We start from the raw sequence: 55848 nt of genomic DNA, 5'->3' as shown, positions 1-55848 counted from the left end.
TTGCTTGCGGTTGGGCTGATTCCCGCCAGCTGGGCGATTGGGGATGGCCAATACGCCATGTTGCTGGGCGTGAACGCCTACGGTTTCCTGATTTGTACCGCCGGTTTCTTTGCGCCTTTGCTGCTGCGGCGTCTTGCCGGGCGCTCGCTGGCTGCCGGTGAGGCCTGAAATCATGAGCGAAGGCCGTAGCTGTCCGCTGGCGTATCGTTACTCTGCTGAGTCCCTGTGCGAGGAGACCCGGCCGGTCTCCGAGGATGTGCTCTACATCATCGGAGGGCTTTACGGGAATCCCTGGGCCCTCGATGAAATTGAGCAGATGGCGCTGGCGGAGGAGCGTCAAGGGCACCGGGTGAAGCTGGTGTTCAATGGCGATTTCAACTGGTTCAACGACAGCGATACTCTGTTCCGGACCATCAATAACCGGGTGCTGGATCACACGGTCAGTCTGGGCAATGTGGACTATGAGCTGGCGAATCCCAGTGCCGGTGCCGGCTGTGGCTGCGCCTATCCGGATTTTGTTGATCAGGGGGTGGTGGAGCGGTCGAACCGGATCATGGAGCGGCTCCAGGGTATTGCTGGGGAACACCCGGATATCCAGCGTCGGTTGTCCTTGCTGCCCAGGTATCGATGCCTGATCTTTGGAGGCCTAAAGGTTTTGGTGGTGCATGGTGATCCTGAGTCCCTGGCCGGGTGGGGGTTGGCCCACGAAGCCTTTGCCGAGGGTAACGATGGCAAGCTCTCGGAATGGTTCCTGGCATCCGGAGCGGACGTTATTGCTTCCACCCACACTTGCCTGCCAGTACTCTGGTCGGGCCTGGTGGGTGAGCAGAGTCGCGTGGTGGTTAACAACGGATCGGCGGGCATGGGCAACCTGCAATCGGATCCGCGCGGACTTATTACCCGAGTTGGCCTCTCCAGCCCCGTCATTGAGCCTGTTGCCGGAATTGAACTCGAGGGTCTGCATGTCTCTCTGCTGCCAGTATGCTACTCCCTGGAGGCCTGGCTTCCGGAGTTTGACCGGCTATGGCCGGCTGGCTCGCCGGCGGCGGTGTCCTATCGGAACCGGATTCTGAATGGCACATCCCTGAGAGCCGACAATGTGATTTTCCCTTCACTAATTTAACCATTTTGTCACTGGCGAAAGCGTCAATCCGGTCTATTCTGAAAGAGTGAGCTGGGGCCTTGCCGTGGGCGGGTTTTGAGCTGTACTTGAAATATATTTTGTGGTCTATATAATTCAACACTAACTTTTTGCTACGAACTGATCACGCTATGACACCAGAAGGATCGAATACCACCGCCATCACGCTTCGCACGCCCGTGAAGGATGATGGCTTCAGGCTCCACCAGCTGGTGGCAGAGTGCCCGCCGCTGGACCCCAACTCGATTTACTGCAACCTGTTGCAGTGCAGCCACTTTGCCGAAACCGGCGTGGCCGCGGAGAAGGAAGGCGATCTGGTCGGCTTTATCTCCGGATACATCCCTCCCCAACAGCCCGATACCGTGTTTGTCTGGCAGGTGGCGGTTCACGAAAAAGGTCGTGGACAAGGCCTCGCCAAGCGGATGCTTAAAGAAATCGTTGGCCGTGATGCGTGCAAGAACGTCACCCACATGGAGACAACCATCACCGAGGACAACGAGGCCTCATGGGCGCTGTTCCGTTCATTCGCCCGTGATATGGGAGCCGAGCTCACCTACCACGAGCATTTCGAGAGAGAGACCCATTTCGGCGGGCAGCATGATTCCGAGTTTCTGCTGCGCATCGGGCCTTTCACGAAGCCAGCCTGAGAGCCGCGGTCCAGGATCGGCCCTGTCATCTGATTGCAGGGCCGTTAACGACTGTAAAGCTGTGATTTGAATTAGCCGGCGGACCACTGAGGTAGGTCTGTCACAAGGCTTAATCAACGCACGGTAGGCCTATCGCGACCGCATCAGCATTTTTTGATAAGCCACCGCGCATCTACCTCGAACCTGACATGCTAAGAGGCAAGACGATGGAAATTTTCAAGTCGACTGAATCCGAAGTACGTGTATATAGCCGTGCGTTTCCGGTTATCTTCAACCGCGCCAAGAACGCGCATCTGTACACCGAAGATGGCAAGGAATACCTGGATTTTCTCGCCGGCGCCGGTTCCCTGAACTACGGCCACAACAACGACACCCTGAAAAAGGCATTGCTGACCTACATCGAGGCAGATGGCGTCAGCCAGGGCCTGGACATGTTTACCACGGCCAAGCACGACTTTATGGAAGCCTACAAGAAGCACATTCTTGATCCTCGTGGTCTGGACTACAAAATGCAGTTTACCGGCCCGACCGGCACCAACTGTGTGGAAGCAGCCCTGAAGCTGGCCCGCAAGGTTAAAGGCCGCAGCGGCATCATCTCGTTCACCAATGGTTTCCATGGCGTCACCATGGGTGCCGTTGCTACCACCGGTAACAAGCACCACCGGGGTGGTGTTGGCACGCCGCTGGGCAATGTCGATTTCATGTTCTACGACGGCTACCTGGGCGACGATGTCGACACCCTGGCGATCATGGACAAACTGCTGAGCGACGGCTCTTCCGGTTTCGAACTGCCGGCGGCGGTGATCGTGGAAGCAGTCCAGGGCGAGGGCGGCCTTAACGCTTGTCGCGCTGAATGGCTGAAGGGTCTGTCCGAACTGTGCAAGAAGCACGACATTCTGCTGATTCTGGATGATATCCAGGCGGGTAATGGCCGCACCGGTGAGTTCTTCAGCTTTGAATTCGCCGGCATCAAGCCGGATATCGTAACTGTTTCCAAGTCCCTCAGCGGCTATGGTCTGCCGATGGCGCTGGTTCTGTTCAAGCCGGAACTCGACGTTTGGGATCCGGGCGAGCACAACGGCACCTTCCGCGGCAACAACATGGCGTTCATTACCGCACGGACCGCTGTGGAGACCTACTGGCAAGACGATGGGTTCGCCAATGAGGTGAAGGCCAAGACCAAGGTGCTGGGGGATGCCCTGCAGGCGATTTGCGACAAGTACCCCGGTGAGTTCAAAATGAAGGGGCGCGGTTTGATGCGTGGTATTGAAGCAACCCACGCGGACATCACAGGCCCGATTACCAAACGTGCCTTCGAGCACGGCCTGATCATCGAGACCAGTGGTCCGAATGATGAAGTCATCAAGTGCCTGATGCCGCTGACGACCAGCGAGGAAGACCTCAAGAAAGGGGCCGCCCTGCTGGCGAAAAGTGTGGACGAAATCATGCAGGAAGGGCTTAGCGAGGCGTCGTAAGACGCCCGCACTTCCGGACATTCATGCTGCAGGATAGCAAAGGCAAAACTATGACCAGCCAACAACATACCGTTGAAAAGATCGGCGGTACGTCGATGAGTAACTACGAGGCCGTCCGAGATAACATCATCATCGGTAATCGAAAGAAGGACGACCTGTATCAGCGCATTTTCGTGGTCTCTGCCTATGGCGGTGTGACCAACGAACTGCTGGAACACAAGAAGACCGGTGAGCCGGGCGTGTATGCCCTGTTTGCGGATGCCGAATCTGACTGGGCCTGGGGTGACGACCTCACCAAACTGGTCAAGTTTTTGACCGATATCAACGGCGAGCTGTTCGAGGATCCGATGCTCAAGCAGCAGGCGGATCAGTTCATCACTGACCGTGTTGAGGGTGTCCGCGGTTGCCTGATCGATCTGCAACGCTTGTGTTCCTACGGTCAGTTCCAGTTGGAAGAGCATCTTCTTACGGTACGGGAAATGCTGGCGGGTATCGGCGAGGCTCACAGTGCGTTCAACACCGCCCTGAAGCTTCAGCAGGAAGGCATCAATGCCCGCTTTGTGGATCTGACCGGCTGGCGCGATAACGAGTTGCTGCCGCTGGACGAGAAGCTCAAGCAGGCCTTCGATGCAGTGGACCTCACCCGTGAGCTGCCAATCGTGACCGGTTACGCCCAGTGCAAGGAAGGCCTGATGCGCACCTTCGACCGCGGTTACAGTGAGATGACGTTCAGCCGGGTGGCGGTGATTACCGAGGCCCGCGAGGCAGTTATCCACAAGGAATATCATCTGAGCTCCGCCGATCCCAACATCGTTGGCGCAGACAAGGTTGTTCCCCTGGGGCGCACCAACTACGACGTTGCCGACCAGTTGGCCAACCTTGGTATGGAGGCGATTCACCCCCGTGCTGGTAAGGGGATGCGCCAGAACGAGATTCCGCTGCGGGTGATGAACACCTTTGAGCCAGAGCATACTGGTACCCTGATCACCGGCGATTACGTCAGTGAAAAGCCGCAGGTGGAGATCATTGCCGGCGCCAAGGGTGTGTTTGCGGTGGAAGTGTTCGATCAGGACATGCAGGGCGAGCCCGGTTCCGACCGTCGGATTCTGGATGTACTGAGCCGTTTCAAGGTTCGGTTCATGTCCAAGGACACCAACGCCAACACCATTACCCATTACGTGGGCAGCACCCTGAAACACGTCAAGCGGGTGGTCAAGGCGTTGAAGGAAGAGTTCCCCAACGCCGAAATCAACACCCGTAAGGTGGCGGTTGTTTCCGCCATCGGTAGCGATATGAAGGTTCCGGGCATTCTGGCTCGCTCCGTCAAGGCGCTGGCCGACGAAGAAATCAGCGTGCTGGCTTTACACCAATGCATGCGCCAGGTGGACATCCAGTTTGTGGTGGATGAGGACGACTACAAGAAGGCGATCGTTGCTCTGCACGGTGTGCTGATCGAGCCACACAACCACGAATACGCCATTGTCGCAGCCTGAGTTTCTGTAACCTCCTCGCACAATGCCCACAGCCGACCGCCCGCGTCGTCTGTGGGTTTTTACTGACCCTGCCCCGGTAAATCCATCAGCTTCAGCACGTCGTATTCTTTGATGTAACTTCTGACCGGTACCTTAGCCATGCGAACGACCGAAAGGCTGGGACCGTCTCCGACAACGCCCAACGATGGTGAAAGGGATTCCCTGGTCGGGCTGTACTTCAGGGATGCGTCCCGGTATGAACTGCTGACAGATGAGGCTGAACGTCGCCTCTCCCGCAAACTGACACTGTGTTACCGAATTATCAGTACCGAACTGGTCTTGCCGGAGGAGACCCCGCAGACGTTCAGGGAGGTGATTGGTAGCTTGGGAGATGCCTGTGCGTTTTCTTCCCGATGTCGCCGGGCCTTCCATCTGGCGACCGCCTGTCGTCGCAAACTGATCCAGAGCAATCTGCGTCTGGCGGTGCATATTGCCCGACGTTACGGGCAGCACGGCATTCCTATGTCGGACCTGATCCAGGACGCCAATGTAGGCCTGATCAAGGCAGTGGAGCGCTTTGATCCCACCAAAGGCTTTCGGTTCTCGACCTACGCCTATTGGTGGATCAGCGAGGAGGTGAAGCGCTGCCTGCAACGCGGGACGCGTCTGGTGCACACTCCGGAGAACGTGGTGGACGAGATCCGCCAGCTGCACAAAGTGTCTCTGAGAATGCATCAGAGTCTCGGTCGGACGCCTTCCCAATCCGAGCTGGCGCGCGAGATGGAAGCGACCCCGTCAAGGATTGGCGAGCTCAGGGCGCTCGCCACCAGAGAGCTTTCTACTGATGTACCTCTGGTGGAAGACGGTTCGGTCACGCTTGGTGACAATCTGGACGCTGGTGATCAGATGGCGCCGGACCATCCCATGTCGGACAGGGATCATCGACGTGCTCTGAAGTCCATGCTCAGCGAGCTGAGTGACCGGGAGAAAGACATTCTGTCTCGCCGTTACGGTCTTGGCCTGCCCGAGCCGGAAACCCTTCAGGTCATTTCGGATGATCTTGGCATCAGTCGAGAGCGGGTCCGTCAGATCGAGAAAACGGCACTGAGGAAATTGCAGACCCGTTTTGAAACCCCCGAAGATGCCTTTGGAGCCTGATCGCTGATCGGGCTCTCCATTCCCGGAAAACTCAGTGAGCTGCGTGGAGAAGGAAGAACCAGGCGGCTGCAGTGAGCTGGCAAACCAGCACCACCGAGGTGAGAACGAGCCTCAGGCGCAGGTACCAGTCTGGCCAGTACACCCGCATCCAACGTGCATCTACCAGGTAAAGCGCCAGATAAGCGCCGGTATAGAGTGCAATCTGCCCGGTAACTGGCAGGAGAAGGCCAATGCCGGCAGCAACAAAGAATACCTGGCTGAGCAACATGGTAACCAGAGGTGACAACGGATAGCAGCAGTTATCCAGCTGCATGGCAATTGGCCAGTAAACTCCGGCCATAAAGGCCAGAATACCTGCGCTGTAGAGGTAAAAGTAGCCGAGCAGGGCAATGCTGTACTGAGGCATGAAGAAAAGCCCCGCCAGGATACCGATAAACGGGATCAGGCCGGCGATACCAACGAGAATGGCGAGTCGTGCTACTGCGATCACGGTTTCTGCCTCTGTACCCTGATTCGCATGGGTTCAACGTGCGAAGGTTCCATGCCAACCATTTCATGGTAGGCGGAGGGATGTACCACTTGGGTTTCCCGGATATCGAAGGATGCCAGGGTATCCTGTATCTGCCAGGCACTTCGGAACAGGCTGGTAGTGCCGTTTTTCTCGGAAAGTAGAAGCGGTTGATCATCCATACTCAGGCGTGCCATGTAGTGCTGGCCCTCAAGCGAGAGGATCTCAAGCAGGTCGATAACAGGACTCTTCAGGCTTCTGAGTTGGTCGAGGGTGATTCGCACAGTAAGGCTCCGGGGTTTGAAACACCTCAGAACTTACGACCCCCCAGTCTATTGAGATCATTGGCCCAGTAAATAGCATTGCCTGTGCTGCGGGCACTGGACCAGATGATCGTTCACCATGCCGGTGGCCTGCATGAAGGCGTAAACAATGGTTGGGCCGACAAAGGTAAAGCCGGTACGTTTCAGGGCCTTCGACATGGCTTCGGATTCCGGCGTGGCGGTAGGGACCTCGGAAAATGAACGCCAGTGGTTCTGAATCGGCTGATTGTCGACAAAAGACCAGAGGAAATCGCTGAAGCCAATACCTCTATCCCGTAAATCCAGATAGCCCCGGGCATTCTTGATGATGGACTGTACCTTCAGCCGGTTGCGGATGATGCCCGGGTTGTTCAGCAGCGTCTCCACCCTGGCCTCATCGTAATGCACGATCTTTTCCGGATTGAAATGATCGTAGGCCGCCCGGTAATTTTCCTGTTTCCGTAGGATGGTGATCCAGCTCAGGCCGGCCTGCTGGCCGTCCAGGCAGAGTTTTTCGAACAATGCCAGGTCATCGTATTCGGGGCGGCCCCAAACGGTATCGTGATAGTGCACGTAAAGTGGGTCGTCGCCGCACCATGGGCAGCGTTCGGGATTATCCATACATCGACCTGTGTTTTCTGTATTTTGCTCGGATTCGCACTACGGGCTTTTACGGCGAATAGTGCGCTGGAACAGCGGCTCCCAGGAGGCCTCCATGGGTTCGGCATCCACCAGGGCAAAGTCGTGTGGCGGCGGTTCAAGCAATGTGATCTCCGGCCATACCGGCCGGATTCCCCGGTACACCACGGTCACAAGATAGCCTTCAATGTAGCAACAGGCCGCCTGCCAGTCCTGTTCGGGTTGATCGCCGTAGATCTCGAAGTTTTTCCTTACTTCCAGTGTCTGCAGGTTGCCGGCAATCCCTCTTCCGGTCGCTTTTAGCCAAGCCTCTTTCAGGGTCCAGACCTTGAGGAACGTATTGGAATCGTCCTCCCGGAACAACCATTCCTGCTCCACGGGAGAGAACCAGCGCTTCACCACTTTCTGCCACTGAGCATGGCGCTGGCAAGGCTCCAGATCCAGTCCAATAGGTGAGCCTGCGCGGGTGGCGCAGGCTGAAAGGCCCTGGCTGTGACTGAGGGACAGTCGCCAGCCTTCAGGCGTGCCCGAGGCATTGGGCCTTCCAGGCACCGGGCAGCAAAGTTCCGGCGCGACGTCAGCTGACTTTCCGATGGCCTGGCGAATCAGCCAGCGGCTGGACAGGTACTCCCGTTCCCGGGGACCGCTAAACTTGCTCGCCGTCTGGCGTTCATAGTCAGTCAGCCAATCCGGGTGAGCGATCTCCGGGCCATCTGTCTGGTGGCACAGCCAGATAGGCGGTCGGGCATCAGGGCTGAAGTCGTTGGATGAACCAGCCATCGCCGTCCCTCACATATTCAAATCGGTCATGGAGCCGGCTGGGCCGGCCCTGCCAGAACTCGATACGGTCGGGAACGATGCGGTAACCGCCCCAGAAACTGGGCAGTGGCACTTCGCCGTCACTGAATTTGCGTTTGATCTCGGCCACCTTCTGTTCGAGCAGTCCTCTGGAGGTGATGGCCTTGCTCTGTTCGGAAACCCAGGCGCCAATCTGGCTGCCCCTTGGCCGCGACGCAAAGTAGCGCAGGGACTCCGCTTTGCTGACCTTTTCCACTGCGCCCTGGATTCGAACCTGGCGATTCAGGCCGATCCACGGGAACAACAGGGCCGCCTGAGGGTTCTCTTCCATCTCGCTGGCCTTCCGGCTGCCGTAATTGGTATAGAAGACAAAACCATGATTGTCGAAATACTTCAGCAAGACGGTGCGAAGGTCCGGCATGCCATCCCGCCCTGTGGTTGCCAGTGACATGGCATTAGGTTCCACGATGCCTGCCTCGCGGGCGTCCTCAAACCAGGTCTGGAACTGCCTGACCGGATCATCATCCAGTGCATCGCGATCAAGCCCCTCACTTTCGAAATCACGACGCATATCGCCGATGTCCATAATTCTTCCTCTCACTCGAGTTCTACTGGCACGGGATAATTACGACTCCGAAGCATATCGGGTTCAGGCCTGGCTGTCAGCGCTGCTTATGTCCGAATCAGTTACATAAATCCAACAATAGAATGAGACCCGGTTCACAGCTTAATCGTATCTCTCCGGACGTTGATGCCGGCCAGCGTTCAGCAAAAGAAAACGCTGGCTCGTTCGCAACCACTAATAAAAGGTCTGAATACGATGATGTCCGAATATGATCTGCCCCTCGTTGTAGCATCGTTCCTGATCGCTGTGCTGGCGGCTTATGCGGCTCTGTTTTTTGGCGCCAGACTTTCCAGTGCCAATCCCGGCGAGCGCCGGAAATGGTTGCTTGCCGGCGCCCTGTTGATGGGAACTGGAGTCTGGACCATGCATTTTGTGGGCATGCGGGCGATGCCGATGGACGTCGCCATGACATTTGATGTCCTGATGACGGCTGTTTCCTGGCTTGCCGCTGTGGTTGCGTCTGGCGTTGCTCTGCATATTATCGGGCGTAAACGTCTGGGGCCGCCCCTGTTTATTGGTGCGACGCTGTCCATGGCCGGCGGCATTGTTGTCATGCATTACCTGGGAATGTACGCGATGCGAATGTCATCACCGCCGACATTCAATATCGGCTTTCTTTTAGTTTCCGTCGTGATTGCCATTTTTGCTTCCGGGGCCGCTCTTGCCCTGTGCCGTAAACTGCAGGACATGGACGGCTCGGGATCCATGGCGATTCAGTTCGTGGCTGCCCTGGTAATGGCTGCGGCGATTTGTGGTATGCACTACACCGGCATGATGGCGATGACTTTCCCTGAAGGCGCCGTACCTGCGGCTGACAATGGGCTGCGCGGGGGCTGGATGGGTATACCACTGCCCGTTTTCTGTATCGCTCTGCTCGCTGTCGCGCTGGTGGTGACTGTTCTGGACGTGAAGCACCAGCGGGAACTTGCGGTGTTCAAGGCAGAAGAGGACAAGCGGGTGGCAGAACTTGCCTTCACCGATGCCCTCACGGGGCTGCCGAATCGTTCAGCACTGGAACAACGTCTGCTGGATATCCTTGCCCGAGACACCGCAGGTGGCAACCCGTTTGCCCTGATCTATCTGGATATCGCGAACTTCCGTGAGCTTTCCGCCGGCATGAGGGATGAATCGTTGAATGCAGTGGTCAAGGAGATCAGTGAGGCATTACGGGATCAGATGTCGGATCAGGTGTTCCTGGCCCGCTATTCTGCCAGCGCCTTCTTTGCCCTGGTGCCGGATCACGAGGGTAGTCAGCACGCCTTCATGTACAAACGGCTACGGCAGATCGATGAGCGGATTGGCACATCGGCTATGCCGGTCACCTGGCGAGCTGGTCAGTCTGCTTACCCGGCAACTGGCAACTCCACACGCAAGCTGGTTCGCGCTGCCATGGTCCCGAGAGACCTTAATGAGATTGGTCAGTTTGCGAACATCGCCGCTGATCCGGAGCTGGTGTTGCCGAGTCATAATCGCCACAGCTGACAAATCGCTACCAGGCCGACTATCCTTGTGAAAAGGCAAGCGGGCAAGATTGCCCCGGGAATCCGCCGTTTATAAGGAGATGTCCGTGGCCCAGAGCCGTAAACGCAGTCATATGTCCAGGAATCTGCTGATCGGATTCCTGGTACTCCTGATCCTGTACACCCTGGCCGGTTTCCTGCTACTTCCGTGGTGGCTGGAGCGACAGGTGCCGGAGCAGCTGAACCAGCAGATGGGCTGGCAGGCAGAAATCACCGAGATTCGTACCAATCCATTTACCCTGCGGGTCGAAGCGCTGGGGTTGTCGGCAGTCGATACGGATGGTGAACAGGTGGTTGGCTTCGATAGGCTCATGGTGAACATGAATTTTTTCCAGCTGGTTCGCGGCATTGTCGGTTTTGAAGCAATTCAGCTGGACGAGCCCTACGTTCGGGTGGACCTGCTGGAAGACTACAGCGTTAATTTCGCCAGAGACTGGCAGGCGGCCAATCCGGAGTCTGCTCAGGAGGAGCCGGCCGCGGGGCAAGCAGAGGATGAATCTGGTCCACCCAGGCTCTATTTCTCGCGAATTGTGCTGAACGGCGGCGAAATGCTGTTTCGGGACTTCACCAAACAGGGGATGGCAGAGTTTCGAGTTACCCCACTGGATCTCACCTTGAACGACCTCGCCACCTGGCGCCGTGAAGGGCAGGACAGCGATTATTCGCTGCTGGCGGCCTTGGGTAGCCAGACCATAGAGTGGCAAGGTGATCTGAGTGTCGCACCGTTTTACTCCAACGGTACTCTCAAGGTGTCATCGGTGAACCATGAAACCCTGTCCCATTTTCTGGCGCCGTTTTTCCCTTATGACCTTCGTGGCGGCAGCGTAACCCTCAGCTCAGATTATGAAATCCAGGCCGGTGATGCTTTTTACCTCGAAACGACCAATGGCCAGCTGGCGCTGGAGGATCTTGCTATCGCCCTGGATGAGCAGAGTGAACAAGCCAGATTGAGCAACGCCCTACTGTCTGTGGATGCCATCGGTTTCGACCTGAACCGGCGGGAGGTCCATATTGGTCAGGTTTCCCTGGACAACCTGGACCTTTCCCTGGCGCGGAGTGCAACCGGAGAGATCGACTGGTTGGTTCCGCTGGCCTCCGATCAAGGTGAGGCTGGAAGCGAAGGCGAAGCGTCATCCGCCGGGCAGCCATTCCGTTGGTCAGTAGCGGGCATAAGGCTCTCCGGAGGGCGTGTTCTTTGGCAGGACAGTCAGCCGCAGTCGGCGGCTGAAATTGCCCTTGAGCAGCTCTCGGTTTCGGTTGGAAAGTTAAGTCACCAACTTGAGGAACCGGTTACTTACGAAGCAAAGGGAACCTTGGCCAGTGGTGGCCAGTTGTCGCTGAATGGCCAGGTAACGCCCGCGCCTTTCACACTCGAAGCTGCTATCTCTGGAAGCGGTGTGGCGCTGAATGCCTTCGAGCCTTACGTTCAGGAAGGCGCCAATCTGGCCATAACCAATGGCACGCTGGGAGTGGACGGTAATCTGGATCTCGACGGCCAGCAGGAACCTCTCACCGGTACCTTTAGCGGTACTGCCGAAGTGGCCGGCCTTGACCTGAAGCTGCCTGACAGTTCCGGCTCTCTGGTGTCATGGCAAACGCTGCGCCTTGCGCCGATTGAGTACAATGTCCACCCCGCCCGGCTGGAAATCGGCACCGTGACCCTGGCTCAGCCGGTCATCAACATCGTCCGCAATACCGACAGCGTCCATAATGTGGAGCGCATTGCCAGGACGTCCGGTTCCGCCGATGAGCAGGAACCGGCTACGGACGCTCAGGAAACGGGTGACTCCGAGCCGGGGTTCATTTTCCGCATTGGCCAGCTGATGCTGGAAAATGGCGAGCTGGGGTATACCGACCGCACGTTGGAACCGGCGTTTACCACCTCGTTTGATGAGCTGAACGGCAGCCTAACAGGCCTCAGCAACATTTCCCCACAGCAGGGCAAGGTGTCCATCCGGGGCCGGGTCGGCGGTGTGGCCGATCTGGACTTTGAAGGCACCATTGGTACCCTCGGCACCGAGGACGTCAGCGACCTCCAGCTGTTTATGCAGGATCTGTCGCTGCCGGCGCTCTCGCCTTATTTCGGGCGGTACCTGGGCTATGGCGTGAACAGTGGCAAGCTGAACCTGAATCTGGATTATGAAATTGCCGGCTCTCGGATTGATGCATCCAATCTGGTAGTGATGGATCGTCTGGAACTGGGTTCCGTCATAACCAGCGACCAGGCCGTCAACGCGCCGGTCAAGCTTGGCCTGGCCCTGTTGCGGGACAGCAAAGGGGTGATCGAAGTGGACCTGCCCATCAGCGGCGACATGTCCGACCCGGACTTCAGCGTAGGTAAGGTGGTGATGCGAGCGTTTGTGAACCTGTTGGCGAAGGCAGCGGCATCGCCGTTCAGTATGCTCGGCTCCATTGCAGAACTGGCCGGCCTGAGCGGGGAAGAGCTCGGCAAGGTAAGCTTTATTCCCGGCAGTATCCAGTTGGCCGAAGGCGAGGCCGAAAAGCTCGCGGCTCTGGCAGACGCGCTGCTGGAACGGCCAGACCTGCTGTTGAATATTCGGGGTAATGTCGAGCCCAAGGCCGACGGACTGGCCCTGTTGCGGGACGACCTGACTGCCGGTGGTGAAAAGGAGTTGTCCGAGGAGGCATGGCAGGAGGCCCGTGAAGCCTACCTGGCCGGTGAGCGCTCACTGGCGCAGGAAGCGTTGAGCAACCTGGCATCCTCGCGGGGAGTGACACTGCGCAATGTTCTGCAGCAAACTCACGGGGTACCTGCGGATCAGTTGTTCCTGCTGGATCCGGCCCGCAATGCGGAAGTGGGCGGCGAGGGTCACGTTATTGTCGCGTTCAATCTGGATGTTCGTTGAGTTCAGGGCCCCTCGAAACCGGCTGGCAATTGCAGTCCCCAGTTTTCAACGAGTTGACGGTATCGACCATTATCAATAAGCGGCGTAAGAAGCCGCAGCATCTCGTCTGCACTTGCAGCGCCGCCCTTTCGGGCGATGATGCTGAGCTGGTATCGCTGGTCCGGTTCCCTTGAGATCATCAATTTGTCCCAGTCTTCCGGATGCCTGGCCAGGTGCCGCTGAAGGTAGGAGTAGCTGATAATGGCGACTTCGGCAACGGACGGCCGGTCTGCCTTGATCAACTTCAAATTGCGGGTGTGGTTGTCGGAAAATTCAATGTCGAATTTTTGCTCCAGCACGGAATTGTCGGTTTCGTACCCGGTAAAACCATAGTGATAGCCTGAAATGGCAACAATCGACCGCTGTTCCAGATCCTCAAAGAATGAAGTGTCGCGGCCCGGCTTTTTGAGAGCGACATACAGCTCTTCATCCGCCAGAATGGGCCGGGAAATGTCGACGTTTCTCTTGGTCCAGCCCCAGTCGGGGCTCTCGAAGAAGATAACGTCGTACAGGCCGGCCTCGAAATCCATGTAGCGACGCTTGGGCGAGGTGTGAAAGACTCGGAAGGATACCGTTGGGTGGGTCTGCTCGAGTTCGTGCAGCAGGTCTCCGAGCAGGCCGGTGGGTTCACCGTTGTTGCCAACACTGGCAATTGGGGGAAAGTGGTAAACGCCCACAGTGATTTCGGTTTCTTCTGCATATGCCGGCGCAGCAACCAGCATAATAGCGGCAGCAAGGATGGCCAGTATCTTCCGAATCGCTTCTTGAGCGGGCACGATGCTTCCCGGTTATGTAATAATTGAATACGCATTCAGAATAGCACGGGGATTTTGTGCATCTGAAGGAAAAGATTATGAACTTATGCAAAACAGGTCTGTGAGTGATGGGTAACGTTGCCAGCCATTTTTTCGCCTATGTCTCCCGCCTGCGCTGGATCAAGCGTTGGGGGCTGATGCGTAATGCTATTGAGGAAAACGTGGCCACCCATTCCTGGGAGGTGGCAACCCTCGCCCACGCGCTTGCCATCGTCCGCAACCGCCATTTTGGCGGCCAGGTGAACGCCGATCGTATTGCCGCGGCAGCGCTTTACCATGATGCGACGGAGGTGATTACCGGGGATATGCCGACACCGGTGAAATACCATTCGAAGGTGATGCGAGAGGCATTCGGGGACATTGAACACAAGGCGGAGGCCGAGCTGCTGGCGCTGTTACCGGAGGATCTGCGGGAGGACTTTTCTCCCTACGTTCGGGAATCGCAGTTACCGGCAGAAGACAAAGAACTGATCAAGGCCGCCGACAGGTTGTCGGCGTGGCTCAAGTGTCAGGCGGAGGTTCGTGCCGGCAACAAGGAATTCGAGCCGGCCGCCCGACAGATCCGCCAGCGGCTGGACGCAGACGGACTGCCAGAGGTCGCCTATTTCCTGAAGGTGTTTGCCCCCAGTTACGAGCAACCCCTGGATAATCTTCTGGGTTGAGAGGCTTTCAGGCTTCAGCTGTTACCTGCGGAGCCAACCAGCCCGCCACGCAGGCCATCGCGCTGCAAATGCTGGCGAACGGTGTCCTCGGGGCTGCCGGCCAGCTCACGGAACATGCCCATGGAGCCCAGCAGTGCTGAGGATTCATAGGGCACGAACACCCGCTCTCCCTCTTTCGCCATATTCGGCAAAACCTTGATGTAGCTCTGGCCCAGAAGGTAACCAATAACAGTCTGTTTGTTTGCCTCGGAGTCACCCATGGCACTGAGTACCAATCGGATCGACTCCTGCTCGCCCTGGGCCCGGAGAATCGCGGACTCCTTGTCGCCCTGAGCATTCAGAATGGCAGACTCGCGCTGGCCCTGGGCCATGGCGATGGCCGCCGATTTTTCACCTTCGGCTTCGGTGACCGTGGCCCGGCGCTTTCGTTCCGCAGCCATCTGCAACCGCATGGCCTCTTCCACTTCTTCCGGCATGCTGATGTCCTGGACCTCCACCCGGGTAAGCTTGACGCCCCATTTGGAAGCGGCCTCTTCCATCTCCGCCTGGATGGCGTTATTCACCTCGCTGCGGGATTCGAACAGCTTGTCCAGTTCCATCTTGCCCACCACCGAGCGCAGGGTGGTCTTTGCCAGAACTTCCACCGCCTGGCTCATGTTGGCCACTTCATAAACAGCCCGACGCGGGTCAATGATCTGGTAGTAGAGGGCGCCGTTGATCTTCACCGTAACGTTGTCAGTGGTCACCACCGGTTGTCCCGGGAAGTCCATTACCGTTTCCCGGCGGTCAATCCGAACCTCATCACTCATGACCGGATGATAATCCTCTCCCATGCGAACGTAGCGAATCATGGTGATCGGCCGGGGCCGCTCGATGAAGGGAATGATGATGTTCACGCCGCTTTCAAGAATCCGGTTGAACGAACCGAGGCGCTCGATGACCATAACCTCGGATTGGCGCACGATGACCAGACCCTTGGCAATGATAAAGATGCCAATAGCGACCAGGATCAGGCTGATGATCAGCCCGGGTGAAAGATACTGTTCCATGCTTACTTTTCCTTGTGTGTGATCGTCTCAACAACGGCGGTAGTGCCGTCAAACTGTTTGAAAATGACGTCGGTTCCTTCCGGTAGGTCGGTTTCTCCGGTGTCAGTCACTCGCAGGCGATAAAAATCGCCATTGACCTTGATGCCGGTGGCATCGTCAAAATCCCGCTTCAGGGTACGGTAGCGACGGCCCTGCTCGACACCTGTGCCTGTGGTTCCATAAGCCACGCCTTTGGGTGAGAAGCGCGGTCGGATCCAGCGAATGGCGACGGGTACCAGGATTCCCGAGAACACCCCCATCCCCGCGAGCTGCCATTCGAATGGCACATTGAGGAAAGCCAGCAAGGCGGTCAGTGCCGCGGCAATGCCCAGGGCCAGAAGCAAGAGCACTCCGGACGCCAGTTCAGCCAGGCTCAATACCAGGGCGAGGATCAGCCAGAAATGCGTAAGACTCCATTCCATAAAGAAAATCCACAGATTCAGGGGAAGGTAGTTGGTCGGTGTCGCGCACCGGCCAACGGCAAAGGATTGTACCGGAAACCGGGGTGTCGCGTCAGAGGGTGGCCGGAATGTCATGTGGCCTGGTTCACTAAAGCCATATCCCCTGAGCAGGCAATTGTTAGAGTATCTGCTTTAATTGCCAGAGCACACAACAAGAGGTCTGTGACCATGAAGAATCTGAAGAACAAAGTTGCCGTCGTTACCGGTGCCGGTTCGGGTATTGGCCGCGCGCTCGCCAGGTCGCTGGCGGACCGGGGCTGCCGGCTGGCACTGTCGGACGTCAATGAAGCAGGCCTTGCGGAAACGGCGGAAGCGCTTGGAAACGCCGATACGAAGACCTATCGGCTGGATGTGTCCGATCGTGATGCCATCTTTGCCCATGCAGAGGAAGTTGTTAAAGACTTTGGCCAGGTCAATCTGGTTATCAACAACGCGGGCGTTGCGCTGTCTGCCACCGTGCGGGAGATGACCGACGAGGACTTCAAATGGGTCATGGATATTGATTTCTGGGGCGTTGCCCATGGAACCCGGGCCTTCCTGCCACACCTGATTGCCTCGGGCGATGGCCATGTGGTGAACGTGTCCAGTGTATTCGGCCTCATTGGTGTGCCCAAACAGAGTGCCTACAATGCCGCCAAGTTTGCGGTTCGCGGATTCACCGAAGCCCTGCGCCAGGAAATGAAGCTGGAGAACCAACCGGTGGCGGTGAGCTGTGTGCACCCGGGCGGCATCCGGACCAACATTGCCAATGCTGCGCGCATGGGCAAGTCCGAGAACGCCGTTGCCCAACGCAAAGGCTTCGATAAACTCGCCATGACCACGCCGGAGAAGGCAGCCGAAATCATGGTGAAAGGCATCCTCAAGAACGAGTCCCGTATCCTGGTGGGCCCGGATGCCTGGGGAATTGACGCGATCAACCGGCTGCTGGGTTCCGCGTACCAGCCGCTGGTCGAGCGCTTCTCCCGCAAAAACCTTTATATATGACAACACCCCGCGTATGGCGGGCCTGACGATCGGGCCCGCTGTACGTTTTACAAACAGTTTTTCGGGGCTATACTCGGAGGCTGATCCAAGGAAGAGTCAGCATGAATACGCCTCACCATTCCGACTTGGGGGCCACTCTGGAACAGAGCCGCTCAGGTCTGCGCGACAGCCATCGCCGCTCGTTGATGCGGCTGCTTTTTCTGGTTACCGGCTCTGCTCTGGTCATTTTCGCGTGCCTGCAGTTCCTCAATGGCTACCCCTGGGTAGGTGTTGGTGAGCTGTGTGCCAGCGCGTTGCTGTTTATCGGGGTTTGGCGCCTGAAATTCACGCCGCATCTGCAGCAATGGGTTTATGGCTATCTGGTGCCGCTTTTTGCGTTTTTCCTGGTGATCATGCTGTTACCGGAAGCCTCGGTGTCCGCTTTCGTCTGGGTGTTGATGATGCCGGTTCTCGCCTACCTGCTGCTTGGTAAAAAAGAGGGCATGGTTCTCAGCGCGCCTTTCATGATTGTTGGCGGCGTTATCTACTACATCAACCTTGGCCAGCTCGGCAGCCCCCATGCGATGATTGATCTGCTCAACATGGTGTTGTGTGGTGCGCTCATGCTGGCATTTATTCACCTGTATGAGGGGCGGCGGGAAGAGGCCGAACAGCGCCTGGTGGATATGGCCCAGACCGATGCACTGACTGGTCTGGCCAACCGCAGCAACTTCCAGGGCACGTTGAGCCGTACCATTGCCGAGGGCGAACGCAGCGGTAACGGATTTGCGCTCGTGGTTATGGATATTGACCACTTCAAGGTCGTCAACGACACCTTGGGCCATGAGGCCGGAGATTTCGTGCTCAAGAACATCAGCCGATGTCTGACCGAGCGCCTGAGAAGCACAGACTTTGTCGGTCGCCTGGGTGGCGAGGAGTTCGGGCTGATTCTGAGAGATGTTAAACCTTCGGATGCCTTTTTACTGATGGAGGAGCTGCGCCAGCGAATCTCAGACCGTGAACTGCCCTATGGCGATGCGAAAATCCGGGTGACTGCTTCCTTCGGCGTTGCCCAGTGGCCAGACCATGGTCGCGAGGCTGAAAGCCTTTTTCGGGTGGCCGATCGGTGGCTCTATAGCGGCAAACGAGCCGGGCGCAACTGCGTGGTAGGTGCCGGCCATAATCCCCGCCAACTTGAGATTCTCACTGTCGAAGCAAGCTGATTCCGGTATTCTTGGGGCAACCATCCTCCGGCAAGAATAATGTAGCCCATGTGTGAACTACTGGCCATGAGCGCCAACACCCCCACGGACCTTTGTTTCAGCTTTACCGGCCTGACCCGTCGGGGTGGACAGACCGGCCCGCACAAGGACGGCTGGGGCGTGGCCTTCTACGAAGGCAAGGGCGTACGGGCCTTCCACGACGCCGGTGCCAGCGCCAGTTCCCGAATCGCTGAAGTGGTCCAGACCCATCCGATCAAAAGCGAGGTGGCCATCTGCCATATCCGTCAGGCCAACGTCGGCGACATCTGCCTGGCCAACACCCATCCCTTTATGCGCGAACTCTGGGGCCGCTACTGGGTCTTCGCCCACAACGGCCAGCTCTCCGCCTTCCGTTCAAATCCGGGTTTCTACGAACCGGTTGGCACCACCGACAGCGAAGCCCTGTTCTGCGATATCCTGAATCACTTACGCAGCGACTGTGACCGGAACACCCCGACTGACGACATCATCGATCGGCTCGTACGCCTGTCGAAGACTTACGCCAGCCAGGGCGTGTTCAACCTCTTGCTGAGTAACGGCGACTGGCTCTTCACCTACTGCACCACCAAAATGGCCAGCATCACCCGCCGGGCCCCGTTCGGCCCGGCCCGACTCAAAGATGCGGATGTTACCGTGGATTTCGAATCGGAAACCACGCCCAACGACATAGTCAGTGTGATTGTGACGGAACCGCTGACCACCGATGAAAAATGGGATGTCTACCAGCCGGGCGAATGGCGACTTTGGCGCAAAGGAGAGGTTGTTCGATCCGGCGTCGCTGAGCCGTAGGCCTGACCCGGGAGTGGGGAATCGGGTGGGGAGGTCTTTCTTCCGGGAAAAGGCAACTCGCTGCGCTCAGACATCATTTTCCCTGCACAAAGACCTCCCCACCCGATTCCCTTCAGGGTTGGGATTTGCTTCTGTGATTTACTGAAGCGTCCTGCGATTACCTTTCTTGTACTGCGGTGCAATGTGCGCCTGGATTTCCTCTTTGAAACGGGCAATCAGATCGCTGTTGTCGTGATCCCAGGGGTGGAAACCGGGTTTGAAGTACTCCAGCCATGTGGGAATCAGGCTCGAGAAGGTACCGTTTACGCCCCAGAGGCGCCAGAGACCCGTGGCCGTGTCTTTCAAAGAGAAATTCTTGCGGTCGTTCAGCATCATCCGGCTGGTGAAATAGCTGCTCATCACACCCAGGGCGGCGGTGCTGAACGCGAGGTAAAAGGTTCTTTCCGCGTAGGTGCCGCCCGCTGCCTGGAAAACGTCGTAGGCAACTGCCTTATGCTCGGTTTCTTCGATTGCGTGCCAGACCCACAGCGGGCGCATGGATTCATCCATGTCCTGGCGCACATCGTCACGGGCCAGCAGCATGTCGGCCATCATTGCGGTCAGATGTTCCAGGGCACAGGTAATGGCCAGCTGGTGACGCTTGGGCAGCTTCCTGGTGATACCCAAAACCACTTCCAGGTGTTTTTCCAGTTCTTTCACCGGCATGCCCTGATCACGAACATGCTGGTTCATGGCGACGTGTTCCAGGGAGTGCATGGCCTCCTGGCCAATGAATCCGCGTATCTCTTCCTTCAGCTTGGGATCGGAGATCTGGTCCCGGAACGCTCTCACCGAATCCACGAAGAACTGTTCGCCCTGAGGAAACAGCACCGAGAGCGCATTCATGACGTGGCTGATGGTGTAGCTGTTGTCGACCCAGTAACGGGGCACCTGGTCGCCGAACTCAAACCCCATGCGCTGGGCGGTGATGGTGACGTTGTCCGGTGTGTTGGAGGCCCGGGTAACCGGAGCCGTCTTCTTTTCTTCGGTTTTGCTGCTCAGCATGTGTGTGCTCCTCACTCTGGCTGATGTCATGGCTCCAGTGTGGGACAGTCAATGTCTGGCAGGAATGCGCAAAGGGGACGGCGGTCGATCAGGATGGGACACGGGCCGGAAATTGATTGGCCATTCTGACGACGACCAGGGTGTGCCGGGCCCCACTGTAGCGGCGGGGGGCACCTGATAGAGTCCACTGAAGTGCTTCAGCCACGCCAATAAGAAGGAATGCCAATGACTGCAACCGGTCCGGACAAAGAACGGCAGATGCTGGGATTGTTCCTGGTGCCGGGCGCTTACCTGCGGGTTCTGGCCGAGACAGTCCGGCAACTGGGCTATAACGACCGGTTACTCTATGAAGGCCTGGATTTCTCCCCGGACGATCTCAAGTCCAACGACAGCCGGGTATTTGTCACCGATGCCATCATCATGGCCAAACGGGCAGTGAACCTGGCCGGTCAGGACGGTCTCAGCTTTATGCTGGCCCGGGAGTTGCGGCTGACAATCCACGGCACCCTGGGCTTCGCGGCCCTCACCAGCCCCACCTTCGCCGATGCCCTGGATTCTGTGCGCCGATACCTGCATCTGCGGGTGCCGTTTCTCGGCATGAGCCAGTCCGAAGCGGGCGATCAGGTGCTGGTAAAACTCTGCACCGAATTCGAAGTGCCCGGCCTCTATCCGTTTCTGGCGGAGACCGTCAGCGCCACCCTGATCCTGCTGACCGAACAGCTCCTGGATCGGGACGACGCCATCAAACGCGGCTTCGCCCTAGAAGATCGCAAACTGACGGGCGTCACCGTTCGCCTGAGCGCGCTGGAGCCGGCCTGGTACCGGCAGTTTGCGGACCAGCTGCCGGTCCGGTTCGAATACGGCCAGCCCGACGAAATGATGGTCTTCCCGAGGGAACTTCTGAATGTGCAGATGCGTCTTGCCGACGCCGAAGCCTCCCGAATGGCCCGCGACCAGTGCGAGTTCGAGCTGCAGAAAGCTTTGAAGGAACAGGGCGACATCGTCATGGCGATCCGGAACATGCTCAGGATGATGCCGGGGCCCTTGCCGTCCCTGGAAGCCATGTCCGAGCGTTTCTGCGTCTCGTCCCGAACCCTGAAACGCCGGCTGGCGGACCGGGATACAAGTTACCGGGAAATCCTCGAATCGGTGCTTAAAGACCGGGCGATCCAGCTGCTCCGGTATACCAATCAATCGGTCAGCGAGATTGCTTACGAGCTGGGGTATGCGGACCTTTCAAACTTCAGCCGGGCTTTCCGGAAGTGGACCGGCAAGTCGGCCAGCGAGTTTCGCGAGGGTGGTCCGGATCCGGCGCCTGAGGTTGGTCCCTGAGGTTTGTCTTGGGTGCTCGTTCGGGCTTTTCGGGCCGCTTGTTGGGAGCGTGGTCGCAGGGTGGGGCATAAATTTTTCGGGTAAAAAGCAACTCGCTTCGCTCAGACATCTTTTTCCCCGAAAAATTTATGCCCCACCCCACGCCCTGCTGACAGCTGAGAATGCCGTCAGAAGAGTTATTGCTCGTTCTTAATTTGTTTTTCTAATCCTATGCCACAATGGTTCGACGGACGGGGGGAAGGAATATTTTCCCGACAGGAAAAAGATGTCTGAGCGAAGCGAGTTGTTTTTCCCGAGGGAAAATATTCCTTCCCCCCGTCCAGCCCCCAGCACATGCAGGCTAGGGTTATAGTGTAAATCGGCTACGAATCCAGAAGGATGATAACGGATATGACAGATCGCCCAGACACCCACAGCAAACTGATCGGCTACCTGCTCTGGATCTTCGGATTCCTGGGCTCGCACCGGTTTTACTACGGCAAACCCGTTACCGGCACCATCTGGTTCTTTACTCTGGGGCTGCTGTTTATCGGCTGGATTATCGACCTGTTCCTGATCCCGGCCATGGACCGGGAGGCGGATCTGCGGTTCCGGGAAGGCGAAGTCAGCTACAACATCGGCTGGATCCTGCTGACCTTCCTCGGTGTGTTCGGTATTCACCGGATGTACATGGGCAAGTGGATCACCGGCATCATCTACCTGTTTACCGGCGGCCTGTTCCTGATCGGTGTGCTGTATGACTTCTGGACCCTGAATAACCAGATCTCCATCCGCAACGAGGAGCGTCGCTTCGGCTGATCGAGCTGTTCACAAACCGGCAGCGGCCTCCAGTTCGACCAGGGCCTCTTCGAGGTAGTCGAGCATCCGCTGCAGGCTGGGTAGCGTGCGGCGGCAGCCGATGAGGCCGAATTCCACTTGGTCACCGTAGCTGGTCAGGGTCATGTTCAGGGCCAGGCGGTCCATGGCGATGGAGACCGGGTACATGCCGTCGAGCGTGGCGCCGTTCCAGTAACAGGTTTCTCTCGGTCCGGGGACGTTGGAGATCACCACGTTGAAGGTCTGCCACTTCGGTGCCATGCCGGTAAGCAGGTTAAAGGCCGCCGGCGCCAGGGTCAGGGCGGTGTAGTTGATGATTTCCTCCGGGGACATGTCGGCGTAGCGGTCCTTGGCGGCTTTCACGTCCTCATGGATCTGCATCAGCCGGGTGACCGGGCTGGTGACATCGGTGTGTAGCGATGCGAGGATAACGCCCACCTGATTGCCGCCGGAGCTGTCACCCTTGCGCAATGACACCGGCACCATGGCGATCAGCGGTTTCTCGGGCAGGGCGTCCTGGTTCATCAGGTAGCTTCGCAGCGCGGTAGCGCACATGGCCATCACCACATCATTGACCGTGGTTCGGTAGGTTTTACACACCGCCTTTATCCGGCTGAGCTCGTAGGATTGCGCCGCGAAGCGCCGGGAGCCCGTGATCTTCTTGTTCAGGATGCTGCGGGGTGCGTGGAAGATAGAAGAATAGGCCGGGTCTTTGCGGGCGTCGTTGATGGTTCGCAGCAGTTCCCGGGCCACGGTGGGCACGGTGCCCAGTTGCTTGCCGGATTCGCCCAGCAGATGGCCGATACTTCGCCACAGGGAGGGGCCGCCATCATCCTTTTCACGGGCCGGGCGGGGTGGCATGGCCCAGATCGGCGGCATGTCCCGTTCGCCGGTATCCTGGCACAGCATCTGGGTGACCATCCGCATGGCTGATACGCCGTCCACCAGGGCATGGTGCACCTTGATGTACACGGCAAACTGCCGCTCCCCCAGCCCTTCAATCAGGTGAAATTCCCACAGCGGACGCTCGCGGTCCATCAGGTGGGAATGTTCTGCCGAAACAAACGACAACAGTTCCCTGACCCGCCCGGGTGTCGGCAGTGCTTCGACCCGGAAATGGTGCTCCAGGTCCAGATGCTCATCCTCCACCCAGACCGGCTGGCCAAAACGGTAATCCAGGCGCTGGTTGAACGGCGGTGTTACCTTTGTGTACTGCCTGAGCCGGTCGGCCAGCTGCGCGACGTAGTCATCCGGTGCATCGTCGGGAAAAGAAAACAGCTGGAGACCGCCCACGTGCATGGGCTGCTGCCGCTTTTCCAGCCATAGAAAAAGCTGATCCGTAGGGCTGAGAGGTTTCACGGGGCGTCCTTGTTATCAGTGTTGTGACAATAGTAGCTCAGATGGCTGGCGACGGAATTGACCCCGGTTCGCATTACCCTCATCGGCCAGGGCAGTTGCTGTCCAAGGTCCGGACAGGGGTTTTCATCGTAAGCCATCAATTAAGGTTAGAAATAGCATCTATTGAACTGAATCTTGGAGAAAAGGACGTGGCTACCACAGTGAAGAGCCTGCCGGGTCTTGTTTTGTTTGTGTGCAGCCTGTTTCCGGTGCTCACCGCTGCCCAGGAGCTGCCGGGGGTCCAGTTAGAAACCGTATCCTCAGAAGATATCGTTCAGGAAGTGACTCTGAATGGAACCGTAAAAGCACTCCGGGTATCCGGCATATCGACGGCGGTAGCCGGCCTGTTGGATGAGGTTCGGGTGGAAACCGGTGATCGTGTCTCTCGGGGTGATGTGCTGGTGGCGCTGGATGATGAAATGGTGACCTGGGAGCTGGCGGCCGCAAGGGCCGAGGCGGAAGAGGCACGTAGTCGCCTGGAGGAAGCCCGGCGGCGGCTGCGCGAGGCCAGGTCGGTGGGTGCAGGGCGTAATATTGCAGCAACGGAGGTCAGTGCCCGGGAGAGTGAAGTTGCAGCCAGCGAAGCGACCCTGGCCCGCCTGGAAGCTGCCCGGCAGCAGGTTGAAGTCATGGCTGGCCGTCACCGTGTTACCGCGCCCTTCGATGGTGTGGTTAGCGAGCGCTTTCGGGATCTCGGTGAATGGGTAACCCCGGGTGACCGGCTGTTGACCCTGGTCGATACCGAAAACCTGCGCCTGGATTTCCAGGTGCCTCAGGCCTTTTTCAAGCGCATCGACGACAACAGCCGGCTGCTGGTTCAGGACGGGCAGGCACTGAACAGAGCTGCTGTAGATGTTCTGGTACCGGTCAACGACCCCCGGTCCCGAACGTTTCTTCTCCGCGCCATCAAGCCCGAATCCGTGAAGCTGCTTCCCGGGATGTCGGTACAGGCGGTCCTTCGGGTCACCACAGGTGAGCAGGGGCTGACGGTTTCCCGAGATGCTATCAACCGTTACCCCGAAGGACGGACCACGGTATGGATCGCTCAGGCGGCGGATGAAGAGACCTGGACTGTTCAGGAGAAGCGGGTGCGTCTCGGCACCGGTTTTGAGGGGCGGGTAGAGGTCACCAGTGGTCTTGAGGCGGATCAGAGGGTGGTGGTTCGTGGCAACGAATCCCTGAGCGAGGGGATCAGCGTTCGCATTGCCGAACGGGAGAGCCGCTGATGTTTGCCGGCATTATCCGTCACGGCACCCTGGTTACTGTTATTGCCCTGATCGTTGCCATTCTCGGGACGGCCGCCGCGCTCCGGATTCCGGTCCAGATGATTCCGGATCTGGAAGTGCGCACGGTCACGGTGGAAACCAGTTGGCCCGGCGCCACGCCCCAGGACATCGAGAAAGACATATTGATTGAGCAGGAACGGTTCCTGCGCAATGTTCCAAACCTTAGCCGTATGACTTCCACCGCGTCCAGCGGTGCGGCGGAGATTGAGCTGGAGTTCCCGTTCGGGGTGGATATCACCGAGACCCTCATCCAGATCAATAATGCCCTGAGCCAGGTGCCGGATTACCCGAGAAACGTCGATGAGCCACGGATAGTCGCGGCGTCTTTCTCATCCAATGCGTTCATGTATTTCCGTGTCGCTACCCTCAAGGGCAATCCCCGCGAGCTGGATATCGAGCTGATGCGCGATTTCATCGAGGATCGCGTCCGGCCCAGGATGGAGAGCGTGCCGGGGGTTTCCGAGGTTACCGTTAGCGGTGGTGCCGACCGGCAGATGCAGATCATCGTGGACGAATCCGCCCTGGCCCAGCGCGGCCTGAGCCTGGTGGATCTGCGCAACGCAATCGTGGCCCGCAACCAGGACATTTCCGGCGGCGAGATCGATTCCGGCAAGCGTCGGTATCTGTTGCGTACGGTCGGGCGCTTTGTCGACGTTGAATCCCTGGAACAGCTGGTAGTGCGCCGGCAGGGTGACAGCGTGGTGCGCCTGGGCGAGGTGGCCCGGGTTCAGCAGGGCCACTCCCGAATCCGGGAGCTGTCCTTTATCAACGGCCAGCGGGTGATTGGCCTGCAGGTGCGCCGTGAAAGCGGCTCCAACGTCATCGATATCAAACGCGCGATGATGGACGAGGTGGCGGCCATAAACCGCGAGGTGCTGGAACCGGCGGGTTTGAGGCTGGGCCTGACCGCAGACGACGCCCGTTACGTAGAGGCCTCTGTGGCCAATGTCTGGACCAACCTTGGGATCGGCGCGGCCTTCGCAACCCTGGTAATGTTCCTGTTTCTGAGATCCGGCCGGGCCACCTTCGCCGGCGTCGTGGGTATTCCTCTGTGCGCGATTGCGGCGTTTATCGGGCTGCTGATCACCGGCCGCACCATCAATGTGATTTCCCTGGCCGGTATCGCCTTTGCCATCGGTATGACAGTAGATAACAGCATCGTGGTGCTGGAGAATATCGAGCGACACCGTCGTTTGAGCCTGGACCGGTTTGAATCGGCCCTCAAGGGCGTGCGGGAAGTCTGGCCGGCGGTGCTGGCGTCCACCACCACAACCATCCTGGTGTTCCTGCCGATCCTGTTCATCGAGGAAGAGGCGGGCCAGCTGTATTCCGACGTGGCGATAGCCATCTCCGCCGCCATCCTCGCCTCCATGCTGGTGGCGATCACCATCATTCCCACCCTCTGCGCCCGGCTGGATTTTGGTCGGCGGGGCGTGACCACCGATGAGTACGGCAACGAAACCTCGGGCCGCTGGAGCCGGGCCGCCATGGGGGCGGTGCGATGGCTGGTGAATGGCACGGTGCGACGGGTTCTGGTGATGGCTGCTACCGTGGGCTTCAGCCTGTGGGTGATTTTTGTTCTGACCCCGCCCGCGGAATACCTGCCTGAGGGCGAGGAGCCCAAGACCTTTGCAGCCATGTCGGCGCCGCCGGGTTACAACCTGCAAGAGATGGAAGCCATTGCCCGCCAGGTGGAAGACTATTTTCTGCCCCACGTGAACGCGGACGGCCAGGCCTACGCTGCTGGCGAAGCCAGCGTGCCGCCCATGGCCTATCTCAACATGCAGGTGACGCCCACCCGGATCCGGATCATCGCCGAAACCCTGAACCCGAGGCACATCGAAGCACTGATGTACGAGATTACCCGGTTTTATGAACAGTTCCCGGGTATGCGCGCCTTCGCCGCCAAAGGCTCCATCATCTCCAGCAACGACGGCGGCACCCGCAGTATCAATCTGGACATCTCAAGCCCGGACCTGGTTTCGGTCTACGGCGCTGCGAACGCAGCCTATCAGCGGGCCGAGAAAATCTTCGACAATCCCCGCATCCAGAGTCAGCCTTCCACGCTGTCCCTGGCGCAACCGCTGATCCAGATCATGCCCGACTGGGATCGCGCGGCGGAGCTGGGTCTGGGTGCAGAGGGCATTGGCTTCACCGTGGCCTCCCTGACCGAGGGCAGCTACGTCGATGATTTCTTCCTGGACGACGAGAAGATCGATATCTACGTCTATGGCAGCGAGGGTCGCAACCCGTCACTGGACAGCCTGCCGGATGTCATGGTCCACACGCCTCAGGGCGCTACCTTGCCCCTGTCCAGCCTGGCCACCATCGAGGAAACCGTCGATACCAGTACGGTCCGCCGGGTGGACGGTCGCCGCACCGTCACCCTGAACGTGATCCCCCCCGATGACGTGCCCCTGGAAGCCGGTGTAGAGAGGGTTCGTACAGAACTACTGCAGTCCATGCGGGACAGCGGCGCGTTGCCCGCCAATGTGAACGTGGATATCTCCGGTGCCAGCGACCAGCTGAACGCCACGCGGGAGGCGCTGACCGGCAATTTCATTATTGCCATCGCCATTGTTTACCTGCTGCTGGTGGCCATCTTCGCGCACTGGGGCTTCCCGTTGCTGATCATGACCGCCATCCCCCTGGGCGTGGCGGGCGGCATCGTGGGCCTGGCGCTGATGAACCTCGTGGGTGGCCTGCTGCCCATAATCGGCCTCCAGCCACTGCGACAACCCTTCGACATGATTACCATGCTGGGCTTTCTGATCCTGATGGGCACCGTGGTTAACAACCCGATCCTCGTGGTGGAGCAGGCCCGGCAGAACCTGCGCCAGAAGGGCGTTACCCTAGTGCAGGCCGTCACCGGCGCCGTCCAGACCCGCCTGCGCCCCATAGCCATGACTACCCTGACCACCATCTGCGGCCTGTCGCCCCTGGTATTCCTGCCCGGCGAAGGCACCGAGCTCTATCGGGGCGTAGGCGCCATCGTACTCTTCGGCCTGCTGGGGGCAGCGATCGTAACCGTGACCTTCCTGCCGTCACTGACCATCTTTGTACTGGGTTGGCGGGAGCGTTGGCAGTCAGGCAGCGATTGATGTTCGTTGGTCGGCTCTAAAATCGAGTTTTCCCGGGTAATTCCCGTCATCTTTTCATTCTGCTCATGCCTCCCGAACAGCAAAAAAAGCCGGAGCATCTACTCCCGAGGGTGGGAAATCGATGATCCGGCGCTAATGCCAACAACAATGATCTGATGGTCCGGCCTGATCCATGGCCGGGACGTTCGTCCTTACTTTTGACTAAGCGATCTTCGTGCCAGGTTTTTAGAGTATTTTAAAACAATGACTTGAGAATTGTTTGGTTTTCCAGATTGGTCGCTGCTCGAAAAACTGCCCTGCAACAGGGCGGGGTGCACGGCTTTGGCGCCTGTTACTCATCACCCCGGGCTTAATCTGCTCAGCATCTGCACCGGTACCCGGTAGCGCACACCTTTGGAGGTCCCGATACCGTCAACGGTGCAAGTCTTGCGGTTGATCCGGATGATCTGTCCCTGAAGCTGCTGTCGTCCGGCACCGAAGCGAACTGTATCGCCTACCTGCCAATGGGTCATTTGCTGACGTGTATCAACCGGCTCAAAGGGGGTGTCTGGCAGTGCAAGACCTTTTTCTCTGGCCTGCCTGAACAAGGCCTCGCGCGTGGTATGCGCAGCCCCGCTCTCGTGCAGCTCATCAAGAATGGTGTAGAAATGACGGTTGTGCACAGAGCCCCGATACCGCTGCCCGGCACTCTGCTGCAACAGATGGGCAAACTCATGGCAGCAGGTATGGGCCAGCAGGTTGAGAGTACTCAGCTCCCCGCCAAAATACCCCCGTTTACGGATTTCCCGGCCCGAGAGCCAGCCGCTCGCCGTCTCCGGTTGGTGCTTGGCGGCAATCATGCGGGCACCGTAGGTGATCAGATGCTGCCGGTCGCGTGAATCGTAACGGTGATAGGTGGCCTGGCCTGAGCCAACCCGGCAATGCAGGACGCTGCCCGGATTGCGTTCCCGGACCCATTGCTCCGCCGGTTGCCAGAGCCAGTCCCGGGTGACGGTGCACATCAGTTTGCCGATTTGCTGAATATCGTTGTTGTCCATGAATCGTAAAGTAAGGGGAGTGCTGCAGTGATGATACCCCTTGCCGGGTGTGAGGTAAAAACAACAACGGGCGGTGGGAACGGCCTTTGACTGGAAGCTCCAGGGTTATCAGGAAAAGATCAGCGAATGGCAGGCAGGCTTCAGCGAAGGCTGAAGCGGACGGGCAGCGCGTAGCGGAATTTCTGCCCTGCAATCTCTTCTGGTACTGATGGCAGGGGCGCCGCCTGCTCCAGCATGGCCAGCGCTGACTCGTCCAGTAGCTGGTGTCCGGAGCTGGTTCTCAGGCTGTGGGCCACCAGGGATCCGTCCCTTTGAAACTCGAACACAATCACTGGTTTGCCCTCCTGGCCAAGGCGCCTCGCCCTGCGGGGATATTCATAATATCGGGCAAGATGCCGACCGAGTTTGGACAGGTAATTATCCACTTCTGATCTGACACCAGCGTTCTGCAGTGGAACGATCGCCTGTGATTGCTCCTCTGTTGCTGTCTCTGCCGGATCGCCGCTCGGTGTTTCCACTTCGGAGACCTCTGGCTCGGGCGTTGGTTCCGTTACCGGCTCGGGTTCCGGTTCGGGCTCAGGCTCGGGTTCCGGTTTTGGCTCAGGTTCAGGTTCCGGTTCCGGTTTTGGCTCTGGTTTTTCCGTAGCGTCGGGTTTCGACGTGGGTTCGCCGGCCAGCTTGATTCGGATGGCCGGCGCTGTGTTGACCGCGGATTCGCCCAGGGTGTTGAGCTCCACCGTCTCTTCGGGAGAGACGATCGCCAGAGCGACGAAGGTCAACACCGTTGCGAGCAGCAGTAGTGCCCACCGGAAGGGCGGCTGTTGCGGCATCATTGGCCAGGCTCCGTCAACAGCAAAATATCCTGATACCCGGCCTTTTCCAGCAAGCGGAATAGTGTCTCCAGATCCGCCATGGTGATGCGCTCGGCAGCGGCGATTTTCAGGGGTTGCTCTTCGCCGGGCTTCGGCAGTCTTGCAACCAGGGATTCCTTGTCGAGCAGGTCGCCGTTTACTTTCCATTCGCCCGCCGCACTGACAATCATGTCCGCATGGGGCGACTGCCGGTCTTCTGCCTGAGGCGTGACGGGTAATTCCGGGAGCGGTTCGTCGGTCAACTGGCCGGCAACGATGAAAAACATGAGAAGCAGAAACACCAGATTAATCAACGGCAGAAGCGACTCTTCCACGCGTTCCATCAAGGTCTTGCCGGAGGTTGACGGAGGGGGAACCAGATCGCTCATGGTGTCGCTGTGCTCGTCCGCTTCCAGTGGGCGTCGATACCTTCCTCAGTCAAACTGCCAAGTACCTTGGTAAAGGCTCCAAGAGAAGCGTCGCCCGTTGTCGCGAGGTTTACTTCGGTGATACCGGCATTACCCAGCTTGCCCATGAGCTGGTCGAGTGACAATGCCCGCCCCTGCCATTGCACGTCGCCATTGGCAGTGACGGTCAGTTCGGGCAGTGGTTCGCCCTTGACCGGGCTGCGGCTGGACGTATTATTCGCCAGTTCAAGGAAGTCTACGGGTAACAGCCGGGTGGTCAGCATAAAGAACACCAGGAGTATGAAGACTACGTCGATCAGCGGCGTGATCCGTATCGGGATCGCGCGACTCGGCCTTGGTTCAACCAGTTGCATGGGCGAAACGCTGACCTCGGGAGTATGTATAACGGTCGGACTCTTCGGCTGTTGCCTCGGCCCTGAACGGGCTTTCGGGCGACTGGTACTCGGCATTCCCCGTTTCCAGCGCCTGCTCCGGCACTGTATGCAGAATCGAAACCAGCGTGCTGTTGATGGTTTTGTGGATACGACGCAAGCGGAACTCGATCCAGGCAGCCAGTGCCGCAAACGGTATGGCAACAACCAGGCCGGCGGCTGTGGTGGTCAGGGCTTCGTAAATACCGCCACTGAGCTGGGTGGCGTTGGCGCGGCCTTCGGTAGCCGCCATGGCGCTGAAGGCCTCCATCATGCCCAGTACGGTCCCCAGCAGGCCAAGTAGCGGCGCGAGGGCTGCAATAACCTCGATGATCTTCAGTGGCGCCTCGAACGGCTCCAACGAATGCTGCGCATCCCGGGCGGCGGTTTCCCGGATTTTGCGGTCATCCTCGCCGTTCTGTATCGCCTCAATCGTATTGGTGACGAGGTGCTGCAACGGGTTTAACCGGCTCCATCGGCCTGTCTGATGTCTGATTTCGGAAGGCCGCACCGAAGCCGGATTGCTCTGCAAGTCCATTACGGTTTTTTTAAGACGGCCCGACAAACGCGGTGCATGGAGGGCACCAAGAAGCATCAGATAAACAAAAGTAACGAGTCCGATGACGGCAAGTGCCATGAGCACAACCATCACAGGGCCACCCATATCAACAAGTTGGGTGAGCGGGCCAGTGTTCAGGGGCAGGGTGAGGTCCGTCATTGGAATAGGCGCTCGTTGTGCGAAAATTGAACTAAATAATAACGATTATCATGAAGTTTGCAAGTGCGTAAGCTGACATTGGGTGCCCCTCTGTTAGACTTTAAACCACTGGTTCCGGCGCAGAAAACGTGAGTTTGGAGGTAAGGTCATTAGGGGTCGTCAAAACCGTCCGGGAGTGTGGATGCTGTGCTGATCAAACAATGGTTTGGCAGTCTGGCGAATCGGGCCGTTGCCCTCGTGGTGGTCGCGATCATCCTCTCGGCCTTGCTGGTAACCGTGGCCGGCTTTCTGCTGAGTCGGTCGGAACTGGAACAGCAGGCCCGCGACCAGGTTGAGACGATTGCCACCCTGATTGCGGAAGAGCTGGACGACAAACTTGCCCTGCGGCTTGAAACCCTCAACCATGTGGCCCAGAACCTGACCATGTCCAGCGATGTGCTAAGCGCACGTGCCCGTATTCTGATCCGGCGGCAAGCCGCCCTCGAGCATCTTTTCGATGCAGTCTATCTGATGGATGAGAACGGCCTGGTGGTCGCCGGGCATCCAGAGGAGTTTTGGCAGTCAGGTCTGGATGTCAGCAGCCGGGAATATTTCCGCCGGGTCTCCTCGACTCTCTCACCGGTGATCAGCGAGCCCTACCAATCCAATTATCAGGAAAAGCCGGCCATCATGGTGGCTGCGCCGATCTTCGACCACCGTCAACGTTTTATTGGTGTGATTGGTGGTGCCATCGCGCTGGATGGAAACACTTTTCTGGATCAGTTCATCAACATCCGAATCGGAACGACCGGCTATCTCGGTGTGGCCACCCGCAGCGGTTTTGTGGTGGTTGACCAGCGGGATCACGAGGCCATGGCACCTGTGCGGGTAGCGAATCCTGTGCTTAGGGATGCCATGGAGGGGTTTGAAGGCACCCTCGAGACCCGTAACAGTAACGGTGAAAAGACCATCATGTCGGTGCAGCAGCTGACCCAGGTGCCCTGGTTTGTCTCTGCTTCCTGGCCCGCCCGGGAAGCCTTGGCGCCGATTACCCGCACCGTGGATGCTTTCTTATGGATTCTGCTGGTGGTGATCCTGTTGATCGCGCCCGTGGCACTGTGGCGTTTCCGGCGATTGATGGCGCCGCTTGGAACACTGGGCAATCAGATCCGCGAACGTCACCTGGGTATGCGCTCCGATCCGGTAGATGTCTCCGGAGGCAAGGAAATCCGACAGGTCGCAGAAATCTTTAACACCGTGACCGATGAGCGTGACGAGGTTCTGGTATCGCTGGCTGAAAGAGAGGCCTTTTTCCGTTCCCTCACCCAGAGCGCGCCTATCGGCATCGTCCAGACTGACGTTCTGGGCCGTATCGAGTTTGCCAACCCGGCCTTCGAGACTATCGTCGGCCAGCCGGCAGAGGAACTCACCTACAGTTACCTGGCCAATCGAGTGCATCACACCGACAGACAGGAGGCGATCGTCGGTTGGAAGAATGCGATCAGGAGCCAGAGTGTTTTCCGGGGCCGGTTAAGGTTGCAATCCCCTGCTCCGGATCAGGTGGTCTGGGGGGATGTGATGACGGCAGCCATCCAGACTCCGGAAAAGTGCCTTGGTACCATCACAGTCGTTCGGGATATCTCCCATGAGCTGGAGGTGGAAGAGGCGCTCAGGACAGAGCAGCAGCGTGCCGAGACGATACTTGGCGTGCTCCAGGAGGGGGTTCTCATGGTAGACGTCGAGGGTGTGATCCGGTTTGCCAACGATGCTGCATGTCGTCTTCTTGGAACGGTGGGTGAATGCGTGCTCAGGAACTTCTTCCAGCTGGTCAGCATTGAAACGGAAGAATGCGAGTTGACGGCGGACCAGTTCCTGACCGGTGAGGACCTGGGCAGCCTTTATGTGACCTTGCGGAACTCGCTCGGTGTGCGATTCCCCATTGATCTGACCATGCTGCACATTCGTCAGGGCCGCGAGGACGAACGCCTGGTGTTTGTGCTGCGGGACGACAGCGACCGGCGCCGACAGGAGGAGCGGCTGTCCTGGGAAGCGACCCACGACAGCCTCACCCAGTTGCTGAACCGGCGCGCGTTCAATGCCTCGCTGGTTCGGAGCCTCGGTGAGGCCGGTCGCCAGGAAGTCCGTTCGGTACTGATGCTGATTGATCTCGACTATTTCAAACCGGTTAACGATGAAGGCGGTCACCTGCTTGGGGACGATCTGCTCAAACGGCTGGCGGATCTGTTCAAGGACGCGGTCCGCCAATCCGACACCGTGGCCAGACTGGGCGGAGATGAGTTCGGCATTATTCTGCCTGCCTGCGGCATGACCAGGGCCGAGGCGCTGGCGGAAAGGATCCGCGCCGATGTGGAAGCGCTTCGCATTGAGCATGACGGCCGCTCATTCGGTGTAACCACCAGCATCGGCCTGACGGAACTGACAGCGAAAGACAGCGGCCCCAGAGAGGTTATGGCCCGGGCGGATGAGGGTAGCTACATCGCCAAATCCCGGGGGCGTAACAGGGTTGTGGTGGTGCCTTCACCACCAGCCGGCTGAGAGGCTGGCCTGCCAGAGCAGGCGAATCGCCAGCGCTGTCAGAACGATATTGAAGATCAAAGTGAACTTGCTGTTGCTCAGGGAACGGAGCACATGCAACCCAAGCCAGGTACCGGCAAAGCCGCAGGCGATCATGGTTAGAATAAAGGGCAGCCACTCGAAGAACATGAAGCCCGCCGCCCCGAACACCAGTGCCTTGGGGGCATGCTGCAGTGTCATGGCAGTGGCAAACGTGGCCACGGTTCTGAACCGGTCGGTATGAATCTGCTTGATGAACGCTGCAACGAGTGGCCCGGTGGCGCCCACGAACAGACTGACGAAGCTGGTCAGCGCCGACGCCAGAAATACCCCCGGGGCACCAAATGCACCCTTGGGTAGCGCCGGCCCCCAGCAGAGATAGAGCACGAACAGGGCGATGGTCAACTGCCAGATGTGGGCGGGAAGATTCACCAGTAGCCAGGCGCCCAGCGCCGCCCCTGCGATCACGCCGGGCAGAAACGCGGCAATCACCCGCCAGTCTATGTGCCGCCACGTCAAAGCCGCCCGGCCAACGTTGGAGCCCAGCTGAATCATGCCGTGCACCGGGATAATGGCCGCCGGTGGCATCCAGCTGGCCATCAGTACCAGTAGCAAAACCCCGCCACCGGCGCCAAGGCTGGCTGTGATCATCGATGTGATGGTTGAGCTGGCAAGCAGGAAAATGGCGACAGGAAGGCTCAGGCTTTCGGGTATCAGTTGGTTGAGTACTTCCATTCACAGAATTCCGTCGATTTCAGTTTGGCTGTGCGACACAGGGCCTCTGTTGCCAGCTGAACGTCGGCTACATAATAGAGCGAGGCGAGCCCCAGACGGTCTCGCCCCAGGTTGTGAAAAATCAGGCCGAAAGCAATATCACCGGCCGTGAAACGTTCATGGTTGGCGGCAAAATACTCGGCTGGCTGCGCCAGTACCGGATCGTCCAGCAGCGCCTGCACCCTTCCGGCGCCGCCATGATACGCCTGAACCAGCAGGAGGGTGAATAATCGGTCCCTTTTGGCCTCCGGCAAATGGCCGAAACGTTGCTGGAAAACCGGTGCCAGATTGCGGGCGTTCTGGTTCATCAGGCGCAGGGCGCAGTCTATCTGTGCCAGTCGGTGCCAGAAATTGTCCGGGGCAATCTCGCAGTCGGACAGGGCGGCTGCCGACAGCTGAAGGATTCCCCTGGCGTTGGCCCGGGAGTGGGCCCTGGCCTGGGCTCCGCTTTCAATGAGGATCTGGCCGGCCAGGTATCGGGGCAAGGCTTGCGGCAGGGTAAGGCGATTCTGGTTGCTGCGGTGATTGAAGACATACATAAGCGCGTCGTGCAGGCTTTCCGGCGCACTACTGGTGGCAAAGATGAGGTCGTCCCAGGCGCCCCAGATCCGGTCCGCAGGCAGGGTGCCAAGATAACGGGCAACGGCTTCATCCACGTTAACATGAGGTTGGTCGCAGGAAAGGGCGAACGGATAGCCGGTCTGGCCCGTATCGCCAGGCACCCAGTCTTCCACCTTGTTACTCTCATACAGTGATTGTCGCGTGGCATTCAGCAGGCGTTGGGTTGCCTCACGGTCATCACCGTCACTGATCCAGGCCAGAAACCGGCCGCGCATGTCATAGAGAACATGTCGATCAACACTGGAGCAATAGCCGGATTCCTTGAGCACCCAGCGCCTTATGGTGAGAATGTTCTCGAAGACCCCCTGACTGACCCAGTAGGGTGAAGTCCGGACAACACGGGTCCACTCGCTGCTCTCGCCGGAGTCAGGTGGGGCCTCCTGCGCGCTCGCAGCGACCGATGCCGTCAGGATGAAAATCACGGCAAGCTGGCGTAAGCTCTTGAGAAATCTGATCATAGACGTTATACCCGTGACCTTCCTCAAAACAGAATAACAAATGGAACCAGCCATGAAGCAATCTGAATACCTTCGTTACGATGCGACCGCACTCGCTGATCTTGTTCGTCGGGGCGAGGTCACTTCAAGGGAAGTATGCGAGGCGGCCGTGGAACGGGCAACCCGAGTCAATGGCACACTTAATGCAATTTGCTATCCCCAGTTCTCCGAAGCGCTAAAACAGCGCTTCCCCGAACAGGCCATTTTTGCCGGCGTTCCTCTGTTGCTCAAGGACCTCGCCCAGGAACAGGCGGGGCATTCGTGTACCTACGGCAGCCGGGGTATGACAAAGAATATTGCGCCCCAGGACTCGGAATTCGTCCGCCGGGCCCGGGAAGGCGGGCTGGTTTTCCTGGGGCGAACTGCCACGCCGGAGTTTGGTCTGAAAGCGGTTACCGAATCTGAACTCTGGGGGGCAACCTGTAACCCCTGGAACACGCAGCTGACTCCCGGGGGCTCCAGTGGTGGCTCCGGCGCGGCGGTCGCCGCCGGTATTGTGCCCATGGCGGGTGCCAACGACGGCGGCGGCTCGATCCGCATTCCGGCAGCCTACAGCGGCCTGTTTGGTCTCAAACCCTCCCGGGGCCGCATTTCCTCCGGCCCCTTCATGGGCGAAGCCTGGACGGGCGCGTCCACCGATCATGTAGTCAGCCGAACGGTCAGGGACAGTGCGGCGATGCTGGATGTGCTCAGCGGCCCGGCACCGGGCGATCCGTTCGAGATTCCTGCCCCCCCGACGCCTTACGCAGAGCTGATGCAGCGGTCTCCGGGCAGCCTCAGAATCGGTGTGTTCACCTCTTCACCATACAATACGGAGGTGGCACCGGAGTGCGTTGCTGCCGTGGAGGAAACCGCACGGGTTCTTGAGACCCTCGGTCACAGGGTTGAGTACGCGGCGCCGGAGTTTGACGGCATGGCCCTGGCCCGTTGCTATCTGGGCCTGTATTTCGGCGAAGTGTCGGCGCTGATGGCCAAGGCGAAAGAGCAGTTCGGCGCCACCGACAGCGATTTTGAACTGGATACCCGGCTGATCGGCATGCTTGGAGAGACCATGCAGCTCTCCGATTATGTCCGCCGGCGCCAGCAGTGGAATGAGTTTGCCAGAGCCCTGGGCGCGTTCTTTGGCAGTTACGATCTCTACCTCAGCCCGACCACCGGACAGTTACCGGCTGCCATCGGCGAACTGGAAACGCCGGCCCATCTCAAATTGGCGGCACGCCTGATGCTGAAGCTCAAGGCCGGGAAACTGGTCCACCGTACCGGCCAGGTAGACCAGATGGCCCTGGAAAGCCTGGCGCGGACGCCGTTTACCCAGCTGGCCAATCTCACCGGAACGCCAGCCATGTCTGTGCCGATGCACTGGACTGCTGACGGTTTGCCGGTGGGTGTGCAGTTCGGCGGGCCCCACGGCACCGAAGCGACTCTGCTGCAGTTGGCCGCTCAGCTCGAAGAGGCGACCCCCTGGTTCAGCAACTACGAAAAGCTTGAGGAAGCGTTCTGATTAAACTGGGGGGTTGTGATCCGGCTGGGGAAACTCCACGTTTATCTTTGTAGCCGGAACAGGCTATGCTGTTAGTCAGGAAGACCCCTTCTTCCTGATAGATCCTGATGGCATCGAGGAGGCGAGCGTATTATGAACCAACCGATGGCAATCGATGAACTGGTATCAGTAGCACAGGCCGAGGCCATGGGGGAGTTAGACGCCCCGATGATGGCCATCGTTCTGTCCAGCGAGCAAAGCTACGACTTGCCCATCAATTCCCTTGAAACCGATGCCGACAAGGCTCGCTGGGGTTTGATCCTCCGCGCAGCCCGCGAGCATGTTGAAGCGGATGCAGTGGCCGTGCTGTACCCGGCGTGGACCACCATCCGTCACAAGAAGCCTGAAGTGGAAGCCGAAGCGGCCCCGGAGACCGTTGAGGAAGAAGCCGACGGTGCAGACGATTCTGATGGCCCTATCGATACCCTGTTCGTGCAGCTGCACACCAGGGATCACGTTTACTGGCGGGGTTTTGAACAGATTCGGGATCCCAAACACCAGCGCATTGTCGGCTTCCGCCGCATCAAGGCGCTGTCCACAGATTACAAACGAGACGAAGCGCCTTCCGTCGCCTCCTGGCTGAGCACCCTGTTCGAGCCGCTACCTGAAGAAGGTGAAGAAACCACGGTAGACCGCGAGCTGGCCGACCTGCTGGAAGAGCCGGAAGTCAGCGCCGCACTTTACCCGCGCCAGATGCGGGCCCTGCACTAGAGGTGTCCGGTGCGCGCTCAGAACAGGGGCGCGCGCTGGACAACCCAGTAGAGGCTGATGGCTCCTATACCGGCCAGTACCACTGGTACAGCCGCTTGCCGGTACACCTGGCTTTTCCCCAGGTAGTACAGTATCGGGAATCCCAGCACCAGCAGAGCCAACTGCCCCAGCTCCACGCCCAGGTTGAAGCCCGCCAGCGCTACCGCCAATCCGGATACACCACTGGTGAGATCACCGAGGACACTGGCAAAGCCGAAGCCGTGCACCAGGCCGAACCCGAAGGCCAGCTTCCATGTTTTGTGTCCGAGCACCGGCCAGACAACGTTCAAGACCGCGAGAGCTATGGAAAGCGCGATAACCGTTTCTACCCACCCTATCGGCAGGGCGACGATATTCAGGGCTGCGAGGGCAAGAGTGATGGAATGGGCCGCCGTAAAGGCGGTGATAATGCCCGCCAAATCAATCAGACGAGCACGTAAGCTGGGTGCCTCGGTGCCAGAGTGGTTGCTTTTGTAGGTCGCAAGAGTTGCCGGAATGATCAGCACCAGCAGGAACAGAATATGGTCGAGCCCGATCAGCAGGTGGATGACGCCCTCGTAAACGAAGGTTGTGAATACACCGAAATAACCTGCGCTGTCCTCGCTTGCCAGATCGAGCGTCCTGGCGTCGGGGCCCAGGACAGCGAGACGTGCCTGACCGCCCTGATCAAGGCTTACCAGGCCCCGATGCAGGGCATCCTGCTCAAACAGAATGTTGTACTCCAGTTCCACAGGTGGCTCACCATCCGGGCACTCGATAGCGTATCGGGCAGCGGCATATGAACCGTCGCTGTGCTCACTGATGCCCCATTCCCTGCCGGAAAGAGTGCAGATACCGCTGGTGTTCGAGAGGCTTAGCGCGGCTTCCACGGTTCGCGTGATCTCTGGTCTTGCCTGTCGAAGCTCCCGGCCCGACACCTGACGATCGCCGTCGGGATCAATACCGGTCAGCAGAGCCAGATCCCGCAATGCAACATCGATACGCAGCTCTGCAGGGCCGCTATCCAGGTACAGAAAGCTGTCGCTGGCTTTGTGGGCCGAGGCCACGCTGCTGGCTATTACCAGCGCCAACGTCACCAGGATAAGCCAGATCCTTTTCGTCACGGTCATTGTTCGAACTCCGGATAGCGGGCATCGCGCTGTCCCTGCTTAATGAGCCAGTCCCTGACGCTCTGGTATTGGACTTTGTCGTTCGCGGCAACGGACGATCTCAGCAGCAGTCGCGTGTCCAGAGGCTCCTTCTGGCTGTTCCAGTTTTCAATGGCCAGTTCCAGTGCCTCTTGTGGCTGGTTTTCGATCTCCAGGAGGAATAGCGCGGTATCCCTGGCATGCAGCAAAGCGCCTCGCCAGCGGGCCTCCTTGAAGCGTTGCCGCAAGCGACCGTTCAGTTCGTCACTGTCCGGGTGTCCCATCCGTGCCATGGCAATGGCCCGAATCACGGCCAGCGTGTCTACCGCATCGAACCCGTTGGTCAGCGCCAGGACGCGTTCGAAATGACCCTGCTCGAGGTGCCAGTCGGCGAGTTGGGCTCGGATATACAGGTCGTTCGGGTTTGCCTCAAGCACCCGTTGCCAATGCACCTGGGCTTCAGGAAGCCCCGCCTGAGCCGCAATGTCTCCAAGCGTGCCTTCGGCCCAGAGTCGACTGGTCGAATCGGGACGCTGGCGTTTGTTTGTTTCGACAAGCGCCAGCGCGAGGCCCTCGTAGGCTTTTTCCGGGTCGGCTGTCCTCGCTTCTACGGAAGCCAGGCAACTTGCCGCCACAAGGCCGGGGTAATCAGATTGAAGTGCTTGGCACTGTTTTCTGGCGACGCCGTATCGACCTTGTACCAGCTCGAGGTTGGCCAGGGTCAGGCGAGCCTGAATGCGCTGTTCCGTGTCCGAAAACGTGGTGAGCACCTGTTCGAGATCCGACCTTGCCGGTTCAAATTGATGCAGACTTTGGCGCAGAGTTGCCCGGAGCACCCGGAGACGATCGGTCAGATTGTCTTCCGACCAGTTGTTGATCAGGGTCTGGGCATACCCGAGATACCTTGGGTCGCCAGTGGTTCTGGCCTGAATGATCAGCCTTTGCAGGCGGTTTCCAGCCTCTTCGGCCGAGTCTGGGTTCGATCGGATGCCCGGTGCGTTCCGAGGCAGTTCCGCGAGCACCTGATCATTGCCGAAATCTGTGATAATTGGGTCGGGCGCCGCCTGCAACTGAAATGGCACCAATGCCGCGATGAGGCAAAAAACCCTGACCCGCAGGGCAGGGAAACGGAAGGCCGGGCCGCTCATGCGGGGGATCCGGCCAGGTGGGGTTTTATTGAAGCAGATCATCGTAGGCCTGCGGATTATTCTGATCGTTAAAACTCAGGTCGACCCCGTTGACGTTTGCCGGTTCGGCAGTGTCGCTGGTCCGGGCGAACTGGGCCTTTACGTATGCCGTAAAATCGACGGTCGGAGCCGGCGCTTCTGAACGGCGGCTTGAACCATCAAAGCAACCAGTCAGGAACAGCGCGATTGCGCCGACTGTCGTAATCCTGGTGAATACAGTCATAACAACCTCCCTATTACTGATTGGGTGAGCCGGCGATGGGGGTCGCCAGGTAAGGGAAGGACTCATAATCCGCCGGCAGGTTGGCAGGGTCTGACGCCAGCTGAACGCCGTCGGTATACTCGAGCGTGCCATCCGGCGCGTCGGCAGGGTCTGCCAGCACACCCATCGCCACCCGGAGCGCAATGTCGACGGTATCGTCGTAGGGCCGGCGGCCATTCGGGAAGCCAGCGTTATCGCCTGCCAGGACACCGAGATCGTTCTGACTGTTAAGAGGTGTCGGTGCAACGGCGGGTGTCAGTCGAAGCATCTCTGAGGCGGTAACGCCAACGGGCATATTGACCCCGGGCACCCCGGTCAGGAAGGCCGTGACAAGGTCATTGCGCGGGAAATTGTTCGGCGCGGTCACGGGGAAAAGCACTTCCAGAAGCTCCGGCAGTGTCGGGTGAGTCACGTAGGTGGCGAACTGGCCATCATCCTTGGGCTGGCTCGCGTTGAAGCGGTCTTTATCCTTGAGACCGATGACCACTTCGTTGACCAACGGCATGCCCAGGCGGGAAACCTGGGTATAGGCGCCACCTTCAACGGTTGCGCCACGACTGTCGCTGCTGGGCGCCGGGTTGATAATGCGTGCCTGGCGAACGCTGGCCGTTGTCCAGGCGCCGATTACCGGCTGGCCTTCGGAATTCATGGCGGTGCCGGTCAGGCACTCGGTGGGCACTTCCAAGGCAAAGGAAGTCACGTTCTTGTCGGCCAGATCCCCCGGTCCTTCACCGCCCCGGGCACCCAGAGGATTGGTGTTTACCAGATCAAAGATTTCACCCAGGTTTACCGCAAACGCCTCCTGACGCTGCCCGACGAAGACACGACCATTGGTACGGCATCCGGGAATAGCGATGTCAAACACATGCTGGTTTGCGTAATTTTCGTAGTCACCGAATGACTTTGCACCGATGTTGTCTAACGGTTTATCGAAAGTTTCGGTGCCTGTGTTTACGTTGGTGGCGGCCTGAACAGCACCCGCACGGCGATCGCCGGAAATGACATCTACCGTGTAGGTTTGTCGCAACTGAACGTTGCCGGCGTCACTTGCGTCGCCAATGTTCTTCAGGGGCACAGACACCATCCGCTGGTCGCCGTCCGTCCCAACCGGCAACTGAATGTCGTTCAGGTTATCTTCCAGCTGAAACCGGAACGTCAGATCCTCAACGGCATCGCCGTCGTTGTCGACGTGAATCTCATAGATGGCATCTTCGTCCAGATCGAAATAATTGGGACCGCCGTAGGCGTCCTGCAGCGGCAGATAATTGGCAATAAGGGTCACGAAATCCGCCCTGCCAGACTCGTAGCTCCGAAACATGTAGAAGTCGGTGCCGTCGACTTTCGGGATTTCGGTGATGAAGGGCGCTTCGCGGTGGCTCGAAGCCTGGATCAGGCTGGTGGCGAGGCAGGTTCCGGCCACGGCGATAGCGAGGCTGGACCGTTTCAGAATTGTTTTCATGTCGCTTTCCTCTCTGTGCTTGGGTGCGTCGGAGGAAGGAACGAGTGAGCCCATTGAAAAGTTGCAGTCGCTGGAAAATTTCTTTTCGGCACAAGCGCAACTTCCGCTTCCGTGCGCCCGTACCTTGGGCATAAATCATAACAACGAGGGTGTTTATGGCTTCTGTCGAGGTAAATCAGGACGAGTTGATGCGGCTGTTGCGGTCGGTGGCGAGGAAGGATCGGCAAGCCTTTCAACAACTTTACAGCCAGGTGGCGGCGAGAATGTTCGGCCTGTGCGTCACACTGGCGAGCCATCGCGAGTTGGCAGAAGAAGCGATACAGGAGAGCTTCATCCAGATCTGGCATCACGCGGGCGAGTACCACCGGGATCGGGGTGCGCCGCTGGCCTGGATGATGACCATCGCCCGCTACCGGACTCTTGATCTGATGAGGGCCCGGAAAGTGCGGCAGACCTCCGGTGATGAGCACCTTGAACAGGTTGAGGACAAGCGTGGCGGACCTCTGGATGATTCGTTGCGCGCCTCCGGCTCGGCCCAGCTGACAGGCTGTCTGGAGGAGCTCAGCGATGTCCAGCGCGATAGCATCCTGCTCGCCTATTACCGGGGCTTCACCCACGATGAATTGTCGGAAACCCTGAACTCGCCGGTAGGCACGGTGAAGAGCTGGATCCGAAGAGGGCTCATGGCCCTGAAGGGGTGTCTTGAACGATGAGAAAATCACCTGAACGCGTAGAGATTCTTGCTGCGGAATATGTTCTGGGGTCCCTCAAAGGCCCTGCCCGTCTCCGCTTTGAAGGCTGGATGATGGAGTCAGGCCGGGTACGTCAGGAAGTCTGGTTCTGGGAACAGCAGCTGGGAGCGTTATCAACGGCCGCACCGCCGGAAACGCCACCACCCCGTGTATGGTCAGACATCCAGAGGCGGTTGTGGCCCGAACAGGCCACGAAGACCGACGCGGCCTCGGCAAAAACCGGTTGGTTCTGGCCAGGCTGGGGCTTGATGGCAACTGCTGCGGCGGTTCTTTTTGCGGTTCTGCTGCTCCAGCAGCCGTCTCCCGGCGTGGAACGGCCCCTGTTGGCGGGGGCAATCATAAAGGCAGATATCGACGATCCGCTCTGGCTGCTGAGTGAAACCGATCGCGGCAACCTGCTGAAGTTGCGCTCAGTCGCCGCAGGCTCTGCAGAGTCGGGTAAGGATTACGAGCTCTGGGTTGTGCCGGAGGATGGCGATCCTATGTCTCTCGGAGTCCTCCCGGCGGGTGACATCCACCAGGTGGCGCTGTCGGATGAAGCCAAAAGCTCTTTGACCCGCAGCCGGACCCTGGCGATCAGTCTCGAGCCCGAAGGTGGCTCACCGACGGGATCACCAACCGGGCCGATATTGCACGTTACCAGGCTCTACGAGCTCTGAGTGGGTGTTAGTGGGTCGAGAGTAAGGTCAGGCAGAGCTGCGCATTCTGGATAAAGTGGCCGAACGCTGATAACTGCTCTTTCGAGGGCATGTAGGCGCCGGCAGCATTGTCCGCATAGAACAGGCCGATCAGCCGACCGTTTGCCGTGATCGGGCCGATCAGTGCCGGCACTTTGCCCAGCCAGCGATCGTAAGGCACGCCTTCGGCGTTTGGTCTGGGTTCGTAGATGCTGCAGTGCGCATGGGGCAAAAGCGAACCCAGCGGCCCGGTGCCGTCCTTGGGGATCACGAAGTGCTGACGCCATTCGTCGGTGCCACGACCGCCGAGTTTTCGGGGCACCAGTTCGTTGCCGGTGCGGTCACTCATTAACAGAGCCACTCGCTGCATACCGATTGCCCGGTGGATACCCTCAATCACCAGCTGACAGACTTCGTTAATATCCGGTTTCTCGGCGAGGCACTGGCTCAGTTCACGCAGGATTTCCAGTTGAAGCTCCGCATCCATGTCCGGAGCTTGTGCACCGGTGTCGCCTAATTTGCCCTTGGCACCCGGCATCATGGCAGTGACCTGGGGGATGCCGAGGGAGACCGCCACCCGGGTGGCCTCCGAGGCGTTCACCTTGAGCTGGTCGCGGACCACTGCAGGGCTCTCACCGATGTCCTTGCCGAGGCGTTCCATTACCTTGTCCATGTCCGGGCCGCTCCAGCCCTGTTCGGATAACCGGGCCATATCCACGGAATTTCGTACCAGGCTTGAGGCCATGGAGTTGGCCTGTCCGGGAGAGACAACATCTCTGATAAAGGGCCCCAGGGACCAGGCATCAACAAGGCCCCGGGTGATTTCGGTAAAGGTTGAGTGCAGCACGGCCTTCTGGGCTTCAACCGGTGGCTCCTCCAGCCGAAGGCGCTCTTCCAGTTCCGAAGCCTGATCCGTTTCGCAGGACCAGAAGGCCAGCTCGCCGATGTTCATCAGCAGCGCCCCGATAAACACCTCTTCAAGCGCGGTCTCATTCCGTTTCGGCATCAGGCACCGGGCCTGGACAGCGGCGTGAATCGCCCGGGCGAGGCAGCGCAACAGGTGGGGACGGTCGTTGCGTTTCAACAGGGTATCGACGATCAGTGAGGAAATCGCCATGGATTTCACCGCGTCGAAACCGATCAGGGTGATCGCGCGGCTTACCGTGCTGACCTGAGTCCGGGTCTGGTTGTAGAACACGGTATTGGACAGCCGAAGCACCTGGGAGGTGAGCTGGGCATCGTTGAGGATTACGTTGGCCAGTTCGTTGACCGTGCTGTTCCGGCTGTCGGTGAGCTCATTGATACGCTTGAGAGTGTTGGCAAGAACCGGCAGCTCGACCTTGCTGAGATAAGTGACCCATGCCTGGGTGGAGTTCATCCGTGAGGGCGTTGGCTGTTTTTCAATGGTCACGTTTTGGCATCTCTGGGTGGCGCGGCTCTCGAAACTGAGGGAAATTAAGGTTCTTCTGGCATCCAAGTTTAGTTCAGGGCTGTGGATGATGTCAGGTAACCGTTTGTGTAGGGATATCTACCCACACTGAGAATCATTCCGGAATTCGGGTTTGCCAACCGAATGGGCTATAATCGCCGGTTTTTAACGCTGCACCCACAAGGCGCTGACCGTGATTGTATTTGACCAGGTACAGAAGTCGTATCAGGTAGGCGGCCGGGCGATCCCCGCGCTGCATCCCACCGATATGACCATTGAAACCGGCGAGGTATTCGGCATCGTTGGCCATTCCGGCGCCGGTAAATCGACGCTGGTGCGTCTGATCAACCTGCTGGAACCACCCACCGGCGGCCGCATCCTGATCGACGACGAGAACATCACCGACTACAACGCCGCCGAGCTTCGCGCCTTTCGCCGCAAAGTAGGAATGATCTTCCAGCACTTCAACCTGCTGTCGTCGAAAACCGTGGCGGACAACATTGCCTTCCCCATGAAACTGGCAGGCATCTACTCGAAGGCCGATATCCGGGGCCGGGTGGACGAGCTGCTTGCCCGGGTCAGCCTTACCGAACACGCCAACAAATACCCATCGCAGCTCTCCGGCGGCCAGAAACAGCGAGTGGGTATTGCCCGTGCCCTGGCGTGCCGGCCCACGATCCTGCTCTGCGACGAAGCCACCAGCGCCCTCGACCCGCAAACTACCCAGTCGGTGTTGAAGCTGCTGGCCGACATCAACCGCGAACTGGGCCTGACCATCGTACTGATCACCCACGAAATGGACGTGGTGCGCCGGGTCTGCGACCGGGTGGCTGTCATGGACGCCGGTGAAGTGGTGGAAATGGGGCCGGTCAGCGAGGTGTTCCTGCACCCGAAGCACCCGACTACACGGGACTTTGTCTTCGAGAGCGAAAGCATTGACCGGAATGAGCTGCAGGAAGATCTCAGCAAGGCCGACGGCCGGATCCTGCGCCTGACCTTCAAGGGCGAATCCACCTACAAGCCGCTGCTGGGCAGTGTCGCCCGGGAATCCGGCGTGGATTTCAGCATCCTCTCCGGCCGTATCGACCACATCAAGGACACACCCTACGGCCAGCTGACCCTGTCACTGGTGGGCGGTGATCTCAAGGTGGCCATGCAGGCGCTCAAGGCCGCCGACGTTCACGTGGAGGTGCTGCGCTGATGGAAGACCTGTTAAGCAATGTAGACTGGACCGAAATTGGCTGGGCCAGCTGGGATACTCTGGTGATGGTGGGTATGTCCCTGCTGTTCAGCGTCCTGATCGGCCTGCCCATCGGTGTGCTGCTGTTCCTGTTCGGCAAGCGTCAGCTTCTGGAGCAGCCGGTGGCCTATGCCGTGTTGTCCTTTGTGGTGAACGTGCTCCGTTCCGTGCCGTTCATTATCCTGTTGATCGTAATGATCCCCTTCACCGTAATGCTGATCGGCACATCGCTGGGCGTAGCCGGTGCCATCCCGCCGCTGGTGGCTGGCGGTGCGCCGTTCTTCGCGAGACTGGTGGAGACCTCTTTGCGGGAGGTGGACAGAGGCATCATCGAAGCCACCCAGGCCATGGGTGCCAGCGTTAAACAGATCATCTTCGGTGCTCTGTTACCGGAAGCGCTCCCGGGCATCATTGCGGGTATCACCGTTACTGCAATAACGTTGGTGTCCTACGCCGCCATGTCCGGCGTTATCGGTGGTGGTGGCTTGGGCGACCTGGCCATCCGCTTCGGCTATCAACGATTCCAGACGGACGTAATGGTCATTACCGTCGCCTTACTGGTTATTTTTGTCCAAGTCCTACAGATGGTCGGCGACCGTCTCGTGCTGTATTTCAGTAGAAAGTAGAAAAGCTGGATATAGGCTGGCGGTCGGTCTGAAGCTCCTTCCGAAAACGTGGAGCGCCAGGGATGGCGCGACCGAGCCCTACATGGACGTATTCACGGGCGTTTTTCGCAAAGAGCTTCAGACCGACCGCCGGCCGTACTCCCAACCCGAATTCATTCGTTAAAGATGCTCAACAGGAGAATCGATCTATGAATCTGAAGAAAACACTCGCAGCACTGGCTGCCGCAGCTTCGTTTTCAGGCGCCGTTTCTGCCGAAGAACTCTCCGTGGCTGCGACACCGGTTCCCCATGCCGAGATCCTGGAATTCGTGAAGCCGAAGCTGGCGGAGCAGGATGTGGAACTGGACGTGAAAGTATTCACTGACTACATTCAGCCGAACATCCAGGTCGACCAGGAGCGGATGGACGCCAACTTCTTCCAGCACCAGCCGTACCTGGACGAGTTCAACGAAGGCCGTGGTACCAACCTGGTAACCGTGACCGGCGTTCACGTTGAGCCGTTTGGCGCCTACTCCAGCAAGATTGACTCGCTGGACGAGCTGGAAGAAGGTGCGGTGGTTGCCATTCCGAACGACCCCACCAACGGTGGCCGTGCGCTGCTGCTGCTGCAGAAGGCCGGTGTGATCACCCTGAAGGACGAGAGCAAGATCACAGCGACACCCCGTGATGTTGCCGATAACCCGAAAGACCTGGACTTCAAGGAACTGGAGGCTGCCACCCTGCCCCGCATCCTGAACCAGGTAGACCTGGCGCTGATCAACACCAACTATGCGCTGGAAGCCGGTTTGAACCCTTCTGAGGATGCGCTGGTAATTGAAGGCTCCGAGTCACCCTACGTGAACATCCTGGTGGCCCGTCCGGATAACAAGGACAGCGAAGCCATGCAGAAACTGGCCGAGGCGCTGAAATCTGACGCCGTTCGCGACTTCATCATGGAAAAGTACGAGGGTGCCGTGGTTCCGGCATTCTGATCGTTGAAGTATCGGGGTCAGATGAAAGCGTTCATCTGACCCCACTTTCATAAAAAAGGCCGGACAGCTGCTTGAGCTGTCCGGCTTTTTTATTTGGCTTGGAAGCGGGTGATCAGTCACCGCTCCAGTTGGATTTCGGGTCTGGTGTCATCCGCAGGTAGGATTTCACCGCCTTGTACCCTTTCGGGAAGCGCTGTTTGATTTCTTCCTCGTCCTGCAGGGACGGAACGATGACCACATCGCCGCCACGTTCCCAGTTACCCGGGGTCGCGACCTTGTGTTCGTCAGTCAGCTGCAGCGAATCGATCACCCGCAGCACTTCGTTGAAGTTGCGACCCGTGCTGGCCGGGTAGGTAATCATCAAGCGAACCTTCTTGTTCGGATCAATCACGAACAGCGAACGCACGGTGAGGCTGCTGTCGGCATTGGGGTGAATCATGTCGTACAGCTGCGACACCTTGCGATCATGGTCCGCAATGATCGGGAAGTTCACCGAGCAGCCTTGGGTTTCGTTGATGTCCTTGATCCACTCGTGATGGGAGTCGACCGGATCGACACTCAGTGCGATGGCCTTGACGCTGCGCTTGGCGAACTCGTCCTTCAGCTTGGCGGTCAAGCCCAGCTCGGTGGTGCAGACCGGGGTGAAATCCGCCGGGTGCGAGAAAAGCACACCCCAGCTGTCGCCCAGCCAGTCGTAAAACGAAATCTTCCCTTCACTGGAGTCCTGTTCAAAATCGGGGGCGGTATCTCCGAGACGTAAAGTCATGTGTACTCTCCTTTGATCATGTTAGTGACAATTTCGTTTGTTATTCCGGCCCGAAAACTGCCGGGTTGTGTTCTGAGTGTATACGACAAACCTTGGTGCCAGGTGAGGCAATTACAAGGGGGCTCAGACCCCTAGCGCCTTCTCCTTCTCAAAGTGCTCCCGGGTGAGTTTGAACACAACCGGGCTGAGCATCAGCAGGGCAATTAGGTTCGGCAGTGCCATCATGGCGTTCAGAGTGTCTGCCACCAGCCAGACGAAGCCCAGGTTCAGGGTGGCGCCCACGGGGATGGCAAGAATCCACGCAATCCGATAAGGCACGATCGCCTTTACGCCGAACAGGAACTCGATGCAGCGCTCACCGTAGAACGACCAGCCCAGAATGGTTGTGAACGCAAAAACTGCGAGGGCAATGGCTACAAGATAGTTGCCAACGCCGGGCAGCGCCTCCTGGAATGCCATGGAGGTCAGTGCCGCACCGGATTCCCCGGAGGTCCAGGTTCCCGAGGTGATAATCACCAGGCCGGTGATGGTGCAGATAATGATGGTGTCAATGAAGGTGCCGAGCATGGCCACCATGCCCTGATTGATCGGGTTCCGGGTTTGCGCTGCGGCATGGGCAATGGGCGCGGAGCCCAGGCCAGCTTCATTGGAAAAGATGCCCCGGGCCACCCCGAAGCGGATCGCTGCCCAGACTGCGGCACCGGCAAAGCCACCCTCGGCGGCAATGGGGCTGAAGGCATGCTTGATCACCAGGGAAAAGGCGGCTGGAATGTCAGCGGCGTTTATCGCCAGCACCACAAGCCCGGCGATCAGGTAGGAAACCGCCATCAAGGGCACGAGGGCGCTGGCGACGTGCCCGATCCTGCGGATACCGCCGATCAGGACCATGCCCACCAGAACCATGAGAACCAGGCCGGTCAGCCAGTGTGGCAATCCGAAGTTGGTCTCCATGACATCGGCGACCGAATTGGCCTGCACGGTATTACCGATGCCGAAACCGGCAATGGCGGCAAAGACGGCAAACAGGACGGCTAGCCAGGCCCATTTTCGGCCCAGTCCATTACGGATGTAGTACATGGGGCCACCGACATGGTCGCCACGTTCGTCCACTTCCCGGTAACGCACGGCAAGCACCGCCTCGGAATACTTGGTAGCCATGCCCACCAGGGCCGTTAGCCACATCCAGAACAGCGCGCCGGGGCCGCCAAGGAAGACCGCAGTGGCAACGCCGGCGATATTGCCGGTACCAACGGTGGCGGAAAGTGACGTCATCAGTGCCTGGAATGGCGGGATTTCGCCCTCGGATTCGGCATCAGCGGCTGTGCGGCCTTTCCACATGAGCCGGAAACCCGCGCCGAGCTTCAGCACCGGCATCAGTTTGAGTCCGAGGCTGAGGAACAGGCCCACCCCCAGTATCAGGATCAGCATGGGCGGGCCCCAGACCAGTCCGTTTATCTGCCCTACAAATTCAGAAATAGCTTCCATGGGATCTCCCTCTGTATGCCATGGATTGGTTTGGATTTTGACCCAGTTTGGGTATAACCGGTTGAGTCTAGTCAGATATTTTTCCGTGTAAACCGATGATCCAGGAAAAGTGGTGGATTCGGAAGTGATTGCCTATGCTCATTACAATGGCGATCATCCACCAAGGGGAGGGATTCTGCCCATGCGTTCACTGAAAGTGTCAGATGTCATGTGGAACCACATCGAGCCAATCCGTTGTGGCACGCAGCTCACCAAAGTGGTGAAGACGCTGCTCCACAACCACGTGACCGGCCTGCCGGTTGTTGATGACCAGCGCCATGTGATCGGTTTTATCTCCGAGCAGGACTGCATCCATGCCCTGCTGGTCAGCGGCTATCACCGCGAGGGCGACCCGCTCGTTGACGATGTGATGTTCCGGAAACCGGTGACGATTTCAGCAGAGATGTCGGTGGTGGATCTTGCCCAGAACCTCGGTGCGGGCAAGCCAAAGGTGTACCCTGTAGTGGATCACGGCAAACTGATTGGTATAGTCACGCGTACTGCTATCCTGGCCGAGCTGGCACGGACCGGTTTTGGTCTGGAGCCGCCAAAGCACGCCAGTGCCGGATACTGAAACACACTTTTCCTGAAATTGAGGACACTATGGAACTCCTATCCACGAACGTCTGTTTCGAAGGCGAGCATCGCCGCTACCGGCATACCTCCGCTACCCTCGAATGCGACATGGAGTTTGCGGTGTATCTGCCGCCCGTGGCTGTGGGCTCCAGGCCGGTTAAAGTGCCGGTCCTCTACTGGCTGTCAGGGCTGACCTGCACCGATCAGAATTTCATGCAGAAAGCCGGCGCCCTGAAGCGCGCTGCGCAACTGGGTATGGCGATTGTCTGTCCGGACACCAGCCCCCGTGGGGTGAACCTGCCGGGCGAGGACGACAGCTACGACTTTGGCTCCGGAGCCGGTTTCTACATCAACGCCACCGAGCAACCCTGGGCACCCCATTACCGGATGTACGACTATGTGGTGAAGGAATTGCCGCAGTTGATCGAGAATGAATTGCCGGTAACAGACAAGCGCTCTGTCAGTGGCCATTCTATGGGCGGCCACGGCGCTCTGATTTGCGCCCTGAAAAACCCGGGCCGCTATGCTTCGGTGTCGGCGTTTGCGCCCATCGCCAATCCCACGGAATGCCCCTGGGGTCAGAAAGCCTTCAAGGGCTATCTCGGAGACGATCCGCGCAGTTGGGAAGAATGGGATGCCACCCTGCTGATTCCCACTGCTCGGGAGCGGCTGCCGCTACTGGTGGACCAGGGCACCGCGGACGAGTTTCTGGACAGTCAGTTAAACCCGGATGTTCTGGCGGATGCCTGTGAAAAGTTCCACCATCACATCAACCTGCGCATGCACCGGGGCTATGATCACAGCTATTTCTTCATTGCCTCGTTCATTGATGATCACCTCGATCATCATGCGAAAGCGCTGGGTCTATAGGGATTATAGGCGGTCAGGAGCGGAAGTCCCAGACCAGGCTGAAGTCCATGGAAGGCATGACTTCAGGCTCTTCCAGAGACTGGATGCCGAAGTCCGGCTCGCTGGTGTCCCGCTCGAAGGTGCCGTTGTAACGGTTGCCACGGGGGCCGAAAATGGCTTTCACGAAGGGCCCCCGGGCCCTTACCGGCCGCCGGGTAACCACGCCCACTTCGTTGTTTTCCAGGCGCACCAGAATGCCGGGCGGATATTCCCCGAGAATCTGCAGCAGGGACTTTGGGATCGCCGGTCGGAACTTGCCGTCGGCCAGGTTGGCTATCAGCTTGCGGGCGTCGGCCACGTTCATGCGCTGCCGGTAGGCCCGTTTGGTGATCATTGCCACGTAGCGTTCTGCAAGCGCCAGGATTTCCGCTTCAGGGCGTATTTCAGTGCCACTGAGCCCTTTCGGATAGCCGCTGCCGTCGGCCTGTTCATGATGCTGGGCGATGATGGTCAGTAGCAGCTTGTTGTCGATGCCCGCGGCCTGCAGTGCCTGGATGCTGCGTTCGGGGTGTTTTCGAATGACGCCGCGCTGTTCATCGTTCAGCACCGTATTGGACGCATTCAGCTTGTCGGCAATGGGCACGAGCCCGAGGTTGGCAGTGAGGGCGGCGGCAGTCAGTACTGCAATTCTTTTCTCCTCCAGGCCGAATTGCCGGCCAATAAACTGGCAAAGAATGGCGTAAAACAGGATCTGTTCGTGAATGACCGGGCCGATTGAGTAGAGGTGAACCAGGGCCAGGGTTGCATCGGGTGATTCCGTGCAGGTGCGCTCGATTATCAGGGCCAGGCCGAGCAGCCGTTTTTGGGCCGAAGGATCGGAATCGGTAATGGCTTTCAGGGTTGCTTCAAGGGAATGGAGCAGGTCCGGGTAATCAGAAAAGGGGTTTCGGTCGCGGGTATCCTCGAACACTTCCTCCTGGGGGCGTTCGATCTTGCGAGGTTTGAATCGGCCCCGCTCGAACAATTGTTCCAGCTGGGAATCTGTCTGAATTACATAGCCCTGGCGCAGAAGGATATTGCCGTCTGCATCGTAGACATCCCACGGCAGGGGACGGCCGATGGTGAGCGCGCCGGGCGCAATTCGGACAAGTTCGGTCAAATCAGGTGTCTCGGGTACAGGTTAATTGTGTCGCCAGTGTAACCCCGAATGCGGCTGGGGCTCCACTGAAGCGAACCGGCTCTGGCCGTGAAGCAGCGTGGTTTTACCTGATTTTACCGCTGGCCCTGTTTCGGGATACATAAAAATGAGCAAGCGTTCACACTTTGTCTTTTTTGATAGAGAGTATGTAAAGAATCGTTGTCCTTTAACGCTCATTCAAATTGGTTGAGCTATTCTGGGACTCAGGATAGTACTGTTGTCGGACGAAAACGCTAAATGCTCCATCGCCTCAAGACTGATTTCAGATTGTCGATCATTACCCTGTTGGGTGGCAGCGCAATACTGGGCATAACCCCATTTGCTGTGATGCGCTTTTTGCAGGGTAATACGCTTGCCGGGACTGTCGACGCGGCGATTCTTCTTGGAATCCTGGTGACCCTTACTTACGCTTGGATTACAGGAGATACCCGAAGAAGCGGATTTGTGTTTGCGGTTATTGCGTGCAGCGGGGCAGTGGCTGTTGGTACTGTCGTGGGCGAGCCAGGGCTATTCTGGCTATACCCATGCCTGGTAACCACCTTCTTTCTTGCTAACTCTCGGATCGCCGTTCTTCTCAACGTGGCCTCGGTAGTCGCGTTACTGGCTCACGGCGGTGCTTTCCGCTCTGATGTTCAGATGTGGTCGTTTGCCTCGACAGCATTTGTGGTCAGTGCCTGCGCCTACGTCTTTGCCCACAGGAACCATGATCAGCGGGAGCGTCTGGAGCATCTTGCAACGATTGATCCGCTGACCGGCATCAAGAACCGCCGCTCAATGGATCAGGAGCTGGATCTGGCTGCGGCGAATGCCGAGCGTACCGGTTTGCCCTATGCCCTGGTTCTGCTGGATATCGATCATTTCAAGAAGATCAACGATGAGCATGGTCATGGCGTGGGCGATGATGTTCTGACCGATCTGGTGGCCCTGCTGAAACAGAACACGCGCAAATCAGACCAGCTGTTCCGGTACGGTGGTGAGGAGTTTGTGCTGCTTATGCTAGGGGTTGATGGCATTGGCCTCAAGGCAGTGATGAATAATTTACAGCAGGTTCTGCGCAAGTACATGAAGCATCCCGGTGGTTCCGTCACCGCTTCATTTGGTGTGGCGCTGCTTCGGCATGGCGAAAGTGTCGATGGCTGGTTGGCCCGGACCGATACCGCGCTTTATGAAGCCAAGGAAAACGGTCGGGACCAGGTCGTGTTTGCGGATGCTCAGCGAGCGCCGGAGCTTTCCGCTGACACCGTCTGACCGCCATCCGGTGCGTATAGAAAGAGCCTCCATCCCAGCAGAATGCTGGCGGACGCCAGCCCGCCAGTCAGACCCACCCAGAAGCCGGCGGCCCCCATGGCCGGCACCAGCCAGTCTGTGAAGGTCAGCAGATACCCCAGTGGCAGGCCCACGCCCCAGAATGAAAACAGCATGATGAACATCGGAATGCGGGTGTCCTTGTAGCCGCGCAACGCGCTGATGCAGGTTACCTGGATAACATCGGCAATCTGGAACAAAGCTGCGAACATCAGAAGTTTGACGGTGACCGCCTGTACCTCCGTATCACTGGTGTAGAGTGCTGCGATCTCCCGGGAGAACACGAACAGCATTATTGCGAAGACCAGCGCTGTAGCCGCGGCGAGAATCAGGGAACTGCGGGAGATCAGCCGTGCGGTGGCAGGCGCCCGGGCACCTGACAGGAAGCTGACCCGCAGTGTCAGCGCCATGCCGATGCTCAATGGCAGCATGAACAGCAAAGACACCACGTTCAGGGCAATCTGGTGGCCGGCGACCACAACCGGGCCAAGGGGCGCCAGAAACAGGGCGATCACCGAGAACAGGCTGGCCTCGACGAAGATGGTAAAGCCGATAGGGACGCCGATGCCCAGGATGTAGCGCATGCCTGCCAGATCCGGCTTTGCCCAATCCGCAATCAGGTGGAACTGACGGTAAACCCGGCTGCGGTTCAGATACACCAGCAATGCCGCCGCCGCGACACCATTGGAAATGGACGTCGCCCAGCCACAGCCAACTCCGCCCATGGCCGGCAGGCCCAGCTTGCCGTAGATAAAAATGTAGTTCATCGGCAGGTTGATCAGTGTGCTGAGCACTGAAAACGCCATGATCACGCGGGTGTGCCCGAGGCCATCGGTCAGGCCCCGGAGCGCGGTCAGTAACAGCAGGGCCGGAATACCCCAGGCAAAGGCGTCCAGATAGCCCTGGGTGATGCGTGCGGTGTTGGCCTCCAGCTTCAGAAGCGCCAGTATCGGGTGCACATGGGTAAGCAGCAGAATCATGATCACGGACCCGGCGGCGGCAAGATACAGGCCCTGCCACGTGGCGGGCATGATTTTCCCAACATCCCGGGCACCGTTGTAACCGGAAATAATGGGTTGCAGCGCCCCCAGCATGCCCATGAAAAACAGGAACAGAGGCATCCACAGGCTGCTGCCAATACCCACTGCGGCAAGATCCTCGGCACTGGCGTGGCCGGCCATGATGGTATCGATCACCCCGTTGGCCATCTGGGCAACCTGGGCAATTAGTATTGGCCCGCCCAGAATGGCGAGGGTTCGCCACTCGTTAAGTGTTCTGGCGACCAGCGGCTGCTTGGGTTCCGGTAATGGCTGGTGGGTTTCATCCATGGGATGCTATCCGGTGTTTCTGCACTGCAAGTTTCTCCCAAAACCGTTAAAGTACGCGCCTTAATCACAACAGATGGCAGTGGCGATGGGACTTCTGGTTTTTGTTACCTTTCTTTGGGCGTTTTCTTTCAGTCTGATCGGCGAATTTCTGGCCGGCCAGGTGGACAGCGATTTTGCGGTGCTCA

Annotated in this window: 54 protein-coding genes (2 of these 54 running past the window's edge); 28 read left to right on the top strand and 26 right to left on the bottom strand. The window is 58.5% G+C overall.

All coding sequences use genetic code 11. From position 1 onward, the window contains the following. The 6 genes from CFT65_RS01910 to CFT65_RS01885 all read left to right on the top strand — a co-directional run. Nucleotides 1-168, top strand: partial view of a sodium:solute symporter family transporter gene (locus tag CFT65_RS01910; RefSeq protein ID WP_088826359.1) — the 3' portion only. Its footprint begins 1236 nt before the window's first position; the window shows 168 of its 1404 coding nt (coding positions 1237-1404); the start codon falls outside the window, past its left edge; it ends in the stop codon at nucleotides 166-168. Between the two features lie 4 nt (nucleotides 169-172). Continuing rightward, a complete protein-coding gene (locus CFT65_RS01905) occupies nucleotides 173-1123 on the top strand; it encodes a hypothetical protein (protein ID WP_088826358.1) in 951 nt (316 codons plus the stop codon). 149 nt (nucleotides 1124-1272) lie between these two features. Beyond that, complete coding sequence (ectA, locus tag CFT65_RS01900) at nucleotides 1273-1788, top strand: diaminobutyrate acetyltransferase (RefSeq protein ID WP_088826357.1); 516 nt, start codon at nucleotides 1273-1275, stop codon at nucleotides 1786-1788. Nucleotides 1789-1994: 206 nt separating this feature from the next. Continuing rightward, the gene (gene ectB, locus CFT65_RS01895; RefSeq protein ID WP_088826356.1) at nucleotides 1995-3263 is read left to right on the top strand and encodes a diaminobutyrate--2-oxoglutarate transaminase; all 1269 of its coding nucleotides are present in this window, start codon (nucleotides 1995-1997) and stop codon (nucleotides 3261-3263) included. Between the two features lie 50 nt (nucleotides 3264-3313). Further along, complete coding sequence (locus CFT65_RS01890) at nucleotides 3314-4756, top strand: aspartate kinase (protein WP_088828123.1); 1443 nt, start codon at nucleotides 3314-3316, stop codon at nucleotides 4754-4756. Between the two features lie 138 nt (nucleotides 4757-4894). Further along, entirely contained in the window at nucleotides 4895-5893 is a 999-nt protein-coding gene (locus tag CFT65_RS01885) for a sigma-70 family RNA polymerase sigma factor (protein WP_088826355.1), read from the top strand. A 31-nt stretch (nucleotides 5894-5924) separates the two neighbouring features. Here CFT65_RS01885 and CFT65_RS01880 read toward each other — a convergent pair whose 3' ends face one another. Genes CFT65_RS01880 through pdxH form a run of 5 tightly spaced genes read right to left on the bottom strand, consistent with a single transcriptional unit; the run spans nucleotide 5925 to nucleotide 8726 of the window. After that, nucleotides 5925-6383, bottom strand: coding sequence for a DUF3429 domain-containing protein (locus CFT65_RS01880; protein WP_088826354.1), 459 nt, complete (start codon nucleotides 6381-6383; stop codon nucleotides 5925-5927). Beyond that, nucleotides 6380-6685, bottom strand: a complete 306-nt coding sequence (locus CFT65_RS01875; RefSeq protein WP_088826353.1) for a DUF6482 family protein — start codon at nucleotides 6683-6685, stop codon at nucleotides 6380-6382. The genes CFT65_RS01880 and CFT65_RS01875 overlap by 4 nt, the downstream gene beginning before the upstream one ends. A 57-nt stretch (nucleotides 6686-6742) precedes the next feature. Next, nucleotides 6743-7324, bottom strand: a complete 582-nt coding sequence (locus CFT65_RS01870) for a DNA-3-methyladenine glycosylase I (RefSeq protein WP_088826352.1) — start codon at nucleotides 7322-7324, stop codon at nucleotides 6743-6745. Between the two features lie 39 nt (nucleotides 7325-7363). Further along, nucleotides 7364-8122, bottom strand: a complete 759-nt coding sequence (locus tag CFT65_RS01865) for a 4'-phosphopantetheinyl transferase family protein (protein ID WP_088826351.1) — start codon at nucleotides 8120-8122, stop codon at nucleotides 7364-7366. After that, entirely contained in the window at nucleotides 8091-8726 is a 636-nt protein-coding gene (pdxH, locus tag CFT65_RS01860; protein WP_088826350.1) for a pyridoxamine 5'-phosphate oxidase, read from the bottom strand. Before pdxH ends, CFT65_RS01865 begins: the two co-directional genes overlap by 32 nt. Nucleotides 8727-8960: 234 nt before the next feature. Here pdxH and CFT65_RS19425 point away from each other — a divergent pair, with 234 nt between their 5' ends. Both CFT65_RS19425 and CFT65_RS01850 read left to right on the top strand, forming a co-directional pair. Continuing rightward, complete coding sequence (locus tag CFT65_RS19425; RefSeq protein WP_088828122.1) at nucleotides 8961-10247, top strand: MHYT domain-containing protein; 1287 nt, start codon at nucleotides 8961-8963, stop codon at nucleotides 10245-10247. Between the two features lie 79 nt (nucleotides 10248-10326). Then, nucleotides 10327-13152, top strand: coding sequence for a DUF748 domain-containing protein (locus CFT65_RS01850; protein ID WP_088826349.1), 2826 nt, complete (start codon nucleotides 10327-10329; stop codon nucleotides 13150-13152). Between the two features lie 2 nt (nucleotides 13153-13154). Here the strand turns inward: CFT65_RS01850 and CFT65_RS01845 are convergent, their stop codons facing one another. Beyond that, nucleotides 13155-13967 (bottom strand): substrate-binding periplasmic protein, encoded by an 813-nt coding sequence (locus CFT65_RS01845; protein WP_228705763.1) that lies wholly within the window; start codon nucleotides 13965-13967, stop codon nucleotides 13155-13157. Nucleotides 13968-14074: 107 nt separating this feature from the next. Between CFT65_RS01845 and yfbR the strand changes: the two genes are divergently transcribed. Next, a complete protein-coding gene (yfbR, locus tag CFT65_RS01840; RefSeq protein ID WP_088826348.1) occupies nucleotides 14075-14668 on the top strand; it encodes a 5'-deoxynucleotidase in 594 nt (197 codons plus the stop codon). A gap of 14 nt (nucleotides 14669-14682) precedes the next feature. On the opposite strand, the gene CFT65_RS01835 is transcribed toward yfbR, so the two are convergent. Both CFT65_RS01835 and CFT65_RS01830 read right to left on the bottom strand, forming a co-directional pair. Continuing rightward, nucleotides 14683-15717 (bottom strand): SPFH domain-containing protein, encoded by a 1035-nt coding sequence (locus CFT65_RS01835; protein WP_088826347.1) that lies wholly within the window; start codon nucleotides 15715-15717, stop codon nucleotides 14683-14685. 2 nt (nucleotides 15718-15719) lie between these two features. Continuing rightward, complete coding sequence (locus CFT65_RS01830) at nucleotides 15720-16178, bottom strand: NfeD family protein (protein ID WP_088828120.1); 459 nt, start codon at nucleotides 16176-16178, stop codon at nucleotides 15720-15722. 207 nt (nucleotides 16179-16385) lie between these two features. Between CFT65_RS01830 and CFT65_RS01825 the strand changes: the two genes are divergently transcribed. The 3 genes from CFT65_RS01825 (at nucleotide 16386) to CFT65_RS01815 (ending at nucleotide 19231) form a co-directional block, all read left to right on the top strand. Further along, the gene (locus CFT65_RS01825) at nucleotides 16386-17201 is read left to right on the top strand and encodes an SDR family NAD(P)-dependent oxidoreductase (protein ID WP_088826346.1); all 816 of its coding nucleotides are present in this window, start codon (nucleotides 16386-16388) and stop codon (nucleotides 17199-17201) included. A 101-nt stretch (nucleotides 17202-17302) separates the two neighbouring features. Continuing rightward, nucleotides 17303-18403 (top strand): GGDEF domain-containing protein, encoded by a 1101-nt coding sequence (locus CFT65_RS01820; RefSeq protein WP_088826345.1) that lies wholly within the window; start codon nucleotides 17303-17305, stop codon nucleotides 18401-18403. A gap of 48 nt (nucleotides 18404-18451) precedes the next feature. After that, the gene (locus CFT65_RS01815; protein WP_088826344.1) at nucleotides 18452-19231 is read left to right on the top strand and encodes a class II glutamine amidotransferase; all 780 of its coding nucleotides are present in this window, start codon (nucleotides 18452-18454) and stop codon (nucleotides 19229-19231) included. Nucleotides 19232-19369: 138 nt separating this feature from the next. Here CFT65_RS01815 and CFT65_RS01810 read toward each other — a convergent pair whose 3' ends face one another. Then, a complete protein-coding gene (locus CFT65_RS01810; protein ID WP_088826343.1) occupies nucleotides 19370-20275 on the bottom strand; it encodes a metal-dependent hydrolase in 906 nt (301 codons plus the stop codon). Nucleotides 20276-20500: 225 nt separating this feature from the next. Here CFT65_RS01810 and CFT65_RS01800 point away from each other — a divergent pair, with 225 nt between their 5' ends. Next, complete coding sequence (locus CFT65_RS01800; RefSeq protein WP_088826341.1) at nucleotides 20501-21607, top strand: helix-turn-helix domain-containing protein; 1107 nt, start codon at nucleotides 20501-20503, stop codon at nucleotides 21605-21607. A gap of 390 nt (nucleotides 21608-21997) precedes the next feature. Next, complete coding sequence (locus tag CFT65_RS01795) at nucleotides 21998-22405, top strand: NINE protein (RefSeq protein WP_062783424.1); 408 nt, start codon at nucleotides 21998-22000, stop codon at nucleotides 22403-22405. A 9-nt stretch (nucleotides 22406-22414) separates the two neighbouring features. Here CFT65_RS01795 and CFT65_RS01790 read toward each other — a convergent pair whose 3' ends face one another. Then, nucleotides 22415-23782 carry a WS/DGAT/MGAT family O-acyltransferase gene (locus CFT65_RS01790; RefSeq protein ID WP_088826340.1) on the bottom strand — a complete coding sequence of 456 codons (1368 nt, stop codon included), beginning with the start codon at nucleotides 23780-23782 and terminating at the stop codon, nucleotides 22415-22417. A 188-nt stretch (nucleotides 23783-23970) separates the two neighbouring features. On the opposite strand from CFT65_RS01790, the gene CFT65_RS01785 reads away from it, so the two are divergent. Beyond that, entirely contained in the window at nucleotides 23971-25047 is a 1077-nt protein-coding gene (locus tag CFT65_RS01785; RefSeq protein WP_228705762.1) for an efflux RND transporter periplasmic adaptor subunit, read from the top strand. Continuing rightward, entirely contained in the window at nucleotides 25047-28208 is a 3162-nt protein-coding gene (locus CFT65_RS01780) for an efflux RND transporter permease subunit (protein ID WP_088826338.1), read from the top strand. Before CFT65_RS01785 ends, CFT65_RS01780 begins: the two co-directional genes overlap by 1 nt. 338 nt (nucleotides 28209-28546) lie before the next feature. Here CFT65_RS01780 and CFT65_RS01775 read toward each other — a convergent pair whose 3' ends face one another. The 5 genes from CFT65_RS01775 to CFT65_RS01755 all read right to left on the bottom strand — a co-directional run bounded on the left by CFT65_RS01775 (nucleotide 28547) and on the right by CFT65_RS01755 (nucleotide 31652). Continuing rightward, the gene (locus CFT65_RS01775; RefSeq protein WP_088826337.1) at nucleotides 28547-29245 is read right to left on the bottom strand and encodes a hypothetical protein; all 699 of its coding nucleotides are present in this window, start codon (nucleotides 29243-29245) and stop codon (nucleotides 28547-28549) included. A gap of 140 nt (nucleotides 29246-29385) precedes the next feature. Then, nucleotides 29386-30078, bottom strand: coding sequence for an energy transducer TonB (locus CFT65_RS01770; protein WP_088826336.1), 693 nt, complete (start codon nucleotides 30076-30078; stop codon nucleotides 29386-29388). Further along, nucleotides 30075-30485 carry an ExbD/TolR family protein gene (locus CFT65_RS01765; protein ID WP_088826335.1) on the bottom strand — a complete coding sequence of 137 codons (411 nt, stop codon included), beginning with the start codon at nucleotides 30483-30485 and terminating at the stop codon, nucleotides 30075-30077. Before CFT65_RS01765 ends, CFT65_RS01770 begins: the two co-directional genes overlap by 4 nt. Then, entirely contained in the window at nucleotides 30482-30877 is a 396-nt protein-coding gene (locus tag CFT65_RS01760; protein ID WP_088826334.1) for an ExbD/TolR family protein, read from the bottom strand. Before CFT65_RS01760 ends, CFT65_RS01765 begins: the two co-directional genes overlap by 4 nt. Continuing rightward, nucleotides 30864-31652, bottom strand: coding sequence for a MotA/TolQ/ExbB proton channel family protein (locus CFT65_RS01755; protein WP_088826333.1), 789 nt, complete (start codon nucleotides 31650-31652; stop codon nucleotides 30864-30866). Before CFT65_RS01755 ends, CFT65_RS01760 begins: the two co-directional genes overlap by 14 nt. Before the next feature lie 186 nt (nucleotides 31653-31838). Between CFT65_RS01755 and CFT65_RS01750 the strand changes: the two genes are divergently transcribed. Then, complete coding sequence (locus CFT65_RS01750) at nucleotides 31839-34187, top strand: diguanylate cyclase domain-containing protein (RefSeq protein WP_228705761.1); 2349 nt, start codon at nucleotides 31839-31841, stop codon at nucleotides 34185-34187. Here CFT65_RS01750 and CFT65_RS01745 read toward each other — a convergent pair. After that, nucleotides 34170-34940, bottom strand: a complete 771-nt coding sequence (locus tag CFT65_RS01745) for a sulfite exporter TauE/SafE family protein (protein WP_088826331.1) — start codon at nucleotides 34938-34940, stop codon at nucleotides 34170-34172. The genes CFT65_RS01750 and CFT65_RS01745 overlap by 18 nt on opposite strands. Beyond that, nucleotides 34919-36058: a hypothetical protein gene (locus CFT65_RS01740; protein ID WP_088826330.1), complete on the bottom strand. Its 1140-nt coding sequence runs from the start codon at nucleotides 36056-36058 to the stop codon at nucleotides 34919-34921. Before CFT65_RS01740 ends, CFT65_RS01745 begins: the two co-directional genes overlap by 22 nt. Nucleotides 36059-36110: 52 nt before the next feature. Between CFT65_RS01740 and CFT65_RS01735 the strand changes: the two genes are divergently transcribed. Both CFT65_RS01735 and CFT65_RS01730 read left to right on the top strand, forming a co-directional pair. Then, nucleotides 36111-37598: an amidase gene (locus tag CFT65_RS01735; RefSeq protein WP_228705760.1), complete on the top strand. Its 1488-nt coding sequence runs from the start codon at nucleotides 36111-36113 to the stop codon at nucleotides 37596-37598. Between the two features lie 132 nt (nucleotides 37599-37730). Further along, a complete protein-coding gene (locus CFT65_RS01730) occupies nucleotides 37731-38348 on the top strand; it encodes a hypothetical protein (protein WP_088826328.1) in 618 nt (205 codons plus the stop codon). Between the two features lie 17 nt (nucleotides 38349-38365). Here the strand turns inward: CFT65_RS01730 and CFT65_RS01725 are convergent, their stop codons facing one another. The 4 genes from CFT65_RS01725 to CFT65_RS01710 are packed head-to-tail and all read right to left on the bottom strand — an operon-like array spanning nucleotide 38366 to nucleotide 42422. Next, complete coding sequence (locus CFT65_RS01725; protein ID WP_172408407.1) at nucleotides 38366-39496, bottom strand: HupE/UreJ family protein; 1131 nt, start codon at nucleotides 39494-39496, stop codon at nucleotides 38366-38368. Then, on the bottom strand, nucleotides 39493-40662 hold the full coding sequence (locus CFT65_RS01720) for a hypothetical protein (protein ID WP_088826327.1): 1170 nt from the start codon (nucleotides 40660-40662) through the stop codon (nucleotides 39493-39495). Before CFT65_RS01720 ends, CFT65_RS01725 begins: the two co-directional genes overlap by 4 nt. A gap of 25 nt (nucleotides 40663-40687) precedes the next feature. After that, nucleotides 40688-40924: a hypothetical protein gene (locus tag CFT65_RS01715; protein WP_228705759.1), complete on the bottom strand. Its 237-nt coding sequence runs from the start codon at nucleotides 40922-40924 to the stop codon at nucleotides 40688-40690. A gap of 13 nt (nucleotides 40925-40937) precedes the next feature. After that, nucleotides 40938-42422: a DUF4331 domain-containing protein gene (locus CFT65_RS01710; protein WP_088826326.1), complete on the bottom strand. Its 1485-nt coding sequence runs from the start codon at nucleotides 42420-42422 to the stop codon at nucleotides 40938-40940. A gap of 155 nt (nucleotides 42423-42577) precedes the next feature. Between CFT65_RS01710 and CFT65_RS01705 the strand changes: the two genes are divergently transcribed. After that, nucleotides 42578-43135, top strand: a complete 558-nt coding sequence (locus CFT65_RS01705) for a sigma-70 family RNA polymerase sigma factor (RefSeq protein ID WP_172408406.1) — start codon at nucleotides 42578-42580, stop codon at nucleotides 43133-43135. Next, nucleotides 43132-43833: an anti-sigma factor gene (locus CFT65_RS01700; protein ID WP_088826324.1), complete on the top strand. Its 702-nt coding sequence runs from the start codon at nucleotides 43132-43134 to the stop codon at nucleotides 43831-43833. The genes CFT65_RS01705 and CFT65_RS01700 overlap by 4 nt, the downstream gene beginning before the upstream one ends. 7 nt (nucleotides 43834-43840) lie before the next feature. Here the strand turns inward: CFT65_RS01700 and CFT65_RS01695 are convergent, their stop codons facing one another. Next, nucleotides 43841-45262 (bottom strand): HDOD domain-containing protein, encoded by a 1422-nt coding sequence (locus tag CFT65_RS01695; protein WP_088826323.1) that lies wholly within the window; start codon nucleotides 45260-45262, stop codon nucleotides 43841-43843. A gap of 211 nt (nucleotides 45263-45473) precedes the next feature. On the opposite strand from CFT65_RS01695, the gene CFT65_RS01690 reads away from it, so the two are divergent. From CFT65_RS01690 to CFT65_RS01680, 3 genes are all read left to right on the top strand, one after another. Next, complete coding sequence (locus CFT65_RS01690) at nucleotides 45474-46481, top strand: methionine ABC transporter ATP-binding protein (protein WP_088826322.1); 1008 nt, start codon at nucleotides 45474-45476, stop codon at nucleotides 46479-46481. Further along, on the top strand, nucleotides 46481-47146 hold the full coding sequence (locus CFT65_RS01685) for a methionine ABC transporter permease (RefSeq protein ID WP_008176989.1): 666 nt from the start codon (nucleotides 46481-46483) through the stop codon (nucleotides 47144-47146). The genes CFT65_RS01690 and CFT65_RS01685 overlap by 1 nt, the downstream gene beginning before the upstream one ends. Nucleotides 47147-47334: 188 nt before the next feature. Beyond that, on the top strand, nucleotides 47335-48117 hold the full coding sequence (locus CFT65_RS01680) for a MetQ/NlpA family ABC transporter substrate-binding protein (RefSeq protein ID WP_088826321.1): 783 nt from the start codon (nucleotides 47335-47337) through the stop codon (nucleotides 48115-48117). Nucleotides 48118-48229: 112 nt separating this feature from the next. Here CFT65_RS01680 and CFT65_RS01675 read toward each other — a convergent pair whose 3' ends face one another. Both CFT65_RS01675 and CFT65_RS01670 read right to left on the bottom strand, forming a co-directional pair. Continuing rightward, entirely contained in the window at nucleotides 48230-48883 is a 654-nt protein-coding gene (locus CFT65_RS01675) for a peroxiredoxin (protein WP_088826320.1), read from the bottom strand. Between the two features lie 123 nt (nucleotides 48884-49006). Next, on the bottom strand, nucleotides 49007-50368 hold the full coding sequence (locus CFT65_RS01670; RefSeq protein WP_088826319.1) for an alanine/glycine:cation symporter family protein: 1362 nt from the start codon (nucleotides 50366-50368) through the stop codon (nucleotides 49007-49009). Between the two features lie 181 nt (nucleotides 50369-50549). Here CFT65_RS01670 and CFT65_RS01665 point away from each other — a divergent pair, with 181 nt between their 5' ends. Then, nucleotides 50550-50981, top strand: a complete 432-nt coding sequence (locus CFT65_RS01665; protein WP_088828117.1) for a CBS domain-containing protein — start codon at nucleotides 50550-50552, stop codon at nucleotides 50979-50981. 29 nt (nucleotides 50982-51010) lie between these two features. Continuing rightward, nucleotides 51011-51853, top strand: a complete 843-nt coding sequence (gene fghA / locus CFT65_RS01660; RefSeq protein ID WP_088826318.1) for an S-formylglutathione hydrolase — start codon at nucleotides 51011-51013, stop codon at nucleotides 51851-51853. 13 nt (nucleotides 51854-51866) lie between these two features. Here the strand turns inward: fghA and CFT65_RS01655 are convergent, their stop codons facing one another. Further along, nucleotides 51867-52991: an HD-GYP domain-containing protein gene (locus CFT65_RS01655; RefSeq protein ID WP_088826317.1), complete on the bottom strand. Its 1125-nt coding sequence runs from the start codon at nucleotides 52989-52991 to the stop codon at nucleotides 51867-51869. Nucleotides 52992-53267: 276 nt separating this feature from the next. Between CFT65_RS01655 and CFT65_RS01650 the strand changes: the two genes are divergently transcribed. Further along, nucleotides 53268-54278, top strand: coding sequence for a GGDEF domain-containing protein (locus CFT65_RS01650; RefSeq protein ID WP_088826316.1), 1011 nt, complete (start codon nucleotides 53268-53270; stop codon nucleotides 54276-54278). On the opposite strand, the gene CFT65_RS01645 is transcribed toward CFT65_RS01650, so the two are convergent. Next, the gene (locus CFT65_RS01645; RefSeq protein WP_088826315.1) at nucleotides 54242-55663 is read right to left on the bottom strand and encodes an MATE family efflux transporter; all 1422 of its coding nucleotides are present in this window, start codon (nucleotides 55661-55663) and stop codon (nucleotides 54242-54244) included. The two genes, CFT65_RS01650 and CFT65_RS01645, sit on opposite strands and share 37 nt — an antisense overlap. 85 nt (nucleotides 55664-55748) lie before the next feature. Between CFT65_RS01645 and CFT65_RS01640 the strand changes: the two genes are divergently transcribed. Next, a protein-coding gene (locus CFT65_RS01640; protein WP_088826314.1) for a carboxylate/amino acid/amine transporter crosses the window boundary here: on the top strand, nucleotides 55749-55848 show its beginning. 773 nt of this gene lie beyond the right edge of the window; only the first 100 of its 873 coding nucleotides appear in the window; it begins with the start codon at nucleotides 55749-55751; its stop codon lies off the right edge, out of view.

Source organism: Marinobacter sp. es.048, from assembly GCF_900188435.1.
In the GTDB taxonomy this organism is placed as follows: Bacteria; Pseudomonadota; Gammaproteobacteria; order Pseudomonadales; family Oleiphilaceae; genus Marinobacter.
Note: the sequence above shows the minus strand (reverse complement) of the source record. Positions and strands in the feature narration are given on the sequence as shown.

What these genes read in the sequence shown, in the direction of transcription:
- CFT65_RS01905 (WP_088826358.1), top strand. Translation starts at nt 173, where the DNA reads ATGAGCGAAGGCCGTAGCTGTCCGCTGGCGTATCGTTACTCTGCTGAG.
- ectA (WP_088826357.1), top strand. Translation starts at nt 1,273, where the DNA reads ATGACACCAGAAGGATCGAATACCACCGCCATCACGCTTCGCACGCCC.
- ectB (WP_088826356.1), top strand. Translation starts at nt 1,995, where the DNA reads ATGGAAATTTTCAAGTCGACTGAATCCGAAGTACGTGTATATAGCCGT.
- CFT65_RS01890 (WP_088828123.1), top strand. Translation starts at nt 3,314, where the DNA reads ATGACCAGCCAACAACATACCGTTGAAAAGATCGGCGGTACGTCGATG.
- CFT65_RS01885 (WP_088826355.1), top strand. Translation starts at nt 4,895, where the DNA reads ATGCGAACGACCGAAAGGCTGGGACCGTCTCCGACAACGCCCAACGAT.
- CFT65_RS01870 (WP_088826352.1), bottom strand. Translation starts at nt 7,324, where the DNA reads ATGGATAATCCCGAACGCTGCCCATGGTGCGGCGACGACCCACTTTAC.
- CFT65_RS01865 (WP_088826351.1), bottom strand. Translation starts at nt 8,122, where the DNA reads ATGGCTGGTTCATCCAACGACTTCAGCCCTGATGCCCGACCGCCTATC.
- pdxH (WP_088826350.1), bottom strand. Translation starts at nt 8,726, where the DNA reads ATGGACATCGGCGATATGCGTCGTGATTTCGAAAGTGAGGGGCTTGAT.
- CFT65_RS19425 (WP_088828122.1), top strand. Translation starts at nt 8,961, where the DNA reads ATGATGTCCGAATATGATCTGCCCCTCGTTGTAGCATCGTTCCTGATC.
- CFT65_RS01850 (WP_088826349.1), top strand. Translation starts at nt 10,327, where the DNA reads ATGTCCGTGGCCCAGAGCCGTAAACGCAGTCATATGTCCAGGAATCTG.
- yfbR (WP_088826348.1), top strand. Translation starts at nt 14,075, where the DNA reads ATGGGTAACGTTGCCAGCCATTTTTTCGCCTATGTCTCCCGCCTGCGC.
- CFT65_RS01835 (WP_088826347.1), bottom strand. Translation starts at nt 15,717, where the DNA reads ATGGAACAGTATCTTTCACCCGGGCTGATCATCAGCCTGATCCTGGTC.
- CFT65_RS01830 (WP_088828120.1), bottom strand. Translation starts at nt 16,178, where the DNA reads ATGGAATGGAGTCTTACGCATTTCTGGCTGATCCTCGCCCTGGTATTG.
- CFT65_RS01825 (WP_088826346.1), top strand. Translation starts at nt 16,386, where the DNA reads ATGAAGAATCTGAAGAACAAAGTTGCCGTCGTTACCGGTGCCGGTTCG.
- CFT65_RS01820 (WP_088826345.1), top strand. Translation starts at nt 17,303, where the DNA reads ATGAATACGCCTCACCATTCCGACTTGGGGGCCACTCTGGAACAGAGC.
- CFT65_RS01815 (WP_088826344.1), top strand. Translation starts at nt 18,452, where the DNA reads ATGTGTGAACTACTGGCCATGAGCGCCAACACCCCCACGGACCTTTGT.
- CFT65_RS01810 (WP_088826343.1), bottom strand. Translation starts at nt 20,275, where the DNA reads ATGCTGAGCAGCAAAACCGAAGAAAAGAAGACGGCTCCGGTTACCCGG.
- CFT65_RS01800 (WP_088826341.1), top strand. Translation starts at nt 20,501, where the DNA reads ATGACTGCAACCGGTCCGGACAAAGAACGGCAGATGCTGGGATTGTTC.
- CFT65_RS01795 (WP_062783424.1), top strand. Translation starts at nt 21,998, where the DNA reads ATGACAGATCGCCCAGACACCCACAGCAAACTGATCGGCTACCTGCTC.
- CFT65_RS01780 (WP_088826338.1), top strand. Translation starts at nt 25,047, where the DNA reads ATGTTTGCCGGCATTATCCGTCACGGCACCCTGGTTACTGTTATTGCC.
- CFT65_RS01775 (WP_088826337.1), bottom strand. Translation starts at nt 29,245, where the DNA reads ATGGACAACAACGATATTCAGCAAATCGGCAAACTGATGTGCACCGTC.
- CFT65_RS01770 (WP_088826336.1), bottom strand. Translation starts at nt 30,078, where the DNA reads ATGATGCCGCAACAGCCGCCCTTCCGGTGGGCACTACTGCTGCTCGCA.
- CFT65_RS01765 (WP_088826335.1), bottom strand. Translation starts at nt 30,485, where the DNA reads ATGAGCGATCTGGTTCCCCCTCCGTCAACCTCCGGCAAGACCTTGATG.
- CFT65_RS01760 (WP_088826334.1), bottom strand. Translation starts at nt 30,877, where the DNA reads ATGCAACTGGTTGAACCAAGGCCGAGTCGCGCGATCCCGATACGGATC.
- CFT65_RS01755 (WP_088826333.1), bottom strand. Translation starts at nt 31,652, where the DNA reads ATGACGGACCTCACCCTGCCCCTGAACACTGGCCCGCTCACCCAACTT.
- CFT65_RS01745 (WP_088826331.1), bottom strand. Translation starts at nt 34,940, where the DNA reads ATGGAAGTACTCAACCAACTGATACCCGAAAGCCTGAGCCTTCCTGTC.
- CFT65_RS01740 (WP_088826330.1), bottom strand. Translation starts at nt 36,058, where the DNA reads ATGATCAGATTTCTCAAGAGCTTACGCCAGCTTGCCGTGATTTTCATC.
- CFT65_RS01735 (WP_228705760.1), top strand. Translation starts at nt 36,111, where the DNA reads ATGAAGCAATCTGAATACCTTCGTTACGATGCGACCGCACTCGCTGAT.
- CFT65_RS01730 (WP_088826328.1), top strand. Translation starts at nt 37,731, where the DNA reads ATGAACCAACCGATGGCAATCGATGAACTGGTATCAGTAGCACAGGCC.
- CFT65_RS01725 (WP_172408407.1), bottom strand. Translation starts at nt 39,496, where the DNA reads ATGACCGTGACGAAAAGGATCTGGCTTATCCTGGTGACGTTGGCGCTG.
- CFT65_RS01720 (WP_088826327.1), bottom strand. Translation starts at nt 40,662, where the DNA reads ATGAGCGGCCCGGCCTTCCGTTTCCCTGCCCTGCGGGTCAGGGTTTTT.
- CFT65_RS01715 (WP_228705759.1), bottom strand. Translation starts at nt 40,924, where the DNA reads ATGACTGTATTCACCAGGATTACGACAGTCGGCGCAATCGCGCTGTTC.
- CFT65_RS01710 (WP_088826326.1), bottom strand. Translation starts at nt 42,422, where the DNA reads ATGAAAACAATTCTGAAACGGTCCAGCCTCGCTATCGCCGTGGCCGGA.
- CFT65_RS01705 (WP_172408406.1), top strand. Translation starts at nt 42,578, where the DNA reads ATGGCTTCTGTCGAGGTAAATCAGGACGAGTTGATGCGGCTGTTGCGG.
- CFT65_RS01700 (WP_088826324.1), top strand. Translation starts at nt 43,132, where the DNA reads ATGAGAAAATCACCTGAACGCGTAGAGATTCTTGCTGCGGAATATGTT.
- CFT65_RS01685 (WP_008176989.1), top strand. Translation starts at nt 46,481, where the DNA reads ATGGAAGACCTGTTAAGCAATGTAGACTGGACCGAAATTGGCTGGGCC.
- CFT65_RS01680 (WP_088826321.1), top strand. Translation starts at nt 47,335, where the DNA reads ATGAATCTGAAGAAAACACTCGCAGCACTGGCTGCCGCAGCTTCGTTT.
- CFT65_RS01675 (WP_088826320.1), bottom strand. Translation starts at nt 48,883, where the DNA reads ATGACTTTACGTCTCGGAGATACCGCCCCCGATTTTGAACAGGACTCC.
- CFT65_RS01670 (WP_088826319.1), bottom strand. Translation starts at nt 50,368, where the DNA reads ATGGAAGCTATTTCTGAATTTGTAGGGCAGATAAACGGACTGGTCTGG.
- CFT65_RS01665 (WP_088828117.1), top strand. Translation starts at nt 50,550, where the DNA reads ATGCGTTCACTGAAAGTGTCAGATGTCATGTGGAACCACATCGAGCCA.
- fghA (WP_088826318.1), top strand. Translation starts at nt 51,011, where the DNA reads ATGGAACTCCTATCCACGAACGTCTGTTTCGAAGGCGAGCATCGCCGC.
- CFT65_RS01650 (WP_088826316.1), top strand. Translation starts at nt 53,268, where the DNA reads ATGCTCCATCGCCTCAAGACTGATTTCAGATTGTCGATCATTACCCTG.
- CFT65_RS01645 (WP_088826315.1), bottom strand. Translation starts at nt 55,663, where the DNA reads ATGGATGAAACCCACCAGCCATTACCGGAACCCAAGCAGCCGCTGGTC.